Origin of the sequence: Huijunlia imazamoxiresistens (genome assembly GCF_037132455.1) — a bacterium.
Classification (GTDB): domain Bacteria; phylum Bacteroidota; class Bacteroidia; order Chitinophagales; family Chitinophagaceae; genus Flavisolibacter; species Flavisolibacter imazamoxiresistens.
On the sequence record NZ_JBBBEI010000005.1, the window covers coordinates 135976 to 193646 of the forward strand.

The following is a 57671-nucleotide window of genomic DNA, read 5'->3' on the forward strand; positions in this document are numbered from 1 at the left end:
GCAGGGTCCGTTCGACTGGGGCCGCATGCCCCTGAAGTCGCGGTTGCGGCGCCGGCAGATCGCCAGCCTCATCCCGTTGATGAACGTTAAGGAATCCTTTGCCAAATGCCTGGGCAAGGCGGCCTCGGTGTACCTGAAGTTCCTGTTGAAGGATGCCGCCGGGCTGAAGGTGGGCGAGCTGCTGCTGGATGTGGGGTACAGCCTGGGCCTGCTGCTGCGGCTCCCGCAGGTGCTGCGCAACCGGGCCCGCTCCAAGCAGCGGAACGGCGCCTTTCTGGACCTGCCTGCCGCCAAAAAGGCGGTAGTGGAAAATGCGGTTGCCCATTAGGGATAGCTGCGAAAAATCGCTCCCCCGGCTTCGCCAGGGCGAAGCCGGGGGAGCGATTTTTCGTCAAACCATTCTCATTCCCGTATAGCACTCACCGTTAGTATCGTCCGTATTCCTTTTCGCCTCCAATTCTATTTGGTTATCTCTTGTTTTTTCCAGGTGTAAATGCTTATTTCGCCTATTCCTGACCGTTTGAGTAAAAACCTATATCCTCTATAGACAATCACCTATCGGTTCATTTAAGGGGTGCTTACGAACAACTGGTGTTGCCCTGCTTTCTAATTTTGCAGCAGATTTTCCTTTCATATGAAAGGGCGTCTTATAATCCGACCCCATTCACTAATACCCGAGGATTTACGGGTATAGTGGATGAATAAAATCTATATTTATGAAAACTGTTGTGTCCCTTGTCATGCTGATGACAATCCTATGCCGTGTGCATGCCCAGCAACCTCCTTCCGTAAAAATCCCCATCGACACCTCCCGCTGGTACCAGGTCAATTTCGTTTCCGGCAGCCTTGCAAAAATGTTTGACGGCGACGTCAACACGGTTCCGTTTACCGGCTGGACCAAGATCCTGGACCCCTATGAAGCTTATTACCCCTTGCTCGAGGGCGAAACCATGACCATCGACAGCCTGCGGATGTACGATCGGAACGGTACCTTCCCCCACGCCCCCCTGCGCCTTTACGCCATCAACGACCAATGGGAACGAAAGCTGGTGGCGGTGTTCCCCGGCGATTACTACAACACCTGGGTGGGTCCGTACCCGGACCGGCGTTCGGTGTTCAAGCTGGATACCGCCATTACCAACATCCGGTGCCTGCTGCTGCAGATCAACAACAACAACTTTGCCGGGGAAATAGAGCTGTACGGCTCCTACACCCCGTCGCTACAGCGGAGCCCGGAGGCCCGGGCGGCCCGCAGGCCGCTGAAGGGCCAGTTCGGCGTCAACGGCTTTGCCTGGAACCTGCTCGACGGCTACAAGCCCTACAACGTGGAAGTGCCCAAGATGAACGCCCTGAAAAGCTTTTCCGCCCTGCGCCAGTACGTCGACTGGGAAAAGATGGAACCCGTGGAGGGCCGCTACTACTTCAGTCCCCAGGCCGGCGGCGGCTGGTGCCTCGATACCATGTACCAGCGCCTGCAGGAAGAGGGCATCGAGCTGCTGGCCACCTTCCAGAACCTGCCCCCCTGGATCGTGGAAACCTATCCCGACAGCCTCCGCGCCAAGGACAACAACCCCGCCCGCTACGGCAGCGACCTCACCCAACCCGCTTCCTATACCGAAATGGCCAAACTGGGCTTCCAGTTTGCCGCCCGTTACGGCCGCAACAAGGCCGTCAATTCCTCTTTGGTCAGCGTTTATTCCATTCCCCAGTGGACGGGCCAGCTGGTCAATACCAAGAAGATCGGCCTGGGCCTGGTGCGCTACATCGAGTGCGGCAACGAGGTGGACAAGAACTGGAAGGGGCGCAAAGCTTACCTCTCGGCCCGCGAGTACGCCGCCAACCTCTCGGCCTTCTACGACGGGCACAAGGGAAAGCTGGGCATCAATGCCGGGGTAAAGACCGCCGACCCCACCATGCAGGTGGTGATGACCGGCATTGCCTCGGGCTCGCCGGACTATTTCCGGGCCATCATCGACTGGTGCCGGGAGTTCCGGGGGCTGAGGCCGGACGGCTCGGTGGACCTGTGCTTCGACGTGATCAACTACCACTACTATGCCAGCGACCAGAACAACGAAACCGGGGCGAAGGCCACGCGGGGCGTGGCCCCGGAGCTGTCGGTAGGCCTGGGCATGGCGCGGCAGTTTGTGCAGGCGGCCCACCGGTACACCAACGACCTGCCGGTCTGGATCACCGAGCTGGGCTACGATATCAACCCCAAAAGCGTATTCCGCGCCATCCCCGTCGGCGAGCGGACCGCCCTGGAAACACAGGCGGACTGGACGCTGCGCTCCTCCCTGATGTATGCCCGGGAAGGCCTGCAGATGGCGTATTACTACCAGATGTATGATTTTGCCGTGGAAAGCGAGGTAAAGTTTGCCTCGATGGGCCTGATCCATAAAAGCGATTTCACCCGCAAGCCGGCAGCGGACTTCCTGTACCAGACCGGCAAGCTGTTCGGCAACTACACCTTTGCCGAAACCCTCCACAGCAATCCCTACGTGGACCGCTACGAGTGGGAAGGTAACGCCATGTACGCCCTAGTGGTACCCGATGAGGTGGGACGGACGGCGGAGTACGAGCTGGACCTGGGCGATGCGGACTCGGCCATCATTTACAAGCCGGTGGCGGGCGCCGACGACATGCAGGCGCAACGGGTGCCCACCAATGCGGGGCGTTTATGGCTGACCGTTACCGAAACGCCGCAGTTTGTGGTGCCCCTGGGCGGCAGTGCGGGTCCGGCTGCTTCGGCCCGGATGGGGGCGGAGGTACTCCCAAGCCCTGCGGAAGCTGCTGCCGAAAAGGTGGCGGCTTATCCCAACCCGGTTCGTGACCGGCTGTTTGTGACGGGCGCCGCCGGTCCGCTGCGGTGCGTGCTCACCAACATGCAGGGCAAAAAGGTACTGGAGTCAACGGTCACGGGCAACCGAGGAGCGCTCGGCCTGGGTGGCTTGGCCCGGGGGGTATATGCCCTGACCATATTTGACCGGCAGGAGAAAGTGTACAGCAGCCTGATCGTCAAGATCTAAGGCGATTTCGGATTTCGGATTTCGGATCCCCTTGATATCAGTAGGAGTCCTACTTCTATGAAGGGTTCCGAAATCCGAAATCCGAAATTTTTGGTTGGGGTATGCCGCAATTTGGGGTGCCGCCTGCCCCATGTCGTTGCGGCCACGCTTACGTTGCCCGCCCGGGGGCATGGAACAAGAATTGAAGAGGTATATGGAGCGGCGTTTACGGGGAAAGCTTGTTCCCGTGTTTAGCGAAACTGACCTCCCTTTCCTCCCTGCCGCAGGGAAACATCCTTCTTTCCCGCCCGTGTGTTTACGCATCCAAGGCATGTGTGGCCGACGCACCCCGTCTCCCTGAAAGCAATCCTCGCTTTTGTCCAAAGCGAAGCATTCCAACCCTTTATGCCTGGTTTCGAAGAACGGTTTACTTTGTGCACATGAAAAACGGTGAAGAGGCCGGGAAAATCCTTTGTGCCTGTAAAATCATTCTTATGAAAGTACCATTTCTCACCTTCCTGCTCTTATTCCTGCATGCTTGCGGCCTGTCCCAGTCTTCCGGCAGAATGAAGATCCCGGTTGATGGCGCCCGGTGGTACCAGGTCAACTTTACGACCGGCAGCCTCAACAAGTTGTTTGACGGCGACAAAAGCTCCGTGGCCTTTACCGGCTGGAACAAGATCCTGAATCCGTACGAGGCGTATTACCCCGTGCTCCAGGGCGAGGCGATGACCATCGACAGCGTGCGGATGTACGATAAGGAGGGCATCTTTACCGGCGCCCCAATGTACCTTTATGCCCTCAACGACAAGTGGGAAAAGACGCTGGTGGCGACCTTTGAAGGCCTATACTACAATTCCTGGGTGGGCCCTTACCCCGACAAGCAAAAAACCTTCCGGCTCAAAACACCGGTAACCAATATCCGCTACCTGATGCTGCTGATCAACGGCAACAACTTTCCCGGCGAAATAGAACTGTACGGCACTTATACCCCGCCGGTGGCCAAATCCCCTGTTCCCCAGCCGCCCCGCCTGCCTTTGAAGGCCCAGTTCGGCATCAACGGCTTTGCCTGGGACCTGCTCGACGGCTACAAGCCCTACAACGTGGAGCCGCACAAGATGAACGCCCTGAAAAGCTTTTCCGCCCTGCGCCAGTACATTGACTGGGAAAAGATGGAACCCGTGGAGGGTCGCTACTACTTCAGTCCCCAGGCCGGCGGCGGCTGGTGCCTCGATACCATGTACCAGCGCCTGCAGGAAGAAGGCATCGAGCTGCTGGCCACCTTCCAGAACCTGCCCCCCTGGATCGTGGAAACCTATCCCGAAACCCTTCGTGCCAAGGACAACAACCCCGCCCGCTACGGAAGCGACCTCACCCAACCCGCTTCTTATACCGAAATGGCCCGGCTGGGCTTCCAGTTTGCCGCCCGCTACGGCCGCAACAAGGCCGTCGACCCTTCCCTGGTCAGCGTTTACTCGGTGCCCCAATGGACGGGCCAGCTGGTCAATACCAAGAAGATCGGCCTGGGCCTGGTGCGCTACATCGAGTGCGGCAACGAGGTGGACAAGAACTGGAGGGGCCGCAAGGCCTACCTCTCGGCCCGCGAGTACGCCGCCAACCTCTCGGCTTTCTACGACGGGCACAAGGGAAAGCTGGGTGCCAATGCCGGGGTAAAGACCGCCGACCCCACCATGCAGGTGGTGATGACCGGCATTGCCTCGGGCTCGCCCGACTATTTCCGGGCCATCATCGACTGGTGCCGGGAGTTCCGGGGGCTGAAGCCGGACGGCTCGGTGGACCTGTGCTTCGACGTGATCAACTACCACTACTACGCCAGCAACCAGAATTACGAAACCGGCGCGGTAGCTACCCGGGGCGTGGCCCCGGAGCTGTCGGTGGGGATGAAGCTGGCGCAGCAGTTTGTACAGGCGGCGCACCTGTATGCCGACAACCTGCCGGTCTGGATCACCGAGCTGGGCTACGATGTTCATCCCAACAGCGTGTTCCGCGCCATCGCGGTAGGCAACCGGACGGTGCTGGAAACCCAGGCGGACTGGACGCTGCGTTCGGCCCTGATGTATGCCCGGGAAGGCCTGCAGATGGCTTACCATTACCAGGTGTATGATTTCAATGTAACGAGTTCGGTAAAGTTTGCCTCGATGGGCCTGATCAATAAAAGCGATTTCACCCGCAAGCCGGCAGCGGACTTCCTGTACCAGACCGGCAAGCTGTTCGGCAACTACACCTTTGTAAAGACCCTCAAGAGCAACCCTTACGTGGACCGCTACGAGGGGGAAGGCAAAACCATGTACGCCCTGGTAGTGCCGGATGAGGTGGGGCGGACGGCGGTATACGAGCTGGACCTGGGCAATGCCGACTCGGCCATCATCTATAAGCCGGTGGTGGGCGCGGCCGACATGCAGGGGCGGCGGGTGCCTACCAAGGCGGGGCGTTTATGGCTGACCGTTACCGAAACGCCGCAGTTCGTGGTGCCGCTGGGCGGTAGCGGGGGGCCGGGCAATTCGCCCCGGGTAAGGTCGGAGGCGCTTCAAAGCCCGCAGGAAGCCGCTGCCGAACAGGTGACGGCTTATCCCAACCCGGTCCGCGACCGGCTGTTCATCCGCGGCACGGGCAGCGGGCAGCTGCGGTGCGTGCTCACCAACATGCGGGGCGAAAAGATGCTGGAGCTGCTGGTGACCGGCGGCGCGGGCGCCCTGGATATGAGCCGGCTGTCGAGGGGCGTTTATGCCCTGACGGTAACCGAAAATAACAACCCGGTACTGAGCCGCCTGGTGATAAAGGAATAGGAGCGCTGTCGCACCGGCAATAAAAAAGCCGCTTTCGGAAGAAAGCGGCTTTTTTATTATTTCGGATGCGGAGCGCATTAGTTGCGTTTGTAGATCAGCGACTCGTTGCGGTATCCCGGAAGGGGCTTGTACCAGTCGGCATACAGCGTGCCGCCCGAAGCTACCCACGACAGGAAGTGCGTATATACAGTGCCGATATGGCTCTTTTCCGTGGGGTAGTCGAAGGTTTCCACGAAGTTGATGCCCCAGGGCCAGTTGTTGGCGGTCACATAGTACTTGTTGGTGGCCGGGTTGGTCCTGTCGTGGCCGCTGCCCAGCAGGCGGGTATCGGCTTTGTCGGTGGGGTGGTAACCCGGGAAGTGCACCTCGCGGCCGCGCTGCTGGTCAATCACCACGAAGGGGTTGAACGGCGCCTGGCTGCCCAGTTCGGCCTGGGTGACCGGCGAGGCGAAGGAGATGAACACGTTGGCGGTATCGCTTTGCACGGTACGCTTGCCGTTGTTCAGGTTATTCACATAAGTGGCCGGGTTGATCAGGGCCCCGGTATGGTCGAAGGGGAAGAATACCGCCTGCGACTGGCCGGCTTCGGTACCGTTGGCGTTGCGGGTAACATACGAACCCAGGAAGCGCTGTCCGGTGATGGAGCTTACCTGGTTGGCGGCTACCGGCAGCTGAACGCCGAGGCCGTTTTTGAAGGTGGCGCCCACGCCGCGGATGGCGTATTTGCCGTACATTTCCACGGTGCTGTTGCTGGCGTTGTTGATCATGGTATAGTGGTAACCCAGCACCAGGTCGTTCAGGTCGTAGTCACCGGCATAGGGCCACAGGTCTTCGAAGGCATGGGTGCCCCAGGTATACTGGGTGGGGAAGTAGGTGATGTAGGCACGATCCGGGTCGCAGGGGAACTTGTCCAGGTGGTCGGGAACGCCGTCCTTATCGCAATCGGTGGGGGTGCCGGTGGGCGGAACGCCATCCGGGGAGATACCGTCCACGGGGTTGGAGGTGGCATAGAACATCAGGTCGTTGAAGTCGTGGTCCGAAGGGCTGACGGTAGCCGAACGGCTCTTGTCTTCAAAACCCTGTACGAATACTTTGGTGTCCTTGTCTTCCAGCAGCAGGGCGTGGCGCTTCAGGGCAGGGTTGGCTTCCACGTTCAGGACATCATCCGAGAACCATTTGGAAACGGTGGTGTTCACCAGGCCCGTAGAGGTTCTCCAGGCGTTCATCAGCACGACAAAGCCAATGGAGGTGCCGGCGGGGAAACGACCCAGTTTCACCTTGGTACCCACGGTCAGTTCGCCGCCGGAGTTCAGCAGGGAGGCGTTCGGAAAAACGATCCGGATGGTGTCGATATCGGCAGCCGTCTGGGGCGGTTGGTGGGTGGGGTAGGTATAATAAGCCAGGGTGTTGGTAAAGGAGGCGCCTTCGTGGATAAACGTTACCCATACATCGGACTGCTTCACCAGGTTCAGGCTGGTTTCGTTGCGGTCATCCAGGTAGTTGGGGTGGTGGGCGGAAACGGGCTTGGCTTCGGGCAGGGAGGTATTGATCCTGCTCAGCAGGCTGGCGCTCACCACGTCCGGGGTTTCCAGTACGGTGGGCTTACCCAGGGCGTTGTAAGCAGGGAAGGTGTACACGGTAGCAGCCGTGGTACGGGCGGCGGAAGCCGTAAAGGATACCTGGTCGGTGCTGGCGGGGAGGGTGGCAATGAAGTCGCCGCTGATGCCGGCGCGGCCGCCGATCACACCGGTAACGGAATTGTTCTTCAATACGGCCACCGCGTTGCGGTTCAGACCCACGTAAGCGGGGTCAATGATCAGGGTATCCACATAAGCCGGTGCATTGATGGTGCCGGTAATTCTGCCTTCGGCATCGGTAACGGCCCGGAACAAGGGCGATTCGAGGTTGGTAGAGGCGTAAACATCCACCGGGATGCCGGTGATGGGCTGGTTGTCGTTGGTCTGCAACTTCACATCCAGGGAAATGCCCTTGGAGGTAACGAAGTTGAAACCCTCGGGAGCCGGTTGTTCTAAATTTGCTGCGCTAATGGACTCTTCTGAAATGCCTTTCTTTTTGCATGCAGCCAGACATGCCATGCTGAGTAATGCCGGAACAATTAATTTTCTCATAAACTTACTAGAACAAGTTTAATAGATGGGCTTGTTTGGGCGCGAAGGTAAGGGGGCACTAGGTGTTTTTTTGCAGTGTTATTTGTTTTTTTATAGAAACTCTATAGGAAAACCCTTATTTATTTTTGTAAATTTTTATATGTAAGAGAAAATTTTCATACAACTACGGAAAGGGGGCGGAAACAGTATGCCAGCGGAATTATTTTTTCATGATCTAATTGTAAATTTTACGATGTGTTCGGGGCTGCCCGGCTTCCGGCTCAGTTCTTGTCGTGCCGGTCCGTTTTCCCGTTCCGGAAGTTCCAGACCAGGCCTTTCCAAAAGGCGGCCAGGTGGCTCCATTCCCTGCCGGCCAGGTGCTGCAGCAGGTTTTTGGGAACGGCAACGCCGTAGTAATAGCCCAGCATCGGCAGCCGGTGACGGCCAAACGTATTGCGGCGCAGGTACAGCAGGCGGTTGCGGCTGTAGTAATAGGTTTTCAGGGGCGAGTTTTTGCCGGTGCTCATGGACTCCTTGTGCCATACCCGGCTGGCCGGCTCGTACCAGATGGAATAACCGGCCCGCTTAATCTGTTCGCAATAATCCATTTCCTCGTAGTACAGGAAGTACAGTTCCGCCATCGGCCCTACCTGGTCCAGCACCCGGCGCGGGTACATCATGGCCGCTCCATGGGCCCGCGAGGTGGGCGCCGCGGTATCGTACTGCCCGTTGTCCTTTTCGAGGTTGCCGATGCAAAAGCCGCGGCCCGTCACCGGGTGGATGGGGGTAAAGCCGGCAAACTGGAGGGTTTGCGGCTCGTCGAAGTACAGGAGCTTGGGCGAGACCACGCCGATGCTTTTGTCGCCCTGCAGGCGGGCCACCAGCGGTTCCAGGAAGCCCGGGTCCACTTCGGTATCGTTGTTCAGCAGTAAGATGTAGTCGCCGTCGGCGGCTTCCTGTCCGAGGTTGTTGCCGCCGGCAAAGCCCAGGTTGGCGCCGGCTTCCACGTATTTGATCCAGGGAAATTCCGCGGCCAGGCTCCGGCAGGGAACCCGGGAGCCGTTGTCCACAACTACTACTTCCCAGGAAGGGTAGGTGAGTTGCTGCAGCGAGCGCAGCAGGGCGGCCGTTACGTCGGTGCCGTTATAGTTGACGGTGATGATGGAAACCTTGGGCGATTGGTTCATGCAGTCAGGGTATAAGGTGAAGGAAGGGTCAGATGCGGTCCCACTGTCCAGTGGCGTCATTGTATTTTTTGATCACGCGGGCGGGGTTGCCCACCGCCACGCTGTAGGGCGGGATGCTTTTGGTAACGACGGCGCCGGCCGCCACTACCGAATGCCGGCCGATGGTGACGCCGGCAGTGATGACCGCGTTGGCGCCGATCCAGCAGTTGTCTTCAATGGTGATAGGGGCGGTGGTCACCGGTTGCTGGTGGATGGGGACGGCCACGTTTTCATAAACATGGTTCAACCCGCTCATCACGATGTTCTGGGCCAGGATCACATGGTTGCCGATGCGGACGGGGCCGATGATTACATTGCCCAGCCCGATGCGCGAATGGTCGCCGATCGACACCGCGCCCACGCCGTTGTTCACCGTGGCAAAGTCCTCCACCGTGCTGTAATCGCCCATGCTGAAGTGGTTGAAGGGCAGTACGTCCATCCGGGTACGGCGGCAGACCACGGCGCCTTTTCCTTTTTTATGAAAAAACGGGTTGAGCAGGTAGCGTACCCATAAGCGGGGCCGGGCCTGGTGCCGGGGGATCAGGCACCAGTGCGCCAGTTTTTTCAGGCCGGGATTGGATTTTACCTTTTGAATCAACGACATAGCGGGGATAAGTTAAAATGAGCAGCGGGCCGGTTCCGGCCAACGGGGGGCGATATTAAGCCGAATGCCGTTATCCTGCAAGAATTTTCGGCGAAGAGGGGTGAGCCGATGGTGAAAATTACTAAAATGTTACTACGTATTAATAGGTAATGAAATGTGGAAGGGGTGTTTTGTTTGTTTAACCGTTATCGAATAATATTGCGCTTTATTCCCTTTTTTTGGTCCGATTCCACGGTTGCTGCCCTAACTGCCAACAATATAATTCGATTCTATGATCAGCGCTTTCTGGCTTTCGCTCTTTATTGTCTTCTACACCTTTATGGGCTATGGCCTGCTGTTGTTCCTGCTGGTAACGATCCGGCGCCGGGTCCGGGGCCGCCGCACGCCCCCGGATGCCGCCGCCCTGCCCACCTGCACCCTCATCGTGGCAGTGTATAACGAAGCGCCCATCCTGGAAGAAAAGATCGCCAATACCCTGGCCTTGCAGTATCCTGCCGGCCGCCTCTCCATCGTGTTTGTAACCGACGGCTCCTCGGATCACTCGCCGCAGATCGTGCAGCGCTACCCCGCCTTGAAACTGCTGCACAGCCCCGAACGCCGCGGGAAGATCCACGCCATGCACCGGGCTATGCAGCAGGTGGATTCCGAGATCACCATTTTTACCGATGCCAATACCTTCCTGAATGAGGAAGCGCTGGTGCAGATCGCCCGCCACTATGCCGATGCTTCGGTGGGTGCCGTGGCCGGGGAAAAGCGGGTGAAGATCGATGCTTCCGCCGATGCCACTGCCGGCGAGGGCTTTTACTGGAAGTATGAATCCCTGCTGAAGAAGTGGGACAGCGAGCTGTATTCGGTGGTAGGCGCCGCCGGCGAGCTGTTCAGCATCCGCACGGCCCTCTACATTCCCGTTCCGCCCGACACGGTGCTGGACGACTTCATGATTTCGCTGCGCATCGCCGAAAAAGGCTACCGCATCGTATACGAGCCGGAAGCTTATGCCCTGGAAACCCCCTCGGACAACGTTTCCGAGGAGCTGAAGCGGAAGGTCCGCATTGCCGCCGGCGGCATCCAGTCGGTGCTGCGCCTGAACAGCCTGCTGAACCCCTTCCGCCAGCCCGTGCTGAGCTTTCAATACATCAGCCACCGGGTGCTGCGCTGGACGGTGACGCCCTTCCTGCTGCTGCTGGCTTTTGTGCTGAACGGGCTGATCGTGGCGCAGGGCGCCCCGCTGTTTTACAGCCTGCTGCTGGCAGGGCAGGGGTTGTTCTACGGGCTGGCCGCTGCCGGCTGGCTGTTCGAAAAGCGCAACCTAAGGGTAAAGGCCCTGTTTATTCCCTACTATTTCTGCGTGATGAACTACGCCGTGCTGGCAGGCATCTGCCGCTACGCTTTTTCCGAACAGCAAGTGACCTGGGAAAAGGCGAAACGAAAAACGCTGCAACCGGCGGCAAGTGAACAATAGGCAAGCCTGCAGTATCCGCAATTATCCCATTCCTTTAGCATGACCCCTGATCTTCATATAGAAGCGCTGCAGCAGCAGCTCCGGCAGGAGCGGCAGGCACGGCAGGAGGCCGAACACCGGCTGGCCGACCGTACCTCCGAATGGCAGCAGGCCTGCAACGAGCTGGAGCGGCTGCGCCACCAGTTCGACCAGGAGCTGGAGCGGCAGACCGCCGACATCAAGTCCCTGGCCCTGTTTGCCGTGCAGTATCCCGAGCCCCTCATCCGGATCAATTTCGAGGGCGAGGTGATCGCCAAAAACGTTTCGGCCACCTTCCTGCACGATTTCTACTTCGGCGCGAACTATTACCCTGCCCACCGGCTCTGGGCGCTGATCGCCAAATTCGTGCAGCACAAAAAGTCGGACTGGCAGCTGGAAGTGAGCTGTAATGACCGGCTCTACCTGTTCATGTGCAGCCCCAACGCCAAAAACGACTTCATCAACATCTACGGCAAGGACATCACCCAGGAACGCAAGGTGTTTGAAGAAATGCAGTGGCTGTCGCTGGTAGCCAGCGCCAATGCCAACGGCGTGATCTTCACCGGCACCGACGGCAACATCTCCTGGGCCAACGAAGGCTTTTCCAAGCTGACGGGTTATTCGGAAAGCGAAGCCCTGGGCAAAAACCTGTTCCTCCTGTGCTGCGGTCCCAATACCTGCGACGAAACCCTGGAAAAGATGCAGCAACGCTTCAGCGAGGGCAAGCCCTACTACGGCGAGGTGATCCAGTACCGCCGCGACGGCAGCCGCTTCTGGGCCCGCTGCAACGGCCAGCCGATCCAGAACGGCTTCGGCGAAGTAACCCAGTATTTTACCGTGGTGGAAGACATTACGGTGGAAAAAGAACAGGAAGTAAAATTGATTAAGCGCGAGGAGCGCTACCGCAGTATCATCGCCAACGTACACCTGGGGCTGGCCGAAATGGACCTGGACGGCCGCATCCGCTTTGTCAACCAGCAGTTCTGCGCCATGAGCGGCTATTCGTCCGACGAGCTGCAGGGCGCCGTGGTGCAGGACCTGCTGTTCCACGAAGCGCACCGCCCCGCGGCCCGCGAGGAAATGGAAAAACGCCGCCGCGGCATCTCCGGCTCCTACGAGGTGGCCGTGGTGCACAAGCAGGGCGACACCCGGTGGTGGATGGTCAGCGGCGCTCCCCTCTACAGCGACGAAGGCGTTATCATCGGCGCCATCACCGTATTCCTCAACATCACCGAGCAAAAGGTGCTGGAGAAAAAGCTCCGCGATGCCAGCAAGGCGGCCCAGGATTCGGTGCGGGCAAAAGAGAACTTTCTGGCCAACATGAGCCACGAGATCCGCACGCCCATGAACGCGGTGCTCGGCATGCTGCAACTGCTGCAGAAAACCTCCCTCGACGAGGAGCAGCGCATGTACCTCAAGACCATCCACCACGCGGCCCGGAACCTGCTGGTGATCATCAACGATATCCTGGATTTTTCAAAGATCCATGCCGGCAAGGTGTCGCTGGAAACCATCGGCTTCGACCTGCGCAGCCAGTTGGAACAGGCCATTTTTTCGTTCCGCTACAAGGCCGAAGGCAAGGGGCTGGGCTTTTCCGTCAGCATCGACGAGCGGATCGAAAAGGTGCTGCTGGGCGACCCCTACCGCCTGAACCAGATCCTCATGAACCTGCTGAGCAATGCCGTCAAGTTTACCGAAAAGGGCAGTGTGCACCTGAGCTGCCGCGTGCTCAGCGAGGAAAACGGCGGCCAGAGCCTGCTGCTGCAGGTAACCGATACCGGCATCGGCATGGACGAGGGCTACCTGCGGTCGCTGTTTGAAAAGTTCACCCAGGAAGACGAGAACGTGGCCCGCCGCTACGGGGGCACCGGCCTGGGCATGACCATCACCAAAGAACTGGTGGAGATGATGAAGGGCACCATCGAGGTGTCCAGTAAAAAGAATGCGGGCACCAACGTCACCCTGCGGCTGGCGTTCCGCAAGGGTACGGAGGCCGACCTGCCCCGCAAGGAAGAGAAGATCATCGACATCGGCCTGCTGCGCGGCAAGCGGATCCTGCTGGCCGAGGACAACCAGATGAACCGCATGGTGGTGAACGCCATGCTGCACCACTACGGCGTGCAGGTGGCCGAAGCCGTCAACGGCCTGGAAGCCATCGACCGCCTGCGCTATGGCGGTCCCTTCGACCTGGTGCTGATGGATGTGCAGATGCCCGAAATGGACGGCCTGGAAGCCACCTTCCTGATCCGCGAGTCGGTCAATGCCACCATCCCCATCATTGCCCTGACGGCCAACGCCATCAGCGGCGAAATGGAAAAATGCCTGCAGGCCGGCATGAACGGCTACCTGTCCAAGCCCTTCGAGGCGGAGGACCTGCTGCACCTGATCGCCAAATGGGTGGGGCATGAAGGGGAGTTGCCGCTGATCCTGGAAGAGACCGCCGCCCAGCCGGCCGGTCTCCAGCACCCCCTCTTCAACCTGGCGCACCTGCGCACCCTCAGCCGGGGCAACGAAGAGTTTGTCCGCAAAATGCAGGAGGTCTTTATCCGCGAAGTGCCCGCCACCCTTACCGGCCTCCGCGAGGCTTACCTGCAAGACGACCTCAAACAGGTAAAGGCCCTGGCGCACCGCATCAAGCCTTCGGTGGACAACATGGGCATCGTGGCGCTGAAAGGCGACCTCCGCCGCGTGGAAGAGCTGGCGCAGGAAGGCAGCAAGGGCGGCGAACTGGAAATGCTGCTGCTGAAGCTCGAACGCATCCTCTCCAGCGTGGTCCGCCAGATGACCGGCGCCACGGCCGAAGAGGTGGTGGGAAGCTAGCCCGCCCGGCACCCATGCAACCATTTTTGAAAGCTCCGCTACCTGCCGGGGCTTTTTTCTTGCCGTTGCCACAATTTTATAATTGTTTCACATAATAATATAAACGGGGCCGCTGTTCCTCCCGTTACTTTTGCGCACCTCTAAAACACATTTTTGATGATCCCATTCCAACAGCCTGCCCGGGAGCGGCAACGACCTTCTTCCGGTAACAGGATTCCTGCTGTTCGACTGCAATTCCTGGGCTTGCTCTTCCTCTTCCTGTGCACCGCCTTTTCCGCCGCGGCCCAGGAGCGCTACACCGTCAGCGGCACCGTGACCGCCCGCAAAACCGGCGAGCGCCTGTCCGGCGTTTCCGTACGGGTAGTAGGCGGCGCCGAGGGCACCGCCAGTAACGAATACGGCTTTTATTCGCTCACCCTTTCCAAAGGCTCTTACACCCTGGCCTACAGCGCCGTGGGCTTTGCCGAAACCACCCTGCAGGTGGCGGTGGACCAGAACCGCGCCCAGGATATAGCCCTGGCCGGCAAGGAAGAGCAGCTGCAGGACGTGGTGGTGCTGGCCCGCTCGGGCTCGCGCAGCCTGGCCAGCCCGCAGATGGGCGCCGAGCGCCTCAGCGTGGAGGCCATCAAAAGCCTGCCGGTGCTGCTGGGCGAACGCGATGTGCTGAAGACCATCCAGCTGCTGCCCGGCATCAAGGCCTCGGGCGAAGGCAGCAGCGGCTTTTTCGTCCGCGGCGGCGCCGCCGACCAGAACCTCATCCTGCTCGACGAGGCCCCGGTCTACAATGCTTCCCACCTGCTGGGCTTTTTCTCCACCTTCAACTCCGACGCCATCCGCGACATTACCGTCTATAAAGGCGGCATGCCCGCCCAGTACGGCGGCCGCCTGTCCTCCGTGCTCGACATCAAAATGAACGAGGGCAACAACCAGGACTATGCCGTCAGCGGCGGCATCGGCCTCATCTCCTCCAAGGTGAACGTGGAAGGCCCCCTGAAAAAAGACAAATCATCCTTCCTGGTGTCGGGGCGCCGCACCTATGCCGACCTTTTTTTGAAACTCTCCCCCGACAGCAGCGTGAACAACAACCAGCTGTACTTCTACGACCTCAACGCCAAGCTGAACTACAAGCTGGGCAACAAGGACCACCTCCACCTTTCGGGTTATTTCGGACGCGATGTGCTGGGCTTCCAGAACCGCTTTGGCATCAACTGGGGCAACGGCACCGGCACCCTGCGGTGGAACCATATCTTCAACAGCCGCCTGTTCGTCAACACCTCCCTGATTTTTTCCAACTACAACTACAAGATCAGCATCAAGCAGGAAGCCGACGACTTCGGCATCTTTTCGCAGATCCGCGACGTCAACCTGAAGCAGGACTACCAGTGGTACCTCAACAACCGCAATACCGTGCGCTTTGGCGTGAATTCCATCTACCACATCATCCGCCCCGGCGAGGTGAGCTCCACCGAAAACCCCGATATCCGCGACTTCAGCCTGCAGCGGCGCTTCTCCTGGGAAAACGCGGCCTACGTGTCGAACACCTTCAAGGCATCGGACCGCTTCAGCCTGTCGTACGGCCTGCGCCTGACCGCCTTCAGCGTGCTGGGCAAGGGTAACTTTTACGGCCTGAACCCCGACGGCAAGGTGGTGGATACGTTTAGCTACAAAAGCGGCGCCTTCGTCCAAACCTACGTCAACCCCGAGCCCCGGGTGGCTGCCAGCTACCAGCTGTCGAATGCCGCCTCGCTCAAGGCCTCCTACGTGCGCAACGTGCAGAACCTGCACCTGATCTCCAACTCCACCACCACCAGCCCCACGGACAAATGGGTGGCTTCTTCCAACCTCATAAAGCCCGAGCTGTCCGACCAGGTGTCGGCCGGATATTACCGCAACCTTGCGGGCGGCCGCTACGAGCTGACGGTGGAAGCCTACTACAAGGACATGCAGAACCAGATCGACTACCGCAACGGCGCCGAGGTGTACTCCAATGACGCCATCGAGTCGCAGCTGCTGTTCGGCAAGGGCCGTGCTTACGGCATTGAATGGCTGCTGAAGAAGACCGAGGGCCGCTTCAACGGCTGGATCAGCTATACGCTTTCCAAGACCGAGCGCCGCTTCGACGGCATCAACAACGGCAACTGGTTCAATGCCCGCCAGGACCGCACCCACGACATCGCGCTGGTGGGTTCGTACAAGCTGAATGAGAAGTGGACCCTGTCCGGCACCTGGATCTATTATACCGGCGACGCCGTGACCTTCCCTGCCGGCAAGTACCGGGTGGACGACCGGGTGATCTTTTATTATACCGAGCGCAACGGCTACCGTATGCCCAACTACCACCGCCTCGACCTGGGCGCCACCTGCCAGCTGAAGAAAAAGGGGAGGTTCTCCTCCGAGCTGACCTTCAGCCTGTACAATGCCTATGGCAAGGAGAACCCTTATTCCATCAGCTTCCGCGAAAGCGAGGACGATCCCACCAGGACCGAAGCGGTACAGGTGGCCCTGTTCAAGTTCGTTCCTTCCATTTCCTACAACTTTAAATTCTAGACCATGAAACAAACAGCTTTTTGGCTTTATACCCTGTTGCTGGCCGTTATCATCACTTCCTGCGAAAAGGTGATCGACGTAAAGGTGAACGAGGCCGATAAGAAGTACGTGGTGGAAGGCCAGCTGACCGACAGCGCGGGCTCCTGCCAGGTGCGGATCACGCAAACAAAGAATATCGACGAGAACAATACGTTCGGCGGCGTCAGCGGCGCCCAGGTGGTCATCACCGACGAAACCGGCGCCGTGCATACCCTGGCCGAAAGCAGCCCGGGCGTATATGTCAGCCCCCTGAAGGGCGTGCCGGGCCGGCTCTACAGCCTGCGGGCGGCCGTGGGGGGACAGGTGTTTACCTCCGCCGTGCGCATGCCGCAGCCATTGGGCCTCGACAGCCTGTATGTGTCCAAAATCACCGTGTTCGGTGAGGAAAACAGGATTCCCAACCTGATATACAAGGATTCGACGGGCAAGGGCAACGCCTACCGTTTTATTCCCTACGTCAACGGCAAGAAAGATAAAGGCATCTTTATCGAGAACGACGATTTTTCCGACGGCCGCAGGAACACCACCACGCTCTACATCGATGGCGACGAACTGGAAAAGGGCGATACGCTGACCGTCGAGATGCAGTGCATCGACCCGGTTTTATACAAGTACTGGCAGACGCTGGCGCAGGGCTCCACGGGGCAGAGCCAGACCGCTTCGCCCGCCAACCCGATTACCAACATCTCCGGCGGCGCGCTGGGCTATTTCAGTGTGCATACGGTGCGTCGCCACAGCCTCGTAGTACAATAGCTTTTGTTTTACTACATGAAAAAGCCCCGGAAGCTCCCGGGGCTTTTTTGTTGACTATTTGATAAAAAAATCAGGGCAGGCCGCCACCGCCGGCGGCTCCGTAGATCTGGCCGGTGGCATAGCTGTTGTCGTTGGCGGCCAGTTGTACGAAGATCGCGGCCAGCTCTGCCGGCTGGCCGGGTCGGCCCAGGGGCGTAGCGCCGCCAAACTCTTTGACCTTTTCCTGGGTGGCCCCGCCGCTCACCTGCAGGGGCGTCCAGATGGGGCCCGGCGCCACGCCGTTGACGCGGATGCCTTTGGACGCCAGCTGTTTGGCCAGCGACCGCACGAAGTTGGTGGTGGCGGCTTTCGTTTGGGCGTAATCGTACAATTCCGGGGAAGGGTCGGTGGCCTGCACCGAGGTGGTGCCGATAATCACCGATCCGGGCTTTAAAAAGGGCAGCGCCGCCCGGATGATCCAGAAGGGCGCATAAATGTTCGTTTTCATGGTAGCGTCGAAGTCCTCGGTGGAGATGTCCAGGATGGAGGGCTTCGTCTGCTGGCGGGCGGCATTGCTCACCAGGATGTCCAGTCCGTCCAGGCCCTGTACGGCATCGGTCACCAGTTGTTTGCAAAAAGCCTCGTCGCGGAGGTCGCCGGGAAGGGCCAGGGCTTTTCTTCCCTCGGCCCGGATCAGGGCGATCACTTCCTGTGCGTCGGGCTCCTCGGTGGGATAGTAATTGATGGCCACGTCGGCGCCCTCGCGGGCAAAGGCGATGGCGGCGGCCCGGCCGATGCCCGAATCGCCCCCGGTGATGAGGGCTTTCCGGCCGGCCAGGCGGCCGGAGCCTTTATAGCTTTCCTCGCCGTGGTCGGGCAGGGGGTCCATTTTCCCCGCCAGGCCGGGCCAGGGCTGGGGTTGTTCCTTGAACGGGGGGCTGGGGTATTTGGTACGGGGATCTTCCAGTTCCCCCGGAGGTTCATTGTTATTCGTTTCGGGGGCAGCCCCTATGGGCGCTCCAACGGCCGTGGTCGGTGCCGGTTCCTGTACGGAGGCCGCTTTGTTGTCGGTGATTTTATTTACGTTCATGTCAGGTGCCGCAAACAGGATTACGGTACTTTTTCACGGAGGTGGGGTAGCCGCTGTTTGCGGGAAAGGCATAAAAAATTCTGTGCCAATTGAGAAACGATTTATCCACGGGGGCCGGGAACATCTTCTCTGCTTTTTTTCCCAAACGGCCTGTTCACGTACCCCGGAATTGTATTCCGGGAAAGGACGCTTCGACCTTTGCTCCGCAGGATGATCTGAACTTACCCGGAATACAATTCCGGGGTACGCGATCATGCCTTAAGCGGAGAGGCAGGGATGAAAGTCCCTCCTATATTTTTTGCTTTTTCAAAAACCGGAAAATCTCCTCTTTCAAGGCGGCCTTATCCTTTTCCGATACCGAGTGGCCGGCACCTTTTACAGTATGCAGTTCGAATGGGACATCCGCCTTTTGGAGGCGGTCCAGCAGGATCAGCGATTGTTGGTAGGGAACGGTATTGTCCTTATCCCCATGCATGATAAAAACGGGTGGCGAATTTTTGTGGACATAAGAAATAGGGGATAAGGTGTGGACAAAGGCCGTGTCGTTTTCGCGGCCGCCCAGCCAGGCGCTGGAAGCTTTGCCCGGCTTGCGGATGGTTTCCCACCGGTTCAGGTCGGCGGGGCCGGCCCGCTCAATAATAGCAGCGATGGAAAAGGAAGGCGTGTTCTTTGAAAAGCAGCCGGCACTATAAAGCGTATCCCTTGCCGTTAGGCCGGTCATGAGCGCCAGGTGGCCCCCGGCGGAAACACCCATGACGATGATTTTTTTTCGGTCAATGCCGTAGGTGTGGGCTTTCTGCAGCAAATAAGCCAGGGCGCAACGGGTATCCTCGATGGCCGAAGGGGCGGGTGCCTGGCCGGCCAACCGGTATTCCACGTTGGCAATGACGAATTCCTTCTCAAAAAAAATAGCGAAGTCCTTTTCCTCTTCTTTCTTTCCATGCACCCAGCCACCCCCGTGAATAAAAATCACCAGCGGTTTTTTCCGGTGATTGTTTTTCGGGGTATAAAGGTCCAGGCGCCCTTGCCAGTTATCCACTTTTTTATACACGATATCACGGGTAAGTTGATAGTTCTCAGGAGGAATCAGCTGACCGTGCGCAAGGTTGCAACAGAAAAGCAGGAGTAGAAGCAGTTTGACAGGCATAGAATGGGTCCGTTCGGGTGGACAGACAATAATAAGACATTAGGGAGGAACCTTACGTCGCCAGGGCACCGGTTGCCCCTTTTCCAAGGAATAAAGTTTAAACTTTGTTATGTCGGCAAAATGCGTTTATATTTGTCCACCATTTCAATAGACTATTGCTTGCCCCGTTCATTTGAAGAGTACTGTTAACCGCCAGCACTGCTCCAAACCATTATTTCTAAATCGTACTGTAATGTGTAAGATCCTGTCTGTATGCACTGTCCGTATGGCGGTAGAAGCTCCTGTTCCTTCATTAGCCCACTGCTGCTGTTCCGGTAATTAGTTTTTTTCCGCCCAAAGAGGTGCGACCCGGCCTGTTGCATGCAGGGCAGGGCATCCTCTGTGCCGGCGTTACCCTTTCCGGAACAACAGCCGATACAGTCGGCAGGCCGGCGGTTGGCTCTTCCCTACCTGCTATGGGCTGTTGTTCCGGGAAATACGCCTTCCCCTTCCTGCCGGGAAGGGACTTACCTGTCATTTATTCTATTTAACCCATTCAAGATGGCGCAAACCTACCTCCCGTACAAGGGAAACCTTTATAAGTATATTGCTTTCTTCATCCTGCTCTTCCTGGCCTTCGCCCAGGTAGCCGGCGCGCAAACCCAAAACATTGCCCTCCAGGGCGTGGTCCGGGACGGGGCGACCCACCAGCCCCTGACAGGGGCCACCGTGCGGCTCAAAGGCACCACCCATGAAGTGGTCACCAACGACCGCGGCGTATTTGGCTTTTCCACCGGCCAGCGCTTCCCGGTTACCTTTATCGTCAGCTTCGTGGGCTTCCGGACCACGGAAGCCACCCTCCAACAGCAAGGCACCATCGAAATCGACCTGCAGGCGGCCACCACCCAGCTCAACGACGTGGTGGTGGTGGGCTACGGCACCCAGCGCAAAAGCGACCTGACCGGCTCCATCGCCTCTATTTCGGAAAGCCAGTTCAAGCGAACCCCCGTGGCTTCCCTGGACAATGCCTTGCGGGGACGGGCTTCGGGCGTGCTGGTGACCTCCACCTCCAACCAGCCGGGCGGCGCCACCAGCATCCGCGTACGCGGCAACAACTCGGTGAACACCGGCAGCGAACCGCTTTATGTAATAGACGGCTTCCCGGTTTACAACGACAACAGCGCCTCCAGCGCCGGGGCGGCCGCTGGTCCCAGGCTGAATGCCCTGGCCCTGATCAACCCCAATGATATCGTGTCCGTCGAGATCCTGAAGGATGCCTCCGCCACCGCCATCTACGGCTCGCGGGGCGCCAACGGCGTGGTGCTGATCACCACGAAGAAAGGACAGGAAGGCGCTACCAAAATTGACGTCAACGCGTATTACGGCCAGCAGAAAGTGGCCAAAAAGCTCGCCCTGCTGAATGCCACGGAGTTTGCCCAACTGGTGAACGAAGCCAACGGCACCACCGTATACACGCCGCAACAGATCGCCGCTTTCGGCAAGGGCACCGACTGGCAGGACGAGGTGTTCCGCACCGCCCCTGTCCAGAACTACCAGGTGACGGCCTCCGGCGGCGATGCCCAATCGAAATACGCCCTTTCGCTGAACTACTTCGACCAGCAGGGCATCGTCATCAACTCCGGCTTCCAGCGCTATGCCGCCCGCTTCAACTTTGAAAAGAAGGCGACCGACCGCCTGACCTTCGGTACCAGCGTCACGCTTTCCCGCTCCGACGCCAACGTGGTGCTCAGTGCCACCGGCGGGGGCGAAGGCACCATCGGCGTGGTGGGCTCCGCCCTGGCGTTCTCGCCCATCCTGCCCGTACGCAACCCGGATGGTACCTACGTGCTGGAAAACGACCGCGGCATTCCCATGGGCAACCCGGTGGCCACGGCCAACGAGCTGACCAACAAAACGGCCGCCTACCGCACCCTCGGGAATATTTTCGCCGACTTCCGGATCGCCAACGGCCTGACCTTCCGCACCAGCATCGGCGCCGACGTGCTCCAGCAAAAGGAAAAATACTACGCGCCCCGCACCACCCTGGCGGGCTACACCGTGCAGGGCACCGGCCGCGTGGGCTCCGTGGCCTCGCTTTCCTGGCTGAACGAGAATACCCTGACCTACCTGCGTACCTTCAAAAAACACTCCCTGACGGCCCTGGCCGGCGTGTCGGAACAGAAGTTTACCCGGGAGGCACAAACCTCGGGGGCCTCGGGCTTTGTCAACGACCTGCTGGGAGCGGATAACCTGGCCTCCGGAGCCATCATCAGCACCCCTTCCACCAACACCGCCAGCTGGAGCCTGCTGTCCTACATCGGCCGGGTCAACTACGGCTATGCCAACAAATACCTGCTGACCCTGACCGGCCGCGTGGACGGCTCCTCCAAGTTCGGCGCCAACAACAAGTACGGCTACTTCCCCTCGGGCTCCGTTGCCTGGAAGCTGTCGGAAGAAGACTTTGTCAAGCAACTGGGATTGTTCCACGAGCTGAAGCTGCGGGGCAGCTACGGCCGCACCGGCAACCAGGAGATCAACAGCTACCAGTCGCTGGCCAGCCTCTCCAATATGAGCTATGTCATCGGCGACAACATCGTAAAAGGCTTTGCCCCCTCCAACATTCCCAACCAGGACCTGAAATGGGAAACCACCTCCCAGGCGGACGTGGGACTGGACGCTTCCTTTTTTCGGGGGCGCCTCAACGTTACCCTGGACCGCTACTACAAAAAAACCACCGATATGCTGCTGTGGGTGAACGTGCCCTGGTCCACCGGCTTTGCCTCGGCCCTCCAGAATATCGGCAGCGTGGAGAACAAAGGCGTGGAGCTGGGCGTGCAGGCCACCGTGGTGGACCGGCCCTTCAAATGGAACACCAGCTTCAATATTGCCGCCAACCGCAACAAGGTGCTGAGCCTGGGTCCCGTGACCCAGATCCTGACCGGCGAGATCAACGGCTACCTGAAAATCTCCGACCCCATCGTCATCGAACCGGGCCAGCCGATCAGCTCCTTTTTCGGTTACCGCAGCGCGGGCATTTTTCAAAACAAGGAGGAAGTGGCCAAAAGCGCCCAGCCCACCGCCCAGCCCGGCGACCGCAGGTACGTGGACGTCAACGGCGACGGCAAGCTGGACGCCACCGACCGCACCTTTATCGGTCATGCCGACCCGAAATTCTTCGGCGGCATGACGCACGACATTTCCTATAAAAACTTCGACCTGGCGCTTTCCTTTAACTGGGTATCGGGCAACACCATCCTGAACAGCACCCGGGCGGAACTGGACCTGCCCACCGGCCAGAAGAACAGCGCCGCCCGCGTAAAGGACCGCTGGACGCCGGCCAACCCCACGGCCACCATCCCCAGGGCCAGCCTGAACCGCTCCTTCCTGTTCTCAGACGCCCTGCTGGAAGACGGCTCGTACTTCCGCCTGGGAACGGCCACGCTGGCCTACAACCTCCCGGAAACCTGGCTGCGGGCCGCCCGCTTCCGCCATGCGAAGGTCTATGTGTCGGCTACCAATTTATTCACCCTTACCCCCTACAGCGGCTACGATCCCGAGGCCAACCAGTCGGGGCAAAACAATATCCTCCGGGGCATCGATTCCGACTCGTATCCCAGTGCCAAAACCATCCAGTTCGGCGTCAACCTGGGACTGTAACCAAAGCGGGTAAATTTTCTAAAAAGCAAACAGATGAAAAGAAACATACTGACGGCGCTGTCGGCGCTGCTGCTCCTCGGCGCTTCCTCCTGCAAAAAGTTTTTGGAGGAACAGCCCTCCTCCCTGATGGTGGCGGAAAACTTTTACAAAACCGAGGCGGATGCCGAAGCCGCCGTGACGGCCGCCTACGACGGCCTGAACGACCAGTGGAACATTTACTTCCGCGGCATCTATATGCTGGCGGAACTGCCCACCGACAATGCCGAATGCGGGCAGGGCGTGGCCAACTCCTTCATCTTCGCCCTGAACGACCACACCTACGGTCCCGTCAACGACCGGATCTATACCCTTTATACCAACCTGTATAAAACCATTGCCAATGCCAACGTGGCGATCGACAAGATCCCCGGCATAGCGATGGAGGAGCAAAAGAAGAACCGGCTGGTGGCGGAAGCCCGCTTTGTCCGGGGGCTGCTGTATTTTAACCTGGTGCGCCTGTTTGGCGATGTGCCCCTGGTGCTGCACCAGGTGACCTCGCTCGGCGACGTCAACACCCCCCGGGCGGCAGCGGCCGACGTGTACCGGCAGATCATCAGCGACCTGGAAGCCGGCGAGCAGCACCTGGATGCGGCCAATACGCAAAAAAACCTGGGAAGGGCCACGCAGGCTTCGGCTACCGCTTTGCTGTCCAAGGTGTACCTGACCCTGAAGGAGTATGCAAAGGCCCGGGACAAATCAAAGGCGGTGCTCGATAATGCTGCTTATGGGCTGCTGGACAGCTATTTCGACGTATTTACGCCGCAGAACCGCTTTAACAAGGAAGCCCTCTTTTCGGTGCAGTGCAAAGGCAATACCGGCACCGGCAATGGCTTCGGGATGGCCCTGTTCCTGCCCCGGGCGACCATTCCCCTGGCCGGCGGCGGCAAGGTAGCCGGCAACAGCGCCGACGTGCCCACCGTGGAATTTTACAACAGCTTCCGCCCGGGCGACCTGCGCCGCGACCGGACGTTCTTCACGCAATATGATGCGGGCGCCGGGTCCGTGACCTTCCGGCCGCACTGGTATAAATACTTTGATGGGGCTGCGATCACCAACCTGGGCGAAGGCACCCTGAACTACCACGTGATCCGCTATGCCGACCTGCTGCTGACCTATGCCGAAGCCCTCAACGAGATCAGCGGTCCTTCCGCGGAGGCCTACGAAGCGGTGAACAAGGTGCGGAGGCGGGCGTACGGAAAACCCATAACCACCGCCAATGCGGCCGTGGACCTGTCCGGCCTGGGCAAGGATGCCTTTGCCGACGCGCTGCTGGAAGAGCGCCGCTGGGAGTTCGGCTTTGAGGACCACCGCTGGTTCGACCTGGTACGTACCGGCAAGCTGCTGCCTGTTTTAAAAGCAAAAGGGAATGCCGGCATCAAGGAGCACCACGTGCTGTTCCCCCTGCCCCAACGCGAGCTGGACGTCAATAAAAGCCTGACGCAAAACCCGGGTTATACCAATTAGAATTTCTGTCATCCATAACAAATGCAACGCATGAAGCTTTCTTATTTTTCTTTTCTTTTACCGGTATTGCTGCTGGGAGGCATCCGCTCCGCCTTCGCCCAGGGCGGCAGCCGGCAGACAAACAGGCCGAATATCGTGCTCATTTTTTCCGACGACCATGCCTACCAGGCCATCAGCGCCTACGGCAGCAAGCTGGTGCAAACGCCCAACATCGACCGGCTGGCAAAGGAAGGAGCGCTGTTTCAAAACACCTTTGTCACCAATTCCATCTGCGGTCCCAGCCGGGCCACCCTGCTCACCGGCAAGTACAGCCATGTCAACGGCTATACCGTCAACGAACAGAAGTTCAATACGGCGCAGCAGCTGTTCCCCGAACTGCTGCAGCAGGGCGGCTACCAGACCGCCTGGATCGGGAAGTGGCACCTGGGCAACCTGCCCCGCGGCTTTGATTACTACAACGTGTTGCCGGGACAGGGACACTACTACAACCCCGATTTCATCAACAGCAACAAGGATACGGTCCGCATCGACGGCTATGTGACCGATATCATCACCTCCCTGTCGCAGCAGTGGCTGGACGGGCGCGATCAAAAGAAGCCGTTCTTCCTGGTGGTCGGCGAGAAAGCCACCCACCGCTCCTGGCTGCCGGCGCTGCAGGACCTGGGCGCCTACGACCAGCAGGACTTCCCGCTGCCCGCCAACTTCCACGACAGCTTCGAAGGACGCGTGGCCGCCCAGGACCAGGACATGACCATCGACAAGACCATGCGCTTGAAAGAAGACCTGAAGGTGCATGCCGACTTTGAAAAGGATTTTGCCTACCGGCGGCTGACACCCGAACAACGGAAGGTGCTGTCGGATTATTACGAGAACAAGGTAAGCCGGGAGTTTGACCAGGGCCGGTTTACCGGCGAGGCCCTGCTGCGCTGGAAGTACCAGCGCTACATCAAGGATTACCTGTCCGTAGCCCGGGCGCTCGACCGCAACATCGGCCAACTGCTGGATTATTTGGATAAGACCGGCCTTGCTAAAAATACGGTGGTGATCTACGCCTCGGACCAGGGCTTTTATTTAGGCGAGCACGGCTGGTTCGACAAGCGCTTCATTTACGAGGAATCGCTGCGCACGCCCTTTGTGATGCGCTACCCCGGCGTCATCAAGCCGGGAAGTACCGTCAAACAGTTTACGGCCAACATCGACTGGGCGCCCACTATTTTGGATATTGCCGGCCTGGCCGTGCCCAAAGAGATCCAGGGAAAATCCTTCCTGCCCCTGGTAAAGAACAAAGAGAACGCTGTGCCCTGGCGCAAGGAAGTGTACTACCACTATTACGAATTCCCGCAACCCCACCACGTGTACCCGCACTTTGGCGTCCGTACGGATAAGTACAAGCTGGTTCGTTTTTACGGGGAAAAGAATGCCTGGGAACTGTACGACCTTTCCAAAGATGCCAGCGAGGTGCGCAACGTGTACGGTGCTGCCGCCTACCGTAAGATCAGCGCCGAACTGAAAGGCAAGCTGAAAGAATTGGTCCGCCAGTACCAGGACGACGAAGCCCTCAAAATACTGGAAGGAGAAGCGGCACCAGCCAGCGCCCTGCAACGGCCGGTGCAACGATAGGGTTCCCATTTGCCCTTTTTTTGAGAAGTATAGGCAAGCGCTGCACCCGGACAGCAGGCTTGCCTCTACTTCTTTTTTATTTATGGCGTAGCTTAGTAAGCTCACCCCAAAACTTCTTGCCATGTCTTTCTCCGCTGACGTCATCATCGTAGGGGCCGGCCTGGCCGGACTGGTGGCAGCCTCCGAATTGGTTGCAACAGGCAGGCGTGTATTATTGTTGGACCAGGAGCCCGAACAAAGCCTGGGCGGCCAGGCCTTCTGGTCGCTGGGCGGCCTGTTTATGGTGAACACGCCGGAGCAACGGCGCTTAGGCATCCGCGACAGCCATGCCCTGGCCCTGCAGGACTGGATGGGCACCGCCGCTTTCGACCGGCCGGAAGACCACTGGCCCCGCAAATGGGCGGAGTCCTACGTGGCCTTTGCTGCCGGCGAAAAGTACGCCTGGCTGCGGGGGCTGGGCATCCGCATCTTCCCGGTGGTGGGCTGGGCCGAAAGAGGCGGCTATGGCGCCATCGGCCACGGTAATTCGGTGCCCCGCTTCCACGTGGCCTGGGGCACGGGGCCGGGGGTGCTGGCACCCTTTATCTACCGGGTACGCGAAGCCGAAAAGAAGGGGCTCCTGCAGCTCAAATGCCGCCACCGCGTGGAGGAGCTGACGATGCGCGGCGGCGCCGTCACCGGCGTGCGGGGCAGCCTGCTGGAACCCAGCTGGATGCAACGGGGAGCGCCTTCCTCCAACCAGGTGAGGGGCGACTTCCGGTTCGAGGCCCCGGCGGTGATCGTTACTTCCGGCGGCATCGGGGCCAACCTCGACCTGGTGCGGCAAAACTGGCCGCAGCGCCTGGGCCCGCCGCCCCGCCGGCTGCTGTCGGGCGTGCCGGCCCACGTGGACGGCCGCATGCTGGGGGTGGCCGCCGCCGCCGGCGGCCACATCATCAACCCCGACCGGATGTGGCATTATACCGAAGGGGTGAAAAACTGGGCGCCTATCTGGCCCCAGCACGGCATCCGCATCCTGCCGGGGCCTTCCTCCCTCTGGTTCGACCCCGCAGGGGCCCGCCTGCCCGTGCCGCTGTTCCCGGGCTTCGACACCCTGGGCACCCTGCAGCACCTGGGCCTCCATCAATACGACTACTCCTGGTTTCTCCTGAACCAGAAGATCATCCGCAAAGAATTTGCTTTGTCGGGCTCGGAACAGAACCCCGACCTGACGGCCAAAAGCTGGGGACAGGTGGTGGGCAGGGCGGTCGGTAAAAAGGCCACCCCGCCGGTGGAGGCGTTCAAGCAAAAAGGAGAGGACTTTATCGTTCGCAACAACCTTCGTGAGCTGGTGGACGGCATGAATGCACTGGCCGGGACCACCCTGCTCGATAAAGAACAAGTGGAGGAACAGGTGCGGGCCCGCGACCGGGAGCTGGACAACCGTTTCGGAAAAGACCTCCAGATCGCCGCCATCCGCTCGGCCCGCCGCTACCTGGGCGACCGCCTCATCCGCACCGCCCCGCTGCACCGCATCCTGGACCCGGCCGCGGGCCCGCTCATCGCCGTACGGCTGCACCTGCTCACCCGCAAAACCCTGGGCGGCCTGCAAACCGACCTGGAGGCCCGGGTGCTGGACGCCGATGGCCGCCCGGTGCCGGGCCTGTACGCAGCCGGCGAGGTGGCGGGCTTCGGCGGCGGCGGCATGCACGGCTACCGGGCGCTGGAAGGCTCCTTCCTCGGCGGCTGCCTGTTTTCCGGCCGGATAGCAGGTAGGGCAGCCAGGCAATAGACATCCGAAATCATTGTTTCATGGCCCAGGCGTTCATCTTCTGTTCCAGGAGATCCAGGGGCAGGGCGCCGTCTTTCAGCAGTTCGTCGTGGAAGGCGGACAGGCGGAAGCGGGCGCCCAGCTGCCGGCTGTAGCGGTTGCGCAGTTCCTTGATTTTGAGTTCGCCAACCTTGTAGGTCAGCGCCTGCCCGGGCCAGGCCATGTACCGCTCGATCTCGGCAGTGGCAAATTGTTCCGAAATGGGTTCGTTCTCCCGCATGTATTGGATCGCCTGCTCGCGGGTCCAGCCTTTGGCGTGCAGGCCCGCATCGGTCACCAGGCGGATGGCCCGGTGGATTTCCGAGCCCAGGGCCCTCAGGTATTGGTAGGGATCGGTATACACGCCCAGCTCCTTGCCCAGGCTTTCGGCATACAGCGCCCAGCCTTCCACGTAAGCCCCCGTGCCGCCATAGCGGCGGAACTTCGGCAGGCGTTCGTTCTCGTATTGCAGGGAAAGCTGGTAGTGATGGCCCGGTATGGCTTCGTGCAAAAACACGCTTTCATCCAGCTCGGTTTTGGTGACGTCCACTATCGGCACATAAAAGATGGCGGGGCGGTTGTTTTCCAGCGAGCCGGGATAATATTCCGCGGCGGCGGAGGCGGCACGGAACGCTTCGGTTTGCTTGATGACAAAAGGGGTTTTCGGCGTTTGGGTGAACATTTTGGCCAGGGAAGGTTCGATCTTTTGTTGGAGGGCCCTGTAGGCATTCAACACCTCTTCGGGTGTTTTATAGGGAAAGAACCGGGCATCCGTCGTCATGTACCGGAACAGGCTGTCGAGGCTGCCGCGGAAGCCGATCTGGGCTTTTACTTTTTCCATTTCCGCCCGGATGCGTTTCACTTCCGCCAGCCCGGTCTGGAACAGCGCGTCGGCGGAGGTATTCGTAGTGGTCTGCTGGCGGATGCGGTACTGGTACATTTTATTGCCGCCCGGCAGGGCACCCCACCCGCTGGTGGTGCGGGTAACGGGCAGGTATTCGGTTTTCAGAAAATTGGCCAGCCGGCGGTAGGCCGAGTTGAGGTGCCCGTTGATCAGGCGCACATAGGCCTCGGTCAGGCGCTTTTTCTCTTCTTCGGGAAACGCCTGCGGCAGCTTGCGGATGGGCCCGTAGAACACGCTCTGGGTGGGGGCGTTGGCCACCAGGGCTTCCAGCTGCGGGATCATCTTGGCCACCAGGGCCCGGGGCAATACGATGTTTTCGGCCATCCCTTTGCGGAAGTACGCCAGGGCGCTGTCGGTCCAGGCCGAAAAGGCGGTGGCCCTGCGGATCCAGTTGTCGTAATCCTTTATGGTTTTGAAGGGCTGCACCACGTCGCCGCTCCCGAATTGGGCCAGCACCAGGGGCAGGCTGTGCGAAAACTGGTCGGCCGGCATCCGGTTGTATTTAAACGCCAGCCCTTCCAGCTTGATGTCCAGCTCTTTTTTCAGCAGGTCGTAGCTGATCCGGTCGCTGCTGCCCAGGTTTTCCCGTTTTACGTCTTTGAGGGCAAAAAGGTAATGGTAGTAAAATTCTTTGAGCGTAGCGCGGTAGGAGTCCGTAAAATCGGCGAACAGCAGGTCGTTGTAGCGGTAGTCGCCGTTTTCGGTCGCATCGAGCGGGAACAGCCGCAAGCCTTCTTCGTAATAACTGTTCACCAGGGCCGCCAGTTGCTGGCTGTCGTTGCCGGAAGGGGAGGGGGCCTGCAGGCGGGCGGTGGAAAAAGTGAAGCCGATCAACAGGAATACGAGCAGCGGTTTCATCATGTTGCAATTTTTTAGAAGACAAAAGGACGCCGGTGGTGGTTGCCTCGGGAGCAAAACAAAGCAGTAAGATAAACAATAAACCTAATTTATTTCCGGAAATCGACCTGCGGCAGGCCTTCCTGTCCTGGAGCGAAAAACGTAAATTAGGAAGATGAAACGACTTCTTTTGTTCACTTTTTCAGCGGCCTGCGCCTTTTCCCTCCAGGCCCAGGAGTGTACGCTGCATTGCCCGGCCAATATCGTGGTCGCCGCCGACAGCGGGCAGGGCGGGGCCACCGTCCGCTTTCCGGCTGCTACCGCTTCCGCCTCCTGCGGCGCCGTCACCTATACGCCGGCTTCGGGTTCGTTTTTCAGGCTGGGTTCGGCCACCGTCATGACAACGGTTGCCTCGGGCAAAAAATGTTCGTTCACGGTAACGGTCACGGACAACGAGCCGCCGGTGCTGTCGCGGCTGCAGTTATCGCAACTGCGGCTGTGGCCTTCGGACAACTCGATGCACGACGTGGAGGTGGGCTATACGGCCACGGACAATTCCGGCGAGGCCGCCTGCACGCTTTCCGTTACCAGCAACGACCCGGGCAGCGGCGGCTGGCAGGTGCTGAGCAACCGCCTGGTGCGGCTGCAGGCCCTGCGGCTGACGGGCAACAAGCCGCGGATCTACATCATCAAGGTCAACTGCCGTGATGCTTCCGGCAACAGCTCCACCCGCACCACCTCCATCGCCGTTTCCGAAACGATCCAAATGAAGGAGACGCGAACGGATTCGGTGAAATGAGCCGTTTACGCGTTTACGAGTTCACAAGTTCACGAGTTGTTTGGGGGCAGGGGAGGGGTTGAGGATTGCTGATAATCAGTTGTTTAGAAGTGTTCGGGAGGTTGTTTGGGAAAAATTGGAAAAAAAATTTTAGCCAGTCTTGACTTTTCCGTCAATCTTCCTCTATATTTGCAACCCCAACGATAACGAAACGGGTTGTAAAATAGCCCGTGAAGTTGGAAAAAGAAAGATAAGAATAGTTCTTACATACTTTGGATCGGTAGTTCAGTCGGTTAGAATGCCGCCCTGTCACGGCGGAGGTCGCGGGTTCGAGTCCCGTCCGGTCCGCAAGAAGCCCTAGAGTAATCTGGGGCTTTTTTGTTTTATAGCTGTCTTGTTCAGACCGGTAGTTCAGTCGGTTAGAATGCCGCCCTGTCATCTCGCCTAGGGCGAGACGGGTTCGAGTCCCGTCCGGTCCGCAAGAAGCCCTAGAGTAATCTGGGGCTTTTTTGTTTTATAGCCGTCTTGTTCAGACCGGTAGTTCAGTCGGTTAGAACGTCGCCCTGGCATCTCGCCTAGGGCGAGACGGGTTCGAGTCCCGTCCGGTCCGCAAAAAGCCTCAGAGCAATCTGGGGCTTTTTTGTTTTATGGTTGTTCCATAAAAAGTCTTCATCCTTTTACCGGCACCCTTTTTTTTACCGGCATTTCCTGAAATTGTACTCGTTTACCAGGGGCAAAGGCGACCATCTTTGCTGTATCCAACAATCAATAAAATAAAATACATGAAAGCGATCATTTTCAAGGAAGCCGGCGGCGTGGAAAACCTTTTGTATACCGAACTGCCCACACCCGGCATCAACAGCAATGAAGTACTGGTAAAGACAGAAGCGATCAGCATCAACCCCGTGGATGTGAAGACCCGCGCCGGCAAAGGCTTTTACGGACGGATCAAGGACGCCGATCCTAAGGTTATCGGGTGGGATGTCAGCGGCGTGGTCGTGGAGGCCGGCAGCGATACTACCCTCAAACCGGGCGATGAAGTGTTTGGCATGGTGGACTTTCCCGGCCAGGGAAAAGCGTACGCCGAATATGTGGCGGCGCCGGCCCATCACCTGGCACTGAAGCCTGCCAACAGCTCTTTTGAAGAAGCCGCTGCCACCACCCTGGCCGCACTGACCGCCTACCAGGGACTGGTGCACCACGCCAAAGTGCGCAAAGGCCAGCGCATCCTGGTGCATGCCGCAGCAGGCGGGGTAGGCCACTTTGTCGTGCAAATCGCCAGGCACCTGGGCCTGTACGTGATCGGCACATCTTCGGCCCGGAATAAGGATTTTGTACTGGGGCTGGGCGCCGACGAACATATCGATTACCGGGCGCAGCGCTTCGAAGAAGCGGTACAGGATGTGGACCTGGTATTCGATGCCATCGGCGGCGAAAACATCACCCGTTCCTTCGGCGTATTGAAGCCGGGCGGCATCCTCCTCAGCATCCCCACCGGCATCCCGGAAGATATCACCGGGCAGGCCCGGGAAAGGGGCATTAACGCCTTCTTTTTCCTGGTGCAATCTGATGGCGGCGATATGCAGGTGCTGGCGAGCTGGCTGCAGCAAGGCATCATCAAACCGCAGATCAGCACCTACGACTTTTCGCAGATGGCCGAAGCGCACCTGCAGCAGGAAACCGGCCGAACCAAAGGCAAAATCGTGCTGCGGTTAAAAAAATAGTAAGCGTACCGATGCCGGGCAATCAAGTACATTTGCTCTATCCTTTCCGATATATGGAGCAACAGCAACATTTCCAGGTGGAACAAACGGTACAACCCTTCGACATTTCGGAGGAGGAGTTGCACGAATGGACCAGGCGTCCGCACCGGCATAATTTCTTTGAGCTGGTTTTTATCCGGGACGGCACCGGGAGCCAATGCATCAATGGGAGTTTCCTGCCCTACGAAAAAGACAGCATTTTCCTGCTGCCGCCCTACGATTGCCATTCCTTCCGGATACAGGCGCCGACCCAATTCGTTTTTATCCGCTTCAACGCCCTGTTCTTCCAGGAAGACAAGTGGCAGCTTATGGACTACAGCCAGTGGTTCCGGAACCTGCATTACATTCTCAGCAGCTATAACCGGAAGCCGGGCGATGTGATCCATTCCCCTGCGGATAAAGCCCTAATGGTCAGCCTGATCACCAGCATGCTGCACGAAAAGCAGCAGCCGGGCGGCTCCGAATCCATTATCCGTACCAATATGGTGGCGATGCTCAACGTGCTGGTGCGCAATTTTGAAAACAGCTTCCGGGAAAGCCACCAGGCCAGGGACCAGCAGGTGCGGGACCTGTTGCAGTACATCCAGTACCACCTGTTTGACAATGACAAACTGAAGGTGGAAGCGATCGCCCGAGCCTTTAACCTGGCGCCTACCTATGTGGGTGAATATTTTAAGAAGAAGGTAGGCGAAAACCTGAAGGAGTATATTTTGAAAGCCCGTGTCAATGTGGCCCAAAGCCGGATGCAGTATTCGGGGCAAAGCGTCAAGGAGATCGCCTATGACCTGGGATTTACCGATGCCAGCCACCTGATGAAAGTGATCAAAAAATATTACCAGGCCGCCGGCCAGGCGGTTTGCAGCAGTTTGCAGGCAAGTGCATAGCCGCGCCCCTGGAAATGCTGTTGCCGGGTAAAAGAAGACATAAATGAAAAAGGGCTGCTCCCCGGCGGGAACAGCCCTTTTTCGTTTGCCGGTAACCGGTAAGCCTGCCGGTTTGCGGCTTAAAAGCGGAAGGCGATGTTGGCCGACAGGCGGCGCGGCATCTGCGGCTCGAGGGTGGACCAGCCTTTGTAGTATTCGCGGTCGGTGAGGTTGTCGAGCTTCACGCCAAAGCGCAGGGCGCGGGTGGTGTAGAAGATCGTGGCGTTCAGCACGGTATAGGCCGGCACCACGAACTTGCCGGTGGGGACGAATTGATGGGTTCACGCCCGGGGGAAATTCCGTAACTTAAGAAAAAGGAGGCCATATGAAAAAAGTTGCGCTCATCCTGATTGCCAGCGCTTTGTATGCGCTGCCCGCTGCCCATGCCCAGGAGCACGGGCAAGCTGCCCACCCGGCCGGGGAACACCTGATGGTCCATGCCAATAAGCTGAACTGGCAGCCCGGTCCGCCCTCCCTGCCCCCCGGCGTACAGGTGGCCGTTATTGAAGGCGACCTTGCCAAAGCCGGTCCCTTTACCGCCCGCCTGATGGTGCCGGCCAACTACCGCATTGCGCCCCATTACCACCCCGCCATCGAGCATGTGACGGTGCTGGAAGGCACCTTTTACATGGGGGCCGGCAAGGAGTTTAAGGAAGGCACCGCCACGGAGCTCAAAACCGGCGACTTTTCCGTAATGCCCACCGGCTTCGTCCATTATGCCTTTTCCCGGGATAAGGCGATGATCCAACTGCACGGCATCGGTCCCTGGGGCATCACCTACATCAATGAAGCCGATGACCCCAGGAAGAAACGGTAGGATTTCGGATGTCGGATGTCGGAACCCTGGATTGCAGAAGGAGTCTTTCTTCGTTGAAGGGATCCGAAATCCGACATTTGAAATTTCCCTTATAGGTTTAAAGCTCGAATATGGTACAGCAATGAGGTACTGTCGTAGGGACTGTCCTGGGTAAGTTCCCAGAACATGAGCCCGCCGGCGCGGGCCCGGGCCAGGCGGGCCTTTTTTTCCACGGTCGTCTTGCCGTTGTACAGGTAACGCAACCGCACCTGCCCGCTGTCCTTGAAGCGGGTGATAAACGTAAAGGAATCCGCCTGCGGCGGGGCCCCCCGCCGCACCAGGGTGTCATAACCCTTGGAGAAGAGCAGCGTGTCGTAAGCCGTCTTTGATTTGGCGGTGTCCCGGTAATACAGTAAGGCATAGCCGAAGAAAGGAATGCCCAGGACGGCTTTGCGGGCGGGCATCTTCCGCTGGTCGATCCAGTAGCGCAGGGAGGCTTCCGCATGTTCGTACGTGGCGTGGTGGTGCAGCACGTCGGAGCGGCGCAGGTCGTCGTACGCCATGATGTTGAAGAAGTCGATCCCCTTGCTCTTCAGCACTGAATCGCTGACGGCCTCCCGCAGGCTGCCGGCATTGTTGCCCGAAATAAGGGCGGCGGATAAATAATATTTCCCGTTTTTATGGCAGCTGTCGCCCAGCTCCCGCAGCAGGCCGGTAAAGGCGGCGGCCGTTTTGGCGCCGGGAAACTCCCAGTCGATGTCGAGCCCGTCCAGCTGGTAATGCCGCAATTTTCCCAGGACCGACCGGATGAACTTCGTCTGCCGCCCGGCAGAGGAGGTCACCAGGTTCCAGCGCGCCGGCCGGGCCTGGACGCTCAGGAACACCCGGGCCCCGCTTTCCCGGGCAAGGGCCCGCGTCCGGACCAGGGAGGCCGGGTACCCCACCTGGATAAGGCCGCCGGTATCGATATAGGCATTGGCAAAACAGACAATGTTGATATACTGCAGCTTTTTGCGGAGGATCTCCGAGGGAAAGTGGGCATGGTCGGCGGAGTCGATGAAGAGGTAGCCCACTTTTTTAAAGCCCAGCTCCGGCGGTGGAAAGGTCGAGTCTTTCTGGAGGGCGCCGCGCACCAGCCCCTTGGCCCAGGGTTGCGGGTAAAAGCAAAGCAGTCCGGCAAAGGCCAGGAACAACGCCAGTATTGGTTTCAGCAGTCGCATAAAATTTGGGGGTCAAACGTGAACGGAAGCAGGCGGAAGGGCGGCTCAAGGCTACCTCATCCGTATTTCCGGCCGCAAATAAGGCATATTTTTTCCGGTTTTCCCCCGCTACCTTTTTTTAATTGGGACGGTCTGTCTATTTTGAAGGCATTTTCTCATCCCTGTTTGCCGTATGAATGAAATAGCCCTGACCCGAAAAGCAAAAACCATCCTGCTGACCTTATTCGCCGGCCTTGCCGCCTCTATGACCCAGGCGCAGCCTGCGGACAGTGTCGCCCATTATTCGGGTATTATCAAAAAACATATTTACGCCGATTACAAGGGCATGTTCCGGAAGGCCAAGGGTACCCTGCCTTTCCCCTTCATCACCCCGGGCAGCGACCAGTATGCCAATGACCTCTGGGACTGGGACTCCTGGTGGAGCAACATTGCCCTGCGGCAGATCCTGGCCGATGCGGGTTCGGATAAGGATAAGCGGGAGGCCATCGCCTACGAGCAGGGATGCGTGCTGAACTTCTTACAATACGCGGCCGCCGACGGCTATATTCCCATCGTCATCTTCAGCAATGCCAACCCCCGCGACAAGGAGCATATGCCCGACAACATTTACGAGATCAATATGCACAAGCCGGTGCTGGCCCAGCACGCCGCCTTCCTCACCAAACAGGGGGGCGGCAATGCCGACTGGATCCGCGAAAAATTCTACCTGCTGCAGTACTTTGTCAACAACTACCAGACGCACCACCGCCACCGGCAAACAGGCCTGTACTTCTGGCAGACCGACCTGGCCATCGGTGTGGACAACGATCCCTCCACCTTTTTCCGCCCGCCGCGCAGCTCGGCTTCCATCTTTTTAAACTGCCTCATGTACAAAGAGCTCCAGGCCATGACCTACCTGGCGCATTGCCTGCAGCTTGAAGAAATCGCCGGCGAATACGCCAAAGACGCGGAAGCGCTGAAGGGGGCCATCCGGGAGCACTGCTGGGATGAACGCGACGGCTTCTTCTACTCGGTGGACCTCAACCTGCTGCCCGTTACCGAAACGCCGGGAAAATACCTGGGCCTGAACCTGGTGCTGCATACCGGCTTCCCGCGCACCTACGACTGCCTTATCCAGCGCATCGGCGTGTGGAGCGGCTTCATGGCCCTGTGGGCGGGCATCGCCACCCCCGAGCAGGCCGGGCGGATGGTGGCCGAGCACTATAAAAACGCCAAAACCTTCGCGGCTCCTTACGGGGTCCGCACCCTTTCGAAGATGGAAAAAATGTACAGCGTGCGGGCCAGCAACAACCCCTCCAACTGGCTGGGCCCCATCTGGGGCGTTTCCAATTACGTGGTGTTCAAAGGCCTGGCGCGGTACGGGTTCAACGCCGAGGCAAGGGAAATGGCCGCAAAGACGGTGAGGCTGTTCGGAAAGGATTTCGAAAGATCCGGCGCCCTGCACGAATACTACGAACCCGAAACCGGCGCCCCCGTGCTGAACAAAGGCTTTCAGAACTGGAACTACCTGGTGACGAACATGCTGGCCTGGCTGGAGGGCCGCCCGGTGATCGAGGAGTTTTAGCAGGGCTATCCCAAAAGAAAAGCAAGCTATCGCGTACTTGCGTTATAGCTTGCTCCATCACACAAAACACCGGTCTGATTGGCTCATCACGGTTTTTCGAACTACTCCATCGAAAGGATCATCCTATGTCCAGGGAAGGGCCGGATCGGCTGTCATTTTCCCTGCTGGTTAAGGGTTGCTGTCCGGCAGGGCAGGCGCCTATCGTCTTTCATCCTTAGTTTCCAGGCTTTATGATTTCGGCTACCTGTTGCTGTTCCGGACCAGGGAACCCTGGTTTGGGCGGCCGCCAGGCCTGGTATAGTACCTGGTTCCGACCACAGTGAATAAGGTAGAAGAAACATGCCAGTTTCGTTTTTGGGAAAAGGAGAATATACACCCCTTTCAGACCCTGTTAACCAGGCCCGGCTGTGTGCTGCTTGTGGGTAAGTATGTGCGGCAAACGGATCAGGGAACCGCCGCTGGCGCTTTCCTTCCCTATTTTCCACGCACCTGCTGCAGGGCCGTGCCCCAGCTGATGACCTGGTTGAGCAGGGAGGTGAGCTTTTTTTCGTGGTGGGCGGCCGGCTTGAAGACGGTCATGTTCTCGAAGTCGGTAAACAGCGACAGGGCCACCTGCTCGCGTACGGTGGCCACCTGCAGCTCCGCCAGCACCAGCCGCAACTGTTCCACGGCGCGGGTGCCGCCGGCGCTGCCGTAGGCCACGAAGCCGGCGGCCTTGTTGTTCCATTCGGAATAAACGAAATCGAGGGCGTTCTTCAGGGCGCCCGGAATGCCGTGGTTGTACTCGGGCGACACGATCACGTAGGCATCGAAAGAAGCCACCTTTGCCGCCCAGTCCTTGGTATGCTGGTGCTGGTATTTGTGCATGCCGGGCGGGAAGGGCTCGTCCAGCAGGGGCAGGTTCACCTGTTGCAGGTCCACCAGCTCGAAGGTGGCATCGGTTCTTTTCTGGGCCAGTTCGTATACCCATTGGCCCACGGCTGCGCCCACGCGGTTGGGGCGGGTGCTGCCGATAATAATCGCAACTCTGATCATGTTGTACGTTTTAAGTGGTCGATAAAGTAAAGCCATTGCCGGTATAAAAATCCTGCCGGATTTTCCAGGGCCTTAGCGGCGGCTCCGGCGCTTCCACTTCCAAAAAACCCCGGCCGCCAGTAGGGCCATGCCGGCCCCCAGGGCGCCTGCTTTCCACGGAAAGGGCCTGGTGAATGCGATGGGGTCGGTCTTGCCGGCCAGGATCATGGAGGCCCAGTAAAACGGCAGCTGCTCGGTGCGGGAGGCCGTGCGAAGAAATTCCAGCTTGGCCCGTTGCAGGGCCTCGTCGCTGGGAAGACCTTTGTCCAAATATTGGTAAAAAAGCTCGGTCAGGCGGTAGGTGGTCTGGTTGTTCACGCTCCACAGGTTGGTGACCGAAGCGGGAATGCCCACCGCCGCCAGCCCCCGGTTGAAGCTGAACACCCCTTCGCCCCGGTACACCCGGCCCGAGCCGGTTTCGCAGGCCGACAGGATCACCAGGTCGGTCACCGGCCGCCGCCCCGTCACCAGGTCGGACAAGTACAGCACCGAGTCGGCCAGGTAAATGGCCGGTTCGCCCGTCTGCCCGCTGTCGGTGGCATGGGTATAGAGCTGGATCACCCGGTGCCGGTAAAAGCCTTCCAGGAAGTTGGCGCGGGTAGCCTGTTCGAACAGGAAAACGGCGGGCTTTTGAAAATGTTCGCGGATGCGGTCCAGCGAATGATCGCTGGCGTCCAGTGGGGCCAGGTTCCAGCCGGGGGGAAACCGCACCGGCGCGATGCCCATAAAGCTGGCCGCCCGGCGCGGCGCCGCCGACGCTTCCTGCAGCAGCAGGTAGCGGGCCGAATAGGTATAGCTCACCGCATGGTCGTTCAGCAACCAGGTGACCGAGTCGCCGCTTTGCCGGCTCACCAGGGCCTCGAAGGGAAAGTAGCGGCCGTCGGGGGCCACCACCAGGCGGCCCGCCGGCAGGGGCGTGGGGCCGAAGATCAGCTGGTGCAGCCGGTGCGCCACCTGCACAAACGTGTTGAACTTGCGGTTGAGGAGGGGTTCGTTGGAAATATAGGAAATATAATCGGCCACCTGGCGGTCGTACTCCTGCTTGCCGATTTTTTTAAAACGGAGGGCGTCGGGTAGCAGCACCAGGACGTACACGGCGCTGTCGCCTTCGAACAGCTCCACCATGCCCTGGCGGTGGCGGCGCAGGTGTTGTTGCAGTTGGGGCAGGGTCACGAAGGAGGAGTCCAGAAAATTGTTGAAATAATAAGGCGCCCGTTTTTTGAGGTCCTCCATGAGCCGGGAGAGCGCCTGTTCGCTGTTGAACACCTGGTTGACCAGTTCGTCTCGGCGGCGCCCGTTGCCCGGCAGGGCCGCCAGTTCCCGTTTCCCTTTCACCAGCTCGGTTTGCAGCTGCGCCTGCCTTTCCAGGGCGGCGGCATTTTTTTTCACCAGCCATTCCTGCTCCCGCAGCTGGTCGTACAGCAGGGCCGAGCGCCCCTTTTCAAAGAAGTAGAAGGCCTCGGCGGGCCGCTGCAGCAGGTAGCACACTTCGATGGCGTTCTCGTACAGGCGGCAGGTGTTTTGTCGCCAGAACAGCTTCGATTCGCTGGCCTGCTGTTCGAAGCGCATGGCGTCCACCACCTTGTCGGCCAGGTAGTAGGTGCGCAGCGCCTGCTGCAGGTAGGGGCCGTGGCGGGTGCTGCGGTATTTGTCGAGCCAGAGGTCGCCCTTGCCCGCCACCAGGTTCAGCGCCATCACCTTGCCGGAGCTTTGTGCCAGCTGCCCGGCGTCGGGGTCGGCCGCCGGGTCGGGGTTGCGGAAGCCCAGGGGCAGTGCCAGCAGGGCATACTGCAGGTAGCGGAGGGAGCTGTCGTACTGCTTTTCCTTGTTGAAAATGGCGCTGATATTCGTGTAGTACAGGAGGGTGTCGTCGTTGCTGCCGGCATAGCGGAGGGCCTTGCGGTACCAGGTTTTTCCCTGCGGGTAGTCGGCCAGTTCTTCCGTGTACGTATAACCGATGTTGTTCAGCGAGGTAAAGCACCCCTGCTGGTGGCCGGTCTTGCGAAACAGCTCCAAGGCTTTCTGGTAATAATCGATGGCCGGCAGCGGCTTTTTCGCATGGATCAGGGTTTTGGCGAAGATGGTGTAGGCGTTGGCCAGGTCGGCCAGGGTGGCGAAGTCGGGTTCCCGCAATTGAAAAGCTTCCTGGTAAATGGCCACGCTGCTGCGGATGGCGGCAGTGGCCGCCTGGGGCTCGTTGATTTCGGACAGGGCCTGGGCCTTTTCGCGCAGGCAGGAGGCTTCCAGCAAGGGATCGGCCAGCTCGCGGGAGAGCAGGGCTCCTTTTTCGGCGTGGAGCACCGACAGGCCATAGTCGCCTTTCCGGAAAAAGAGGTTCGACAGGTTGAGCTGCGACAGGGCGGCGAAGCGCCGGTTGGCCGCGTAGGGCCGGGCATAGGCGATGCAGGAGTCGAAGGCCGCCTGGCTTGGGGCAAAGCGGTTTTGGGTTTTGTAAAAGATCGCCAGGTTGTAATAGCTCTTGGCCAGGTGGGCGGGGTTGGTGCTGGGGTTGCGGAGGCGGCCGGCCTGCACCGCGGCTTCGGCATAGCGGATGGCCCGGGGCAGGTCCTGTTTCAGAAAATACAGCACGCCCAGGCGCTGCAGCAGGCTGGCATAGGACGAGTCGGCGGTGGTGCCGCAGGCGATGGCCTGTTGCTGCAGGCCCTGCAGCTCTTCCAGCTGGGCTTCAGGCGTCCGCGCCGACTGCCGCAGGTACTCCACCCGTTCCCACAGCTCCGTGCCGGTCAGGCATTTTGCACTTCCGGGCTTTGCCAGGAGGAGCAATAGCAGCAATCCTATCGTCCGTATCCTTTTCAAGTTTACGCGTTTACGGGTTTACGAGTTTACGAGTGCGTTCCTGAGTTGGGGCATTGAGAAGTTCGGAAGAAACTACAAAAGTCTTGAAGACTTTTGTAGTTTTTCGTTTTTGCGGGTCTTTTCCTCCCGGAGTTACGCCAACCTGTAAACTTGTAAACCCGTGAACGCGTAAACTGGTTACTGCGCCACCCGCTTTCCCGTTCTGACCCTGGAAACCAGCGCGGGTTCCGGGGCGCCGGCGGGCAGGATCCTGACCAGGACGTTTTCCTTTAAGGAGCCGCCGGTGGGCAGGCCGGCGTAGAAATGGCGCAGGATGATCCCCGTTAACGCAGCCGTGCTGAAAGAGGTGCAGCTGGGCAGCCAGGCAGGGATACCCGAGAAGGGATTCAGCATGCCGCTGACATTGACACGGCCTGATACGGCGGCATCCACGTGCAGCCGCGAGAAGTTATTGCCGCCGCAGACGCCATTGGAGGTGGCGGAGGTAACGGTAATGATGTTGGGGTAGCCGAGGGCGCCCTTGCTGAAGGAGGCCGGGTAGTGCGGGAAGGTGGTCAGGTCCACGTAATCGTTGCCGGCCGCGGCCACCAGCAGGATGTTTTTGAGCTGCAGCCTCCGGATGGCGGCCTGGAGCGCCAGGTTGATTTTTCCATAGTAGCCCCAGGAGGCATTGACCACGGTGGCCCGGGCCAGCTCGGCAAACCGCAGGGCGCAGGCCAGGTCGGACAGGGCCGCATTACCGGTGGCGTCGAAGGCCTTCAGCGGGATAATGGCGGGCCCCAGCTCGGGGGTTTGCTGCAGCACCAGCCCGGTGACGTGGGTGCCGTGTTTCATGGCCGCATTATCGTCCATGATGTCCTGGTTGTTGCGGATAAAGTTCCAGCCGAAGAAGCGGCTCCGGTTCATGAGGGCGGGGTTGGTGATGCCCACCAGGTGGTAGTTGGCCGGGGAAGCCGGCAGCAGGAACCGGGCATAGGTGGTGGCCGGGAAGTAGCGCAGGGTATCCAGGCCGGTATCGATCACCGCCAGCCGGACCTTCCCGGGCTTGCCGGTATAAGCGAAGGGGCGGGGGGCGGGCAGGCGGGTGGAGGGGGTGCCGTTGCGGAACAGCAGGTTCTTCGACAGGATCAGCCGGGTAGTGCTGTTACCGGGACCGCTGACGCCTACCGTCGTGGAGGTTGGTGACAGTTTCGAGCCGGGCCCGTTGATGATCAGCGAATCCACGATGGGGTCGATGCCCCGTCCCCTCATAGTGATGATGTTGGGGTCGCAGATACAGCGGGTAAACGCCACCCGCAGGTTGGGAAAATATTTCTGGCGCAGGATCGCTTCGATCACCTTGCGCTGTTCGTCCCTGGTGTCTTCGGGTAAAATGAGGAGGGCTTCGTTGGGCCGGTAGCGGGAGGGCTCGGGCTGCCGGGTTTGTTGCGCAATGGCCGAGGGCGGGGCGGCCGCCGTATCGGCCGGGGTTTCCGGGGCGAGGTCTTTCCGGCAGGCGGTAAAGAGAAGGGCGATAAGGACCGCGGGGAACAGGGTGCGGCGGTAAAGGTGCCTGAACTGTTTCATACTGCAATTTTTGGATAAACAATCTGGTTCCGGGAAACAGTCATAAGGTGCCGGACAGTAAAGCAGCCGGTCTGCCAGGGCCGGTTGCGGGCAATACTTTAATAATCGTGGATTTGTTGGAAATGGGAACGGATTGTCCTGAGAAATTAAACGGCAGAGCGTTATCCATGATTCAAAACAAGAAAAGCCGGTTGGCTCCCGCCCGGGCGGGAGCCAACCGGCTTTTAGGGTGGTTGGTTTTTCTTTGCTTGTGTTACCGGATCACCACTTTCCGGGTGTGCAGGCGGTTGTCTTTTTCATCCGTCAGCGCCACGATGTACATGCCCGGCAGCAAGCGGCCGGCGGGCACCGACGCCTGGTTGGTCATGGCCAGGCGGGCGACCACCTGCCCGTTGCCGTTGAGGATCCGGACCGCGTAGCGGCGGCCGTCAAACTTTTGCAGCAGCAGCTGGCCGCCGTTCTGGAAGGCGTTCAGCTGGGCGGTCTTCGTTTCTGCCTCCGGTACGGCCTGCGGCGCGGATACACCGGCCTTCGTCTGGAGGATCTCTTGGACAAACCGTACGTCGAACCGCTCGCCGCCGATAACCGTCCGCTGGGACAACAGCTGCAGGTCGAACAGGAACAGCTTGTCCGGGCTGAAGACCCTGGTTGCCAGTTCCACCGTTATGCTGCCGATCTGGTCGGGGCGGATGGGAATGCCATAGATGGTAGCCGCCGTGTCGTACAGCCGGATCCGCACCCGGCCGGTCGGATCGCGGTACACTTCGCCCTTATCCACCTTGCCGCCGGCCTGCAGCCAGGGACCGGTGAATACGCCCAGGTCAATGTCCAGCTGGGCGGCCTGCAGGATGTTGTTGTTGCCTTTTTCCCGCGGTACCACCAGTTTCAGGTCGGCGGCCGTGAATTTCTGGCGCAGGAACCTGGAGCCGGTCAGCAGCACCGAGGTGCGGATGGGGTAAAACTCCGGCAGCAGCTCGATCACCGATACGTTCTTCCAAACAATGTTGTTGTTGTTGCGCACATTGGCGCCCAGGTCAGGGGTTTCGGGGAAGGCCATGCCGTAGGGGCTCGACGGCCTGGTTTCGAGGCGCGCCAGCAGGCAGTAATGCGCCGAGGCGGCGCCGAAGCAGTCGGAGAAGCTGCTGGGTTTGGCAGGCACCCACGGAAAGACGAGCACCGTGGAACCACCGGCGCCCACGGCCGGCACTGCCTTGGTGCCGATAGCGCCGCCCACGGCCACCACGTTCCCGTTGCAATAATAGTTGGCGCCCACCCACGGATAGCTCCAGCCCAGGCCGGCGGCGGCATGCGCCCAGTACAACTTGAGGTTGTTGCCGCTGGCAGCCGAGGCCAGGGTGCCGCGGTTGCGCACCTTCACGTACACGTAGTTAGTAACATTGGCTTTCGGGTTCTGGTGCACCGTGCCGCCGTCCATGCTGTTGCGGACCCAGATGTCGGGCGAAGCGTAATAGGGCAGGGTGGAGGGGTTGGCTTCCAGGCCCGTGTCGGTCGACTGGTCCTGCATCCACAGGTCGGCGCCGGCCTGCAGCACGGCCCGGTACAGGTTCAGGCGGCCAAAGCCCAGTTCGTTGCTGAAGCCCGAGGCGTTATAGGCGTAGCCGCCCACCTTGTCGGCATTTTTGGTGAGGATGTGGAACACCTGCTGCTGGGTAAGGGCCGCGTTCAGCGACAGCAGCAGGGCGGCCGCGCCGGCTACCTGCGGGCAGGCCGAGGAGGTGCCGCCCATGCGGCCGGTATAGGAGGGGTAGTTGGTGCCGGCTGCCGGCAGGTAGGTGGCGCTGCTGGGGTTGTAGCCCGCCGTTCCCGGCTGGTCCATGGACCAGATCTCGAAGTTCTCGCCAGAAATCTGGCTGGGATAAGCCCGGTGCGAGGGGGCCACCAGGTCCACCACCTGGTTGTTGGTGCTGGCGGTATTGCTGGTCGGACTGTAATTGGCCTGCCGGTCGTAGCGGTCGGAGGCGCCGACGGTGAGCACGCCGGCCACGTTCACATTGCCCGGGAAGGTGACGAAGCCTTTGTTGGCGGCTGCCTGGTGGGCGGTATTGCCCGCGGCAAACACCAGCACGCAGCCCTTGCCGCCGCGGCCGGTGGTCACGGCGTCCTGGATGGCACTGACGATGGCCGGGACGAAGTTGGGGTTGGACGTGCTGTAGCCCCAGCTGTTGGACAGCACCTGGGCGCCGTTGTTCTTGGCAAAAGTGATGGCATTGGCGATGTTGGCGTCGGAGGCGGCGGGGTTGAGCAGCTTCACGGGCATGATGCGGCAGTTGGGCGCTACGCCGGCAATTCCTTCGGCATTGTTGCGGGTGGCGGCCACGATGCCGGCGCAGGCGTTGCCGTGGTTGCCGTTGGTGGTGGGGGAGGGGTCGTTGCCCGGGGTGGAGGTGGAGAAGTTGCTGCCGTTGAGCCGCACCTGCCGCGTATTGGGCAGGTCGGGGTGGTTGGCGGTGACGCCCTCGTCGAGCACGGCCACCACCACGCTGCTGCTGCCCATGCTGATGGGCCAGGCGGCCGGCGCCTTGATGTCGGCGCCCGGGGTGCCGGTATGGCCGTCGTTGATCACCTGGCCGGTATTGTGCAGGTTCCACTGAAAGTTGAAGTAGGCGTCGTTGGGCACCTGGTGCAAGACCAGGGGGCGGAAGAAGTTGGGGTGGGCAAATTCGGTGGCGCCGCTTTCCATCACCGCATTGGCCGTAGCCAGCGTGCCGGCGGCTTTGGGGACCAGGTAGGTCTGGAAGACCTCGCCTTTCTGCTTCAATACGAGGCCGTATCGTTTCACCAGGCTGTCGAGCTGGATGGGGGGCAGGTCCCTACGGAACCGCAGCAGGATCTCTTCGGTGGCTGCCAGGTCCATGCCTTCCGCCGCCGTCCGGTACAGGGGCTGCAGGCTGCGCACTTCTTTAAGTCCCCTGAGGGCGCGCAGCAGGGCGGCGGTATCCTGCCCCGTGGCGGCCAGCACGGTGCGTTCGTCTTTCCACTGTTCGGTTTTCAGCAAGCCTTCCCGTTCGTAGCGGAGCAGCACGCCCCGGGCGGTGGTGCTGTCGAGGAAGCGGATGACGTATTTATAGGGAACGGTGCGCAGGTACACCCGTTGCTTAAAGGCATAATAAAAGGCTTCGTTCTGGTAATAGCCGAAGGCGCTGACCAGCACCGTGGTCACGGCCAGGGCCAGGAAGATACAGGCGCATAAAATTTTCTGTTTCATGGTTGATGGTTTTTAATAATGGGAAAAAGGGGCAGCATCCGGAAGGGCACGGGAAGGGTTAACCGAAATTGGCCGGCAACAGCGGGCTTGCGGACCGTGAAGGCCCCGGCAGGCGGGCTGTTCTATGTTACTGGGTCGCATTCCCCGAAGCGGGGGAAACAGGACGGGAATAAAAATTGCCTGTATTCATCAGGAAAAGGCTTTATGCTTTAATGCATTCACGCTCATATTTCTTTTGGAAATCCGGTGGAATTGTGTTAAACTTACAGTCGAGCTATTTGGGTTTTGTCCGTGCCTGAGATCTTTCTCCTTCCCCTATGATCCTTATTGGATGCGCAAGCTGGTAAGCTTTGTCGCTTTACCGCATTCTCTTTCCCGCAACTACGCACCGTTTCGCTTTCCGGCGGCTTTTGCCAGGAGGGTTATTGCTATTTCCGAAAGTCCGTATGCTACCGTATTGAAAATAATGATCATTAAAAATCAGTAAGCCTGCCTGTTAGGGGAAGGCTGCCATACGAAAACCAGAAACCAATATGTTATGAAGTGCAAACCATACAACCTGGGAGGAGGCCTCCTGGCGTTTATCCTGGCGTTTTGCGTAAGTTCGGTACGGGCGCAGATGCTCTCCAACTGCCCGGCCTCACCCTATCCCATCCAGGTACAGCAGGCCAATGGTACCCAACTGACCATTGTGGGGAAAGGAAACATGCGGAAAAACTGGACCGAAACCATGGACGGGTACACGGTTATCCACAACAACGGCAACTATGAATATGCGGTGAAACAAGGCGGCAGGCTGCTGCCGAGCGGCATCGTCGCCCACAATCCCGGTGAGCGCAAATCCACCGATGCCCTCTTTTTGCAGCAGCAGCCGAAATCGCTGAAGCCGGATGCGTCCACCGCTCCCCTTACTTCCGTGTCGGCCATGAGCGAGACGCCCAGCCGGGTGCCGACTACCGGTAATGTCCGGGCGCTGATGCTGCTGATCCGTTATCCCGACCTGACCAGTACCAACACGGTCACGGATTTCAACAACCTCATGAACCAGTCCAGCTTCCGGGGCTCCGGCAGCTTCAAGGACTTTTATGCCGCCAGCTCGTTCAACCAGTATAATGTGACCACTGATGTAGTGGGCTGGTATACCGCGGCACAGTCCTATAACTATTACAGTGAGCAGAGCGGCAGCGTCCGCAGCATCCAGTTGGTACGGGAGGCCGTAGACGCCGCCCAGGCCGCAGGCGTGGATTTTTCCCTCTACGATAACGACCACAACGGCACCGTGGACGGCCTGATTGTCGTTCATGCGGGGCCGGGGGCCGAGGAAGGCGCCCGCCTCCAGTACATCTGGTCGCACCGCTGGTCGCTCTCCGTCGACGGCAAGGCGGTTACCTATGATGGGGTGCTGATCAACGATTACATGATCAACCCCGAACGCCGGATCTATACCAACGCTATGACGGGCAGGGGCGTGTTTTGCCATGAGTTCGGCCACGGCCTGGGGCTGCCCGACCTGTACGATACCGACGGCGGCTCGGAAGGCCTGGGCGAATGGTCGCTGATGGCCAGCGCCTCCTGGCTGGGAAATGAAAATACTCCCGGGAACATGTGTGCCTGGAGCCGCGCCGAACTGGGATGGCTGACCCCTACCGTGCTGACGGCCGGTGGCACCTACAGCCTGCAGCCCGCCAGCGGCAGCAACCAGGTGTACCGGATCAATACGCCCATTGCCAGTGAATACTTTTTGCTGGAAAACCGGCAGAAGACCGGCCTGGATGTATCGATCAACGGCAGCGGCCTGGCAATTTTTCATATCAACACCAACAAAACCACCGGCTCCGTCCGGAACAGCAACGGCGTGAATGCCGATGAAAACGTAAAAGGCATCGACCTGGAAGAAGCCGACAACATGAACCAGCTGGATAACGAGATCAACCGCGGCGACGCAGGCGACCTGTTTCCGGGAACTTCGGCCCGAACGGCGTTCAGTGACAACACCTCCCCCAATGCCCGGACCTATTCCGGCGCTGCTTCCGGCATCGCCATCAGTAATATTGCCATCAGCGGCGGGGTGGCGAGCTTTACCCTGAACGGCCCCCGCACCTATTACCGCGACCAGGACGGCGACGGTTACGGCAACCCCGGCATCTCCACGGTCGCTTCCACGCAGCCCACCGGCTACGTTGCCAATAATACGGACTGCAACGACAACAACGCTGCCATCAACCCGGGTGCCGCCGAACTATGCGACGGCGTGGACAACGACTGCGACGGCCAGATCGATGAAGGCGTGAAGAAGACCTATTACCGCGACCAGGACGGCGACGGCTACGGCAATGGGGCCGTTACGACGCTGGCCTGCGCCGCTCCTTCGGGTTATGTGGCCAATAATGCTGATTGCAACGACAACAATGCGGCCATTCGTCCGGGCGCTACGGAAATCTGCGACGGCATCGACAACGACTGCGACGGGCAAATTGACGAAGGCACCGCCAGCACTACCTACTACCGCGACCAGGATGGCGATGGTTATGGCAATCCCAATGTTACGATGCAGGGCTGCTCGATCCCCACGGGCTATGTGACCAACAATGCCGATTGCGACGATACCAACCCCGCCATCACCAATGTGGGTCCTACTGCGGTCATTAACGGTACCAGCACGGTTTGCGCCAACAGCACCTTGTCGCTGAGCGCTACGGAAGTCACCGGTGCCACCTACGCCTGGACCGGCCCGTCCGGTTTCACCGCCGCCACCCGGCAGATCAGCATTCCCAACATGACGGCGTCCAGGGGCGGTACTTACACCCTTACGGTGACCCGGGGTGCCTGCGCTACTTCGGTAACCCGAAGCGTGACGGTCAATCCGCTGCCTCCCGCCAATGCAGGCACCAGCCAGGCGATCGTGGCCGGTCAGAGCGTCACCATCGGCGCGGCGGCCGTGGCCGGGCGTACCTATAGCTGGACCTCCAACCCGGCAGGCTTTACCTCCGCACTCGCCAATCCTACGGTCAGCCCCACGGTGACGACCACTTATTTTCTTGCCGAAACCATTACGGCAACGGGTTGCCGGCAAACCGGTTCGGTGACCATAACCGTCAGTACGAAGGTGACGCCTTCCGTTACCATAGCGGCAACGGCCACCACGGTCTGCTCGGGAACTTCCGTCACCTTTACGGCCACGCCGGTGAACGGGGGGGCGGCGCCCCGCTACCAGTGGCAGCGCAACGGGGCGGATATTTCCGGGGCTACGGCGGCTACCTATTCCAGCAGCAGCCTGGGCGACGGCAATACCCTCCAGTGTCTCCTGACCTCCAGTGCCGCCGGCGCCGACCCGCTGACCGCCACCAGCAATGAAATCACCATGACCGTATACAGCAGCGCGCCGCCGGAGCCGGCTTCCATCGCCGGTGACAAGAAGGTATGTCCCGGCGACACCCGGAGCTATACGGTGGCGCTCACCCCAAGGGCCATGGCCTACAACTGGACGGTTCCCTCGGGTGTCACCCTCCTGTCGGGACAGGGTACGCGTACGGTGCAGGTTCAGTTCGGCAATACATTCAGCAGCGGCTCCCTGAGGGTGCATGCCACCAACTGCATGGGCACCAGCCCCGTGGAGACCGCGGCCATATCGAAGACGGGCGCACCCGCAGCACCGGATCAAATTACCGGCGCCGCCAGGGTGTGCGTCGGGGAAACGATCACCTACAGCACGCCGGCCGTCACCACTGCTTCCAGCTATACCTGGACGGTTCCTGCAGGCGCCAGCATCCAAACCGGGCAGAACACGGCTTCGATCACGGTGCTGTTCTCCAATACCTTCACGTCGGGCTCCGTCCGGGTGGTGGCCAACAACTGCAGCGGCAGCAGCGATGACGAAGGCCTGTCGGTATCGCTGCAGACAAAGCCTTCCACGCCGGGCAGCATCAGCGGCACCAGCGGCCCGGTTTGCGGCCAGGTGACCACGTATTCGGTTTCCTCCGTCAGCCGTGCCACTACCTACACCTGGACGGTGCCGGCCAACACGGTGATCCAGTCGGGCCAGGGCACCCGCAGCATCCAGCTGGCGCTGCTTCCGGGCTATACCGGCGGCCGCCTGTCGGTAACGGCTTCCAACTGTGCAGGTACCAGCGGTGCCTCGGGCAAAACCCTCAACGACGACAATGCGGAAGCCTGCGCCCCCGGTATAGTGGCGGCCGGTGTCCCGGAAGTCATGACGGCACCGTTGACTGTAAAACTCGCGCCCAATCCCTACTCGGCCTCCAGCACGCTGCGCCTGGAAGGCGGCGACGGCCAGCCGGTACAGCTAACGGTATACAATATCCTGGGGATGCGGATCGAAAAAAGGAGCAACCTGGCCCCCAACAGCCCCGTGCGGATCGGCGGCAACTACCTCCCCGGCATGTACCTGGTGGAAGTGGTGCAGGGCAACCGCAGGGCGGTGGTCCGGCTGGTCCGCCAGGCAGAATAGGTTTTTTTTCCAAACAGGAACAGGCGGCACCCCGGTGCCGCCTGTTCCTGTTTGGGGCCGTATCGTTCCTTACTTTCTTCCCGCCACTTCTCCCGTCAGCCGGTAGGTGAGGAAGCCCAGGACGCCGACCATCAGCAGCACGGCCGGCCACAGCCACCGGCCTTCCGCCTGCCGTTGTGCTTCCGGTCGGTCTTTCCCGTTTACGGTCAGGGGGCCGTAGGTGAGGCTGTGCAGGGAGGGGGGAATACTGTCGGCAAACTGCGCCAGGTCGTAGCGTGGGGCGGCGGCCTTTTCGTTGCCGGCCTGCAGGTAATACGTTTTCCCCGGCTGCAGGTAGGCCACCAGCGAGCGCTGCAGCTGCCCGGTCTGCACGCGGGTCACCTTCAGCGGCGGGTTGTCGCCGTTGTCGACCTTCAGCAGCAGGGCGGTGGTTTTGAGGCTGCCCAGGTCCACTGCCGCGGGCCGGCCCGAGGTCAGGTCAAAGGAGGTGAGCAAAAGAGCCGACCGGCGCCCGCCCGGACCGGAGACCGAATCGAACAGCATTGCCGGGCGGGAGTAGAAGGGCGGCCCGCCCAGCTGCAGCTCCAGCCGGTCCACCAGGTAAGGCTCCGGGCTGCGGATGGTGATGTAGGAAAAGCCGTCGCTGCTGTCGGTTTGCCGGAAAGTGGGGGCGGGGTTGGCCACGTAGAGGGAAGGGGGCTGTGCGGCGGTATCGCGGTACACGCCGGCCTGCAGGATATTCAGCGGGTCGGCGCGGCCGTTCTCCATCCGCAGCCGCAGGTAGGGGTAGCGGCTGAAAGGAAAAAAGATCGATTGCACGACGCTGCCGTTGCGGTCGTCGCCGGCGGGGCGCAGCAGGATGTGGTCGTCGATGGTGTACCAGCGGCGGCGGTCGTGGCTGCCGCTCAGCGCCGTATAGCGGGCTGCCGCCGTATTGGCGATCAGCAGGGCCAGCCGGTCGGTGCCCTCCACGCCCTGTACCGCCAGTTCCAGCACCGTCTGCCCACTATCGGTCAGGCTGTTGCGCAGCACCGGGAAGGGCGTCAGGGCCGTGCCCGCGGGGGCGGCGGTGGAGCGGCGCAGCAGGTAGGGTACCTGCGTTTTGCCCCCTTCGCTGATGCGCACGTCCGACAGGTCGGCCCGGGCATAGGCCGTCAGGGCAGGCTGCAGGGGTATGCGGTAAAACCCCGGGGAGGGCACGGGTTCCAGGGGCGCCTGCACCCGGAAGTCCTGGGCCGAGGCTTCCAGGGCCGTCAGCCCGAGCAGCAACAAGATCCCGGCCGCACGATTATTCTTTTGCATCTTCAATAATAATCTTTTTCAGTTTCTGGTACATGAAGGAAATGGTCAGCAGCAACACGCCCAGCAGGATAAAGGCCAGGATCTTGCCGCCTTCCGAAATGCCCCGGAGGTCGGCGAAGAACAGCTTGACCAGCGCCAGCGAAAACAGGCTGAGCGACACGATGCGCAGCGTTTTGTTCTTGTGGCGCATGCCCAGCCACATCAGGGCAAAGGAACAGAGGGCCCATACGATAGTCAGCCCCGCCTTGGCATACTGCCGGTCTCCTTCGGCTACTGGCAGGCGGCCGTGGGCGGCTACCACGAACACGTGGCGGGCCTCCAGGCTGCAGAGCAGCACCGCCACCCCGCACAGCGCCCAGATAAGGACCTGCTGATAAGGCCGCAAAGAGACCTGCCCGCGCCGCACCAGGCCCACCGCCCCGAACAGCAGCGCCAGGGCCAGCGCGGCGGCCGCCCAATGCACGGCCAGGTGAAGGCCCGGCCAGGTACCCGCCAGCACGCCGTTGCGCAGGCTCGTGGCCAGGGGCGTGCTGAACAGGTAATACCCGAAGAACAAAGCCAGGACCGCAAGCTGCTGCACCGGGGGGAGCACCCCGCGGCGCTTTTGCGCCCACAGCAGCAGGGCCCCGGCAAACAGGGCGGAAACCAGGCGGTGCGCCGCATTGGGCACCTCGTAAGTGGGCAGCGCCCGGAAATACAGGTTGATGCCGAAAACCACCGTCAGGTAGAGCAGCACCACCGAAACGCCGGCGGCGCCCACCAGCACCCACCGGTGGGGCAGGGGCCCGGCATAGGTGCGCTCCGGGGGGTCCTTTTGCAGCAGGAAGGCCCAGGCGGCAAAGGCCGCGGCGGCCACCAGGTTGGTCACCCCGCCGCGTACGTTCGTGTACAGCACGGCCAGCGGGTAGGGTGAGGCCGCGGCGGCCTGCTGCCAGTCCATCAGCAGGCTCACCAGGGTCAGCACGCTCATCAGCGCTGCGGAATAACGAAACAGGGCAATGCCGGAGCGCTGGTACAGCCAGTACAGCAGCACGAATTCGGCGCTCCAGAACAGGGTGATGGCATGGCCCTGCAGTTGTACCGGTATGGCCAGCGACAGGAAGGTAAGGGTGAGCCCGATGAGCAGGTACAGCAGGTTGCGGTCCGCCCCTTTGTGCTTAAAGAAATACCAGGCCAGCGACAGGTTCACCAGGCCCGCGGCCAGGGTAAACAGGCCCTGGTAGCGGCCGTCCTGCACGTAATGCAGCAGCGCCATGCCGGCTGCGAAGTAAGCGCCGGTAAGCACCAGCAGCTGCGTGAAATCGTAGGCCCGGAAGGCCTGGCCGGTCCGGATGGGGTTCAGGGTGTTCATGCCCAGGAAGATCAGGTAGAACAGGGTGGCGAACAGCAGGGCCAGTGGGTAGGAGAGGTTCGGGCCGGGAATGCTGGTAACCATCCAGCCGCCGAAGATAAGCAGGGTGAAGGCGAGCGAGATGCCGTTGATGAGCGGCCAGCGCTTGAAATAAGAAAGCGACAGCAGGCCGGCATTGAGCACCGCCAGGTAGGTGAACAGCACGATGTAGTTGCCCTGGCCCGTACTGACCAGGAAGGGCGTCAGGAAGCCGCCTATGGTAGCGATCACGGCCAGCTCGAGCTTGTTATAGAGCAGCGACAGGGCCACGGCAAAGGCGGTGATGACCACCATCAGCAGGAAGGCCGCCGTTTGCGACAGCAGCTGGTACTGGTGGAAGGCGAAGGCGATGGTGAAATAGAACACGGCGATGCCGCCGCCGGCCAGCACCGACGAGAACGAGCGGTAGCTGTTGCGCAGGTAGTGGGCGATGCCGGTGAGCAGGGCGCCGCAGAGCAGGCCGATGGCCACCCGGCCCCCCTCGCCGATCCAGTCCTTGTCGATGGCGTATTTGACGAAGAAGGCGATACCCAGCACCAGCACGGCGATGCCGATCTTGTTGACCAGGTTCTCGCCGATAAATTTTTCCAGGTCGGGGTTGTTGCGCATCCAGCGGTCGAACCAGCTTTCCTCCGGTTGCTGTGGTTGGGGCGGGGCGGCCTGCCTTTGGGGCTGGGGTCTTTCCGGTGGGGAGGGTATAGCGGGTTGCGGTTGCAGGCGGGGGGGCGGTTCGGGCACCGGCGCGGGCCGGCGGTACACCGGTGGTGCTTGCGGGGGTGCCGGCTCCGGGGCTTTTTCGGCGGCCGGGGCCTGTGCTGCCGGCGGGGCTTTTAAGGTGGTGATTTCCTCCCGCAGGCTGTGGATCTCCCGGGTGAGGGTATGGATGGTGCCGGTCAGCCGTTCCAGGGCTTCGCGGGTAGCGGCATTGCGGGAAAGCACTACCACCACGATAATGACCAGGAACAGCATAAGGATAACTTCCATGAGGCTTCAGTTTGGTGGGCTCAAGATAAAGGAAGTTTGCTGTCGGACCTCACCCGTCGCCGCTAAAGCGGCGACGGGTGAGGTCCCATACCCTTATTGTCGTTATATTTCCATGATGCCCGCAAAAAACCTAATACTCATCAGCGCCCTGGCACTTGCCGGCTGCGGTACCGCAAAGCATACCCTCGACTTCGATCCCTACGCCTACACGGCGGCGAAAAAAGTGACCGCTACCCACGGCGCCGTGGTGTCGGCCCATGCCCTGGCCTCCAAAGCGGGCGTGGCCGTGATGAAGGCCGGCGGCAACGCCTTCGATGCCGCCATCGCCACCCAGCTGGCGCTGGCCGTGGTATACCCCGGGGCGGGCAACCTTGGCGGCGGCGGCTTTATGGTGGCCCGGCGGCCGCAGGACGAACTGCTGGCGCTTGACTTCCGCGAGACTGCGCCCGCCGCCGCCCACCGCGACATGTACCTCGATGCCGGCGGCAATGTCGTGCCGGGCAAAAGCCTGAACGGCCACCTGTCGGCCGGCGTGCCGGGAACGGCGGCCGGCCTGTCCGAAACCCTCCGCTATGCCCGGCTCCCCTTCGCCACCCTCATCCAGCCGGCCATCGCCCTGGCGGCCCAAGGCTTTGTGCTCACCCAAAGGGAGGCGGAGGCCCTGAACGGGCTGCAGGACGATTTTCGCACCTACAATACCGTTAGCCCCGTGTTTGTGAAAAAAGGCAACAACTGGAAGGCCGGCGATACGCTGGTGCAGCCGCAGCTGGCGCGCACGCTGCACCGCATGGCCCGCAAAGGGGCCCGCGGCTTCTACCGGGGCCGCACTGCCCGGCTGATTACCTCCGAAATGCGGCGGGGCGGCGGCCTGATCACTTCCCGGGACCTGAGGACCTACCGGGCCAAATGGCGGCAGCCGCATGCGTTTACCTATAAGGGTTATACCGTGGTGTCGATGCCCATGCCCAGCAGCGGCGGCACCCTGCTGCACCAGATGCTCAGGATGGTGGAAAACCGGCCCCTGCCTTCCTATGGCTTCCTGTCGCCCGAAGCGGTGCAGCTGATGACCGAAGCGGAACGGCGGGCCTTTGCCGACCGGGCCGAATACATGGGCGATGCCGACTTCGTGAAGGTGCCGGTGGATGCCCTTACCAGCGACGCCTACCTCCAGCAACGCATGGCCGACTACCAGCCCGGCCGGGCGGGCAGCAGTGCCACCATCCGCCCGGGCAAGCTGCCGCTGAAAGAAAGCGAAGAAACCACCCACCTCAGCATCCTGGATGCGGAGGGCAATGCCGTGGCCGTCACCACCACGCTGAACAACTGGTTCGGCAGCAAAACGGTGGTTGGCGGGGCGGGCTTCCTGCTCAACGACGAAATGGACGATTTCAGTGCCCGGCCCGGCACCCCCAACCTGTATGGCGCCGTAGGAGGCGAGGCCAATGCCATTGCACCCGGCAAACGCATGCTGAGCTCCATGACCCCCACGCTGGTGCTGCAAAACGGAAAACCCTTCCTGGTAACGGGTACCCCCGGCGGCACCACCATTCCCACCTCGGTCTTCCAGACGCTGGTCAACATCATTGATTTCGGCCTGCCGGCAGCGGAAGCCGTGAACGGCCCGAAATTCCACCACCAGTGGCTGCCCGACCGCATCGATGTGGAGGCTTCCTTTCCCGAAACGGTGCGGGCCGCCCTGGAGCGCATGGGCTATCAAATTACCATTCGGGGCACCATCGGCCGCACCGAAGTGATCCGGGTACTGCCCGGCGGCGCCCTCGAAGCCGTTGCGGATGGGAGGGGGGAGGATAGTGCGGAGGGATTTTGAAAGTTCCTGAGTTCCTGAGTTAGGCGTTCGCAGAAATAAGAAACTACAAAAGTCTTCAAGACTTTTGTAGTTTGACCTGCTTCAGGAACCTCCTCTTCGGAGTTACGATAACTCAGGAACTCAGAAACTCAGGAACTTTTCCTCCCGTTGAAAAAAAGCCGAGGTTGTTATAGTAAAACAGGCATTAATGCCTATTTTAGTGCTTATCATGCGAAAATCAACAGTAAAAGGACTCCTCCTTTGCCTCCTGGTGCCGTTTGTTCAGAAGAGTAATGCACAGGTGCGGGTAGGGGTGTTCGGTGGCGGTCAGGTGACTTCTGCCAAGTATAGTGTCATTGAAAGGTTCAGCCAGGAAAAGATCAAGCAGTCCACCGGCCAGAAGGCGGGCCTGCAACTGGGCACCTCCCTGAAAGTGCCTTTTGAGAACCAGTTGTACTTTTCTCCGGCCGTGTATTACAGCCTGAAAGGCTACAAGGTAACCCTCAACCGGGTAACGCCGATACCGGATTCCGCTGCCGTAAACAACGAGACCCGGATCCATACCATCGAGATCGCCCCCCTGTTGCAATATGATTTTTCGGCCAAGCCATCGCACTTCTTTGTCAAGGCCGGCCCGGCGGTCGACGTTGCCATTTCCGGCCAGGAAAACTTTGATACCAAAGACCAGAAGCATATCGACCGGCCCATGAAGTTCAGCTACCAGGATTACGGTGTTTTCACCGCCCAGGCTATTGTGCAGTTCGGCTACGAAGCCGCCAACGGCCTGTATGTGTTTGCCCACTACGCCCATGGTATCGGCAGCCTGAACAACAATGACCACGGCCCCCGCATTTTACACCGTATCGCCGGACTGTCGTTGGGTTGGTATTTGAACGGGAAGAAATAAATAAAAAGTATACAGTACGAGGTACTTTATGCTGGTATAATTCTTGTCTCTTTTACTTCGATGTTTGGTTTGGTTGTAATCGACTTTTACAAGCATCATTTTTCACTTACAGGAAAATCTTCGCTGTAAGTGGAAACCCGAAGCGGTCGCGAGACCGCTTTTTTTTATGTCCCGGACCAACTTTTGATAACCTGATTTCTTCCATCCAAACAACTCAGGAACTCCGGAACTTTGGAACTAAAAAAAAGCCTTGCTTGCGCAAGGCTGAAAAATTAAGGTTTCTTGTTTTTAAGGTGTTGTTCTTTCGTTTCTTTCTTGTTGTGGGTGGCGTCATCGCCCTTCGTCATTTGTTCTTCGTTGGACCGTGCATCCAGGTTATCGCGGATTTCCGGGCGGGGCTTATGACTCACCATCTGCTTGTTCTGCAGATTATTCTGACTTCTTGATCCTTTCATAAGACTTCATTTTCCTTAAGCGGGCGAAAAATCATACCAAAAAAAACGTCCCGCTTTGCAGCAGGACGTCCACCTTTCAAAAGTAAAACAGAACGCTTATGAGCACAGCGCCCTCCCTGCCGGGGCGGGGAGCGGCGATGCCGTTATACTACTTTCTGCTCCAGCCGGAAATTGCGGGTGCGCGAACCCATGTACACGATCACCCGGGCCAGGATGGGAAGGGCGATTAAAGGAATGAACCACCATTTGAAGCCCGGCTCGAAATCGCGCAGGCTGGGCGCCATCACCAGCGATACGATGGACATCAGCTTGATGAGGATGTTCATCGAGGGACCGGAGGTGTCCTTGAAGGGGTCGCCAACGGTGTCGCCGGTAACCGAAGCCTTGTGCGGCTCGGAGCCCTTGTAATAGGTCTGGCCGCTGATCACCACGCCCTTTTCAAAGCTTTTCTTGGCATTGTCCCAGGCGCCGCCGGCATTGTTCTGGAACATGCCCATCAGTACGCCGCTGACCGTGGCGCCGGCCAGGAAGCCGCCCAGGGCTTCGGGGCCCAGCACAAAGCCCACGATGATCGGCGAGATGATAGCGATGGCTCCCGGCAGCATCATCATCTTGATGGAGGCGCCGGTGGAGATGGCCACGCATTTATCGTATTCGGGCTTGCCCCTGCCTTCCAGGATGCCCGGGATGGTGCGGAACTGGCGGCGCACTTCTTCCACCATGGCCATGGCCGCCTG

At 59.8% G+C, this 57671-nt stretch carries 35 protein-coding genes and 3 tRNA genes (2 of these 38 only partly in view); 22 read left to right on the forward strand and 16 right to left on the reverse strand.

Annotated features, from left to right (window positions below; genetic code table 11):
- The 3 genes from V9K67_RS08010 to V9K67_RS08020 form a co-directional block, all read left to right on the forward strand.
- Positions 1-328: the 3' portion of a glycosyltransferase gene (locus V9K67_RS08010; RefSeq protein ID WP_336721330.1), read on the forward strand. The gene continues 650 nt to the left of window position 1, outside the view; only the last 328 of its 978 coding nucleotides appear in the window; its start codon lies beyond the left edge, outside the window; the stop codon is at positions 326-328.
- 388 nt (positions 329-716) lie between these two features.
- Positions 717-3026 (forward strand): T9SS type A sorting domain-containing protein, encoded by a 2310-nt coding sequence (locus tag V9K67_RS08015; protein WP_336721331.1) that lies wholly within the window; start codon positions 717-719, stop codon positions 3024-3026.
- Positions 3027-3499: 473 nt separating this feature from the next.
- On the forward strand, positions 3500-5812 hold the full coding sequence (locus V9K67_RS08020) for a T9SS type A sorting domain-containing protein (RefSeq protein WP_336721332.1): 2313 nt from the start codon (positions 3500-3502) through the stop codon (positions 5810-5812).
- A gap of 77 nt (positions 5813-5889) precedes the next feature.
- Here the strand turns inward: V9K67_RS08020 and V9K67_RS08025 are convergent, their stop codons facing one another.
- From V9K67_RS08025 to V9K67_RS08035, 3 genes are all read right to left on the reverse strand, one after another.
- Positions 5890-7941 carry an LruC domain-containing protein gene (locus V9K67_RS08025; RefSeq protein WP_336721334.1) on the reverse strand — a complete coding sequence of 684 codons (2052 nt, stop codon included), beginning with the start codon at positions 7939-7941 and terminating at the stop codon, positions 5890-5892.
- Between the two features lie 260 nt (positions 7942-8201).
- Positions 8202-9107: a glycosyltransferase family 2 protein gene (locus tag V9K67_RS08030; RefSeq protein WP_336721336.1), complete on the reverse strand. Its 906-nt coding sequence runs from the start codon at positions 9105-9107 to the stop codon at positions 8202-8204.
- Positions 9108-9135: 28 nt separating this feature from the next.
- Positions 9136-9750 (reverse strand): acyltransferase, encoded by a 615-nt coding sequence (locus tag V9K67_RS08035; RefSeq protein ID WP_336721337.1) that lies wholly within the window; start codon positions 9748-9750, stop codon positions 9136-9138.
- Positions 9751-10021: 271 nt separating this feature from the next.
- Between V9K67_RS08035 and V9K67_RS08040 the strand changes: the two genes are divergently transcribed.
- The 4 genes from V9K67_RS08040 to V9K67_RS08055 all read left to right on the forward strand — a co-directional run bounded on the left by V9K67_RS08040 (position 10022) and on the right by V9K67_RS08055 (position 17389).
- Positions 10022-11212 (forward strand): glycosyltransferase family 2 protein, encoded by a 1191-nt coding sequence (locus V9K67_RS08040; protein ID WP_336721338.1) that lies wholly within the window; start codon positions 10022-10024, stop codon positions 11210-11212.
- A 39-nt stretch (positions 11213-11251) separates the two neighbouring features.
- Complete coding sequence (locus V9K67_RS08045) at positions 11252-14050, forward strand: PAS domain S-box protein (RefSeq protein WP_336721339.1); 2799 nt, start codon at positions 11252-11254, stop codon at positions 14048-14050.
- Positions 14051-14206: 156 nt separating this feature from the next.
- On the forward strand, positions 14207-16597 hold the full coding sequence (locus V9K67_RS08050; RefSeq protein WP_336721340.1) for a TonB-dependent receptor: 2391 nt from the start codon (positions 14207-14209) through the stop codon (positions 16595-16597).
- 3 nt (positions 16598-16600) lie between these two features.
- Positions 16601-17389 (forward strand): DUF4249 domain-containing protein, encoded by a 789-nt coding sequence (locus V9K67_RS08055; RefSeq protein ID WP_336721342.1) that lies wholly within the window; start codon positions 16601-16603, stop codon positions 17387-17389.
- 70 nt (positions 17390-17459) lie between these two features.
- On the opposite strand, the gene V9K67_RS08060 is transcribed toward V9K67_RS08055, so the two are convergent.
- Positions 17460-18458: an SDR family oxidoreductase gene (locus V9K67_RS08060; protein ID WP_336721344.1), complete on the reverse strand. Its 999-nt coding sequence runs from the start codon at positions 18456-18458 to the stop codon at positions 17460-17462.
- 289 nt (positions 18459-18747) lie between these two features.
- Entirely contained in the window at positions 18748-19605 is an 858-nt protein-coding gene (locus V9K67_RS08065; RefSeq protein ID WP_336721346.1) for an alpha/beta fold hydrolase, read from the reverse strand.
- A 540-nt stretch (positions 19606-20145) separates the two neighbouring features.
- On the opposite strand from V9K67_RS08065, the gene V9K67_RS08070 reads away from it, so the two are divergent.
- The 4 genes from V9K67_RS08070 to V9K67_RS08085 all read left to right on the forward strand — a co-directional run bounded on the left by V9K67_RS08070 (position 20146) and on the right by V9K67_RS08085 (position 28135).
- On the forward strand, positions 20146-23241 hold the full coding sequence (locus V9K67_RS08070; protein ID WP_336721347.1) for a SusC/RagA family TonB-linked outer membrane protein: 3096 nt from the start codon (positions 20146-20148) through the stop codon (positions 23239-23241).
- A gap of 33 nt (positions 23242-23274) precedes the next feature.
- Positions 23275-24744 carry a RagB/SusD family nutrient uptake outer membrane protein gene (locus V9K67_RS08075; protein WP_336721349.1) on the forward strand — a complete coding sequence of 490 codons (1470 nt, stop codon included), beginning with the start codon at positions 23275-23277 and terminating at the stop codon, positions 24742-24744.
- A gap of 30 nt (positions 24745-24774) precedes the next feature.
- The gene (locus tag V9K67_RS08080; RefSeq protein ID WP_336721350.1) at positions 24775-26364 is read left to right on the forward strand and encodes a sulfatase family protein; all 1590 of its coding nucleotides are present in this window, start codon (positions 24775-24777) and stop codon (positions 26362-26364) included.
- Between the two features lie 121 nt (positions 26365-26485).
- Positions 26486-28135: an FAD-binding dehydrogenase gene (locus tag V9K67_RS08085; RefSeq protein WP_336721351.1), complete on the forward strand. Its 1650-nt coding sequence runs from the start codon at positions 26486-26488 to the stop codon at positions 28133-28135.
- A gap of 10 nt (positions 28136-28145) precedes the next feature.
- Here V9K67_RS08085 and V9K67_RS08090 read toward each other — a convergent pair whose 3' ends face one another.
- Complete coding sequence (locus V9K67_RS08090) at positions 28146-29918, reverse strand: DUF885 domain-containing protein (RefSeq protein ID WP_336721353.1); 1773 nt, start codon at positions 29916-29918, stop codon at positions 28146-28148.
- A gap of 151 nt (positions 29919-30069) precedes the next feature.
- Here V9K67_RS08090 and V9K67_RS08095 point away from each other — a divergent pair, with 151 nt between their 5' ends.
- From V9K67_RS08095 to V9K67_RS08120, 6 genes are all read left to right on the forward strand, one after another.
- Positions 30070-30693, forward strand: coding sequence for an HYR domain-containing protein (locus tag V9K67_RS08095; RefSeq protein WP_336721354.1), 624 nt, complete (start codon positions 30070-30072; stop codon positions 30691-30693).
- A gap of 253 nt (positions 30694-30946) precedes the next feature.
- A tRNA-Asp gene (locus V9K67_RS08100) sits at positions 30947-31020 on the forward strand.
- A 53-nt stretch (positions 31021-31073) separates the two neighbouring features.
- Positions 31074-31151, forward strand: a tRNA-OTHER gene (locus tag V9K67_RS08105).
- Positions 31152-31204: 53 nt separating this feature from the next.
- Positions 31205-31282, forward strand: a tRNA-OTHER gene (locus tag V9K67_RS08110).
- Positions 31283-31454: 172 nt separating this feature from the next.
- Complete coding sequence (locus tag V9K67_RS08115) at positions 31455-32396, forward strand: NADP-dependent oxidoreductase (protein ID WP_336721356.1); 942 nt, start codon at positions 31455-31457, stop codon at positions 32394-32396.
- A 53-nt stretch (positions 32397-32449) separates the two neighbouring features.
- Positions 32450-33319, forward strand: coding sequence for an AraC family transcriptional regulator (locus V9K67_RS08120; RefSeq protein ID WP_336721357.1), 870 nt, complete (start codon positions 32450-32452; stop codon positions 33317-33319).
- A 119-nt stretch (positions 33320-33438) separates the two neighbouring features.
- On the opposite strand, the gene V9K67_RS08125 is transcribed toward V9K67_RS08120, so the two are convergent.
- Positions 33439-33609: a hypothetical protein gene (locus V9K67_RS08125; RefSeq protein WP_336721358.1), complete on the reverse strand. Its 171-nt coding sequence runs from the start codon at positions 33607-33609 to the stop codon at positions 33439-33441.
- Between the two features lie 74 nt (positions 33610-33683).
- On the opposite strand from V9K67_RS08125, the gene V9K67_RS08130 reads away from it, so the two are divergent.
- On the forward strand, positions 33684-34175 hold the full coding sequence (locus V9K67_RS08130; protein ID WP_336721360.1) for a cupin domain-containing protein: 492 nt from the start codon (positions 33684-33686) through the stop codon (positions 34173-34175).
- Between the two features lie 89 nt (positions 34176-34264).
- Here the strand turns inward: V9K67_RS08130 and V9K67_RS08135 are convergent, their stop codons facing one another.
- Entirely contained in the window at positions 34265-35374 is a 1110-nt protein-coding gene (locus V9K67_RS08135) for a glycosyl hydrolase family 18 protein (RefSeq protein ID WP_336721361.1), read from the reverse strand.
- A 172-nt stretch (positions 35375-35546) separates the two neighbouring features.
- On the opposite strand from V9K67_RS08135, the gene V9K67_RS08140 reads away from it, so the two are divergent.
- A complete protein-coding gene (locus V9K67_RS08140) occupies positions 35547-36938 on the forward strand; it encodes an MGH1-like glycoside hydrolase domain-containing protein (RefSeq protein ID WP_336721362.1) in 1392 nt (463 codons plus the stop codon).
- A 474-nt stretch (positions 36939-37412) separates the two neighbouring features.
- Here the strand turns inward: V9K67_RS08140 and V9K67_RS08145 are convergent, their stop codons facing one another.
- The 4 genes from V9K67_RS08145 to V9K67_RS08160 all read right to left on the reverse strand — a co-directional run bounded on the left by V9K67_RS08145 (position 37413) and on the right by V9K67_RS08160 (position 45621).
- Positions 37413-37973, reverse strand: a complete 561-nt coding sequence (locus V9K67_RS08145; RefSeq protein ID WP_336721363.1) for an NADPH-dependent FMN reductase — start codon at positions 37971-37973, stop codon at positions 37413-37415.
- Positions 37974-38045: 72 nt separating this feature from the next.
- Positions 38046-40829: a CHAT domain-containing protein gene (locus V9K67_RS08150; RefSeq protein WP_336721364.1), complete on the reverse strand. Its 2784-nt coding sequence runs from the start codon at positions 40827-40829 to the stop codon at positions 38046-38048.
- A gap of 177 nt (positions 40830-41006) precedes the next feature.
- Positions 41007-42395 (reverse strand): S8 family serine peptidase, encoded by a 1389-nt coding sequence (locus V9K67_RS08155; protein ID WP_336721365.1) that lies wholly within the window; start codon positions 42393-42395, stop codon positions 41007-41009.
- 253 nt (positions 42396-42648) lie between these two features.
- Positions 42649-45621 (reverse strand): S8 family serine peptidase, encoded by a 2973-nt coding sequence (locus V9K67_RS08160; RefSeq protein WP_336721366.1) that lies wholly within the window; start codon positions 45619-45621, stop codon positions 42649-42651.
- A gap of 538 nt (positions 45622-46159) precedes the next feature.
- On the opposite strand from V9K67_RS08160, the gene V9K67_RS08165 reads away from it, so the two are divergent.
- The gene (locus V9K67_RS08165; RefSeq protein ID WP_336721368.1) at positions 46160-50089 is read left to right on the forward strand and encodes a M6 family metalloprotease domain-containing protein; all 3930 of its coding nucleotides are present in this window, start codon (positions 46160-46162) and stop codon (positions 50087-50089) included.
- A gap of 69 nt (positions 50090-50158) precedes the next feature.
- On the opposite strand, the gene V9K67_RS08170 is transcribed toward V9K67_RS08165, so the two are convergent.
- Together V9K67_RS08170 and V9K67_RS08175 are read right to left on the reverse strand one after the other, a co-directional pair.
- Positions 50159-51391, reverse strand: a complete 1233-nt coding sequence (locus tag V9K67_RS08170) for a hypothetical protein (protein WP_336721370.1) — start codon at positions 51389-51391, stop codon at positions 50159-50161.
- On the reverse strand, positions 51378-53765 hold the full coding sequence (locus tag V9K67_RS08175; protein ID WP_336721371.1) for a DUF2339 domain-containing protein: 2388 nt from the start codon (positions 53763-53765) through the stop codon (positions 51378-51380). Before V9K67_RS08175 ends, V9K67_RS08170 begins: the two co-directional genes overlap by 14 nt.
- Before the next feature lie 112 nt (positions 53766-53877).
- On the opposite strand from V9K67_RS08175, the gene ggt reads away from it, so the two are divergent.
- Positions 53878-55593 (forward strand): gamma-glutamyltransferase, encoded by a 1716-nt coding sequence (gene ggt / locus V9K67_RS08180; protein WP_336721373.1) that lies wholly within the window; start codon positions 53878-53880, stop codon positions 55591-55593.
- A gap of 208 nt (positions 55594-55801) precedes the next feature.
- Positions 55802-56479, forward strand: coding sequence for a porin family protein (locus V9K67_RS08185; protein ID WP_336721374.1), 678 nt, complete (start codon positions 55802-55804; stop codon positions 56477-56479).
- A 272-nt stretch (positions 56480-56751) separates the two neighbouring features.
- Here V9K67_RS08185 and V9K67_RS08190 read toward each other — a convergent pair whose 3' ends face one another.
- A complete protein-coding gene (locus V9K67_RS08190; RefSeq protein ID WP_336721375.1) occupies positions 56752-56934 on the reverse strand; it encodes a hypothetical protein in 183 nt (60 codons plus the stop codon).
- Positions 56935-57077: 143 nt separating this feature from the next.
- Positions 57078-57671: the final stretch of a sodium-translocating pyrophosphatase gene (locus V9K67_RS08195; RefSeq protein ID WP_336721376.1), read on the reverse strand. Its footprint extends 1689 nt past the window's final position; 594 of the gene's 2283 nt are visible here — the last part of the coding sequence; its start codon lies off the right edge, out of view — the gene reads right to left on this strand; the stop codon is at positions 57078-57080.

Coding starts and splice junctions, on each gene's coding strand:
- V9K67_RS08015 (WP_336721331.1), top strand. CDS start 717: ATGAAAACTGTTGTGTCCCTTGTCATGCTGATGACAATCCTATGCCGT.
- V9K67_RS08020 (WP_336721332.1), top strand. CDS start 3,500: ATGAAAGTACCATTTCTCACCTTCCTGCTCTTATTCCTGCATGCTTGC.
- V9K67_RS08025 (WP_336721334.1), bottom strand. CDS start 7,941: ATGAGAAAATTAATTGTTCCGGCATTACTCAGCATGGCATGTCTGGCT.
- V9K67_RS08030 (WP_336721336.1), bottom strand. CDS start 9,107: ATGAACCAATCGCCCAAGGTTTCCATCATCACCGTCAACTATAACGGC.
- V9K67_RS08035 (WP_336721337.1), bottom strand. CDS start 9,750: ATGTCGTTGATTCAAAAGGTAAAATCCAATCCCGGCCTGAAAAAACTG.
- V9K67_RS08040 (WP_336721338.1), top strand. CDS start 10,022: ATGATCAGCGCTTTCTGGCTTTCGCTCTTTATTGTCTTCTACACCTTT.
- V9K67_RS08045 (WP_336721339.1), top strand. CDS start 11,252: ATGACCCCTGATCTTCATATAGAAGCGCTGCAGCAGCAGCTCCGGCAG.
- V9K67_RS08050 (WP_336721340.1), top strand. CDS start 14,207: ATGATCCCATTCCAACAGCCTGCCCGGGAGCGGCAACGACCTTCTTCC.
- V9K67_RS08055 (WP_336721342.1), top strand. CDS start 16,601: ATGAAACAAACAGCTTTTTGGCTTTATACCCTGTTGCTGGCCGTTATC.
- V9K67_RS08060 (WP_336721344.1), bottom strand. CDS start 18,458: ATGAACGTAAATAAAATCACCGACAACAAAGCGGCCTCCGTACAGGAA.
- V9K67_RS08065 (WP_336721346.1), bottom strand. CDS start 19,605: ATGCCTGTCAAACTGCTTCTACTCCTGCTTTTCTGTTGCAACCTTGCG.
- V9K67_RS08070 (WP_336721347.1), top strand. CDS start 20,146: ATGGCGCAAACCTACCTCCCGTACAAGGGAAACCTTTATAAGTATATT.
- V9K67_RS08075 (WP_336721349.1), top strand. CDS start 23,275: ATGAAAAGAAACATACTGACGGCGCTGTCGGCGCTGCTGCTCCTCGGC.
- V9K67_RS08080 (WP_336721350.1), top strand. CDS start 24,775: ATGAAGCTTTCTTATTTTTCTTTTCTTTTACCGGTATTGCTGCTGGGA.
- V9K67_RS08085 (WP_336721351.1), top strand. CDS start 26,486: ATGTCTTTCTCCGCTGACGTCATCATCGTAGGGGCCGGCCTGGCCGGA.
- V9K67_RS08090 (WP_336721353.1), bottom strand. CDS start 29,918: ATGATGAAACCGCTGCTCGTATTCCTGTTGATCGGCTTCACTTTTTCC.
- V9K67_RS08095 (WP_336721354.1), top strand. CDS start 30,070: ATGAAACGACTTCTTTTGTTCACTTTTTCAGCGGCCTGCGCCTTTTCC.
- V9K67_RS08115 (WP_336721356.1), top strand. CDS start 31,455: ATGAAAGCGATCATTTTCAAGGAAGCCGGCGGCGTGGAAAACCTTTTG.
- V9K67_RS08120 (WP_336721357.1), top strand. CDS start 32,450: ATGGAGCAACAGCAACATTTCCAGGTGGAACAAACGGTACAACCCTTC.
- V9K67_RS08130 (WP_336721360.1), top strand. CDS start 33,684: ATGAAAAAAGTTGCGCTCATCCTGATTGCCAGCGCTTTGTATGCGCTG.
- V9K67_RS08135 (WP_336721361.1), bottom strand. CDS start 35,374: ATGCGACTGCTGAAACCAATACTGGCGTTGTTCCTGGCCTTTGCCGGA.
- V9K67_RS08140 (WP_336721362.1), top strand. CDS start 35,547: ATGAATGAAATAGCCCTGACCCGAAAAGCAAAAACCATCCTGCTGACC.
- V9K67_RS08145 (WP_336721363.1), bottom strand. CDS start 37,973: ATGATCAGAGTTGCGATTATTATCGGCAGCACCCGCCCCAACCGCGTG.
- V9K67_RS08155 (WP_336721365.1), bottom strand. CDS start 42,395: ATGAAACAGTTCAGGCACCTTTACCGCCGCACCCTGTTCCCCGCGGTC.
- V9K67_RS08160 (WP_336721366.1), bottom strand. CDS start 45,621: ATGAAACAGAAAATTTTATGCGCCTGTATCTTCCTGGCCCTGGCCGTG.
- V9K67_RS08165 (WP_336721368.1), top strand. CDS start 46,160: ATGAAGTGCAAACCATACAACCTGGGAGGAGGCCTCCTGGCGTTTATC.
- V9K67_RS08170 (WP_336721370.1), bottom strand. CDS start 51,391: ATGCAAAAGAATAATCGTGCGGCCGGGATCTTGTTGCTGCTCGGGCTG.
- V9K67_RS08175 (WP_336721371.1), bottom strand. CDS start 53,765: ATGGAAGTTATCCTTATGCTGTTCCTGGTCATTATCGTGGTGGTAGTG.
- ggt (WP_336721373.1), top strand. CDS start 53,878: ATGATGCCCGCAAAAAACCTAATACTCATCAGCGCCCTGGCACTTGCC.
- V9K67_RS08185 (WP_336721374.1), top strand. CDS start 55,802: ATGCGAAAATCAACAGTAAAAGGACTCCTCCTTTGCCTCCTGGTGCCG.
- V9K67_RS08190 (WP_336721375.1), bottom strand. CDS start 56,934: ATGAAAGGATCAAGAAGTCAGAATAATCTGCAGAACAAGCAGATGGTG.